Origin of the sequence: Paenibacillus tianmuensis (assembly GCF_900100345.1) — a bacterium.
GTDB classification, from domain to species: domain Bacteria; phylum Bacillota; class Bacilli; order Paenibacillales; family NBRC-103111; genus Paenibacillus_G; species Paenibacillus_G tianmuensis.
Genome location: NZ_FMTT01000009.1, coordinates 115343 through 160463, shown reverse-complemented (window position 1 = coordinate 160463; position 45121 = coordinate 115343). Strand labels below are relative to the sequence as shown.

At 55.2% G+C, this 45121-nt stretch carries 44 protein-coding genes and 1 other annotated feature (1 of these 45 only partly in view); of the genes, 11 read left to right on the top strand and 33 right to left on the bottom strand.

All coding sequences use genetic code 11. The annotated features are described in order from the left end of the window. A partial coding sequence (locus BLO51_RS09045) for a helix-turn-helix domain-containing protein (protein ID WP_167670142.1) occupies window positions 1-71 on the bottom strand: 71 nt, incomplete at its 3' end. Window positions 72-209: 138 nt separating this feature from the next. Here BLO51_RS09045 and BLO51_RS09040 point away from each other — a divergent pair. Continuing rightward, window positions 210-1133: a LysR family transcriptional regulator gene (locus BLO51_RS09040; protein WP_090670051.1), complete on the top strand. Its 924-nt coding sequence runs from the start codon at window positions 210-212 to the stop codon at window positions 1131-1133. Window positions 1134-1168: 35 nt separating this feature from the next. Here the strand turns inward: BLO51_RS09040 and BLO51_RS09035 are convergent, their stop codons facing one another. Beyond that, window positions 1169-1966, bottom strand: a complete 798-nt coding sequence (locus BLO51_RS09035) for a carbon-nitrogen family hydrolase (RefSeq protein WP_090670048.1) — start codon at window positions 1964-1966, stop codon at window positions 1169-1171. A 405-nt stretch (window positions 1967-2371) separates the two neighbouring features. Between BLO51_RS09035 and BLO51_RS09030 the strand changes: the two genes are divergently transcribed. The 7 genes from BLO51_RS09030 to mtnB all read left to right on the top strand — a co-directional run bounded on the left by BLO51_RS09030 (window position 2372) and on the right by mtnB (window position 9899). Beyond that, on the top strand, window positions 2372-3583 hold the full coding sequence (locus tag BLO51_RS09030; RefSeq protein WP_090670045.1) for a pyridoxal phosphate-dependent aminotransferase: 1212 nt from the start codon (window positions 2372-2374) through the stop codon (window positions 3581-3583). Between the two features lie 340 nt (window positions 3584-3923). Next, window positions 3924-5057, top strand: a complete 1134-nt coding sequence (proB, locus tag BLO51_RS09025) for a glutamate 5-kinase (RefSeq protein ID WP_090670042.1) — start codon at window positions 3924-3926, stop codon at window positions 5055-5057. 67 nt (window positions 5058-5124) lie between these two features. Further along, on the top strand, window positions 5125-6372 hold the full coding sequence (locus BLO51_RS09020; RefSeq protein ID WP_090670071.1) for a glutamate-5-semialdehyde dehydrogenase: 1248 nt from the start codon (window positions 5125-5127) through the stop codon (window positions 6370-6372). Between the two features lie 47 nt (window positions 6373-6419). Next, the gene (gene proC, locus BLO51_RS09015; RefSeq protein WP_090670039.1) at window positions 6420-7286 is read left to right on the top strand and encodes a pyrroline-5-carboxylate reductase; all 867 of its coding nucleotides are present in this window, start codon (window positions 6420-6422) and stop codon (window positions 7284-7286) included. Window positions 7287-7301: 15 nt separating this feature from the next. Then, complete coding sequence (locus BLO51_RS09010) at window positions 7302-8600, top strand: 2,3-diketo-5-methylthiopentyl-1-phosphate enolase (protein ID WP_090670035.1); 1299 nt, start codon at window positions 7302-7304, stop codon at window positions 8598-8600. Next, complete coding sequence (locus BLO51_RS09005; protein ID WP_090670032.1) at window positions 8597-9265, top strand: 2-hydroxy-3-keto-5-methylthiopentenyl-1-phosphate phosphatase; 669 nt, start codon at window positions 8597-8599, stop codon at window positions 9263-9265. The genes BLO51_RS09010 and BLO51_RS09005 overlap by 4 nt, the downstream gene beginning before the upstream one ends. After that, window positions 9255-9899, top strand: a complete 645-nt coding sequence (gene mtnB / locus BLO51_RS09000; RefSeq protein WP_090670030.1) for a methylthioribulose 1-phosphate dehydratase — start codon at window positions 9255-9257, stop codon at window positions 9897-9899. Before BLO51_RS09005 ends, mtnB begins: the two co-directional genes overlap by 11 nt. Window positions 9900-10027: 128 nt before the next feature. Here the strand turns inward: mtnB and BLO51_RS08995 are convergent, their stop codons facing one another. The 11 genes from BLO51_RS08995 to pyrR all read right to left on the bottom strand — a co-directional run bounded on the left by BLO51_RS08995 (window position 10028) and on the right by pyrR (window position 22712). Then, complete coding sequence (locus BLO51_RS08995) at window positions 10028-10912, bottom strand: ABC transporter permease (protein ID WP_090670027.1); 885 nt, start codon at window positions 10910-10912, stop codon at window positions 10028-10030. Beyond that, window positions 10909-11874 (bottom strand): ABC transporter ATP-binding protein, encoded by a 966-nt coding sequence (locus BLO51_RS08990; protein ID WP_090670025.1) that lies wholly within the window; start codon window positions 11872-11874, stop codon window positions 10909-10911. Before BLO51_RS08990 ends, BLO51_RS08995 begins: the two co-directional genes overlap by 4 nt. Next, window positions 11871-12995: a hypothetical protein gene (locus BLO51_RS08985; RefSeq protein ID WP_090670022.1), complete on the bottom strand. Its 1125-nt coding sequence runs from the start codon at window positions 12993-12995 to the stop codon at window positions 11871-11873. The genes BLO51_RS08990 and BLO51_RS08985 overlap by 4 nt, the downstream gene beginning before the upstream one ends. A gap of 14 nt (window positions 12996-13009) precedes the next feature. Then, complete coding sequence (locus BLO51_RS08980; protein WP_090670019.1) at window positions 13010-13528, bottom strand: sigma-70 family RNA polymerase sigma factor; 519 nt, start codon at window positions 13526-13528, stop codon at window positions 13010-13012. Between the two features lie 136 nt (window positions 13529-13664). Further along, on the bottom strand, window positions 13665-14324 hold the full coding sequence (gene pyrE, locus BLO51_RS08975) for an orotate phosphoribosyltransferase (protein ID WP_090670017.1): 660 nt from the start codon (window positions 14322-14324) through the stop codon (window positions 13665-13667). A 57-nt stretch (window positions 14325-14381) separates the two neighbouring features. Next, window positions 14382-15104 (bottom strand): orotidine-5'-phosphate decarboxylase, encoded by a 723-nt coding sequence (gene pyrF / locus BLO51_RS08970; RefSeq protein ID WP_281180334.1) that lies wholly within the window; start codon window positions 15102-15104, stop codon window positions 14382-14384. 117 nt (window positions 15105-15221) lie between these two features. Next, window positions 15222-18437, bottom strand: coding sequence for a carbamoyl-phosphate synthase large subunit (gene carB, locus BLO51_RS08965; protein ID WP_090670014.1), 3216 nt, complete (start codon window positions 18435-18437; stop codon window positions 15222-15224). Then, entirely contained in the window at window positions 18424-19599 is a 1176-nt protein-coding gene (carA, locus tag BLO51_RS08960) for a glutamine-hydrolyzing carbamoyl-phosphate synthase small subunit (RefSeq protein WP_090670010.1), read from the bottom strand. The genes carB and carA overlap by 14 nt, the downstream gene beginning before the upstream one ends. Window positions 19600-19895: 296 nt before the next feature. Further along, window positions 19896-21179: a dihydroorotase gene (locus BLO51_RS08955; protein ID WP_090670007.1), complete on the bottom strand. Its 1284-nt coding sequence runs from the start codon at window positions 21177-21179 to the stop codon at window positions 19896-19898. A gap of 46 nt (window positions 21180-21225) precedes the next feature. Continuing rightward, window positions 21226-22134: an aspartate carbamoyltransferase catalytic subunit gene (locus tag BLO51_RS08950; RefSeq protein WP_090670004.1), complete on the bottom strand. Its 909-nt coding sequence runs from the start codon at window positions 22132-22134 to the stop codon at window positions 21226-21228. Then, entirely contained in the window at window positions 22131-22712 is a 582-nt protein-coding gene (gene pyrR / locus BLO51_RS08945; protein ID WP_090670003.1) for a bifunctional pyr operon transcriptional regulator/uracil phosphoribosyltransferase PyrR, read from the bottom strand. The genes BLO51_RS08950 and pyrR overlap by 4 nt, the downstream gene beginning before the upstream one ends. Before the next feature lie 414 nt (window positions 22713-23126). Here pyrR and dapD point away from each other — a divergent pair, with 414 nt between their 5' ends. Both dapD and BLO51_RS08935 read left to right on the top strand, forming a co-directional pair. After that, entirely contained in the window at window positions 23127-23840 is a 714-nt protein-coding gene (gene dapD / locus BLO51_RS08940; RefSeq protein WP_090670002.1) for a 2,3,4,5-tetrahydropyridine-2,6-dicarboxylate N-acetyltransferase, read from the top strand. Window positions 23841-23915: 75 nt separating this feature from the next. Further along, window positions 23916-25064 (top strand): N-acetyldiaminopimelate deacetylase, encoded by a 1149-nt coding sequence (locus tag BLO51_RS08935; protein ID WP_090669999.1) that lies wholly within the window; start codon window positions 23916-23918, stop codon window positions 25062-25064. A gap of 72 nt (window positions 25065-25136) precedes the next feature. Here BLO51_RS08935 and BLO51_RS08930 read toward each other — a convergent pair whose 3' ends face one another. The 3 genes from BLO51_RS08930 to lspA are packed head-to-tail and all read right to left on the bottom strand — an operon-like array spanning window position 25137 to window position 27796. Beyond that, entirely contained in the window at window positions 25137-26300 is a 1164-nt protein-coding gene (locus BLO51_RS08930; RefSeq protein WP_090669996.1) for an aminotransferase A, read from the bottom strand. Between the two features lie 18 nt (window positions 26301-26318). After that, window positions 26319-27272, bottom strand: coding sequence for an RluA family pseudouridine synthase (locus BLO51_RS08925; RefSeq protein ID WP_090669993.1), 954 nt, complete (start codon window positions 27270-27272; stop codon window positions 26319-26321). Then, window positions 27269-27796 (bottom strand): signal peptidase II, encoded by a 528-nt coding sequence (gene lspA / locus BLO51_RS08920; protein ID WP_090669990.1) that lies wholly within the window; start codon window positions 27794-27796, stop codon window positions 27269-27271. The genes BLO51_RS08925 and lspA overlap by 4 nt, the downstream gene beginning before the upstream one ends. 117 nt (window positions 27797-27913) lie before the next feature. Here lspA and BLO51_RS08915 point away from each other — a divergent pair, with 117 nt between their 5' ends. Further along, the gene (locus tag BLO51_RS08915; protein ID WP_090669984.1) at window positions 27914-28684 is read left to right on the top strand and encodes a TraR/DksA C4-type zinc finger protein; all 771 of its coding nucleotides are present in this window, start codon (window positions 27914-27916) and stop codon (window positions 28682-28684) included. 9 nt (window positions 28685-28693) lie between these two features. On the opposite strand, the gene BLO51_RS08910 is transcribed toward BLO51_RS08915, so the two are convergent. The 17 genes from BLO51_RS08910 to murB form a co-directional block, all read right to left on the bottom strand. After that, on the bottom strand, window positions 28694-29020 hold the full coding sequence (locus BLO51_RS08910) for a DUF5665 domain-containing protein (RefSeq protein WP_090669981.1): 327 nt from the start codon (window positions 29018-29020) through the stop codon (window positions 28694-28696). Between the two features lie 78 nt (window positions 29021-29098). Next, window positions 29099-31867 (bottom strand): isoleucine--tRNA ligase, encoded by a 2769-nt coding sequence (ileS, locus tag BLO51_RS08905; RefSeq protein ID WP_090669977.1) that lies wholly within the window; start codon window positions 31865-31867, stop codon window positions 29099-29101. A 49-nt stretch (window positions 31868-31916) separates the two neighbouring features. Further along, window positions 31917-32186: a binding site (T-box leader), on the bottom strand. A gap of 60 nt (window positions 32187-32246) precedes the next feature. Further along, window positions 32247-32726, bottom strand: coding sequence for a DivIVA domain-containing protein (locus BLO51_RS08895; protein ID WP_090669971.1), 480 nt, complete (start codon window positions 32724-32726; stop codon window positions 32247-32249). Window positions 32727-32845: 119 nt separating this feature from the next. Next, window positions 32846-33628: a YlmH family RNA-binding protein gene (locus BLO51_RS08890; RefSeq protein ID WP_090669969.1), complete on the bottom strand. Its 783-nt coding sequence runs from the start codon at window positions 33626-33628 to the stop codon at window positions 32846-32848. Between the two features lie 26 nt (window positions 33629-33654). Further along, window positions 33655-33924, bottom strand: a complete 270-nt coding sequence (locus BLO51_RS08885; RefSeq protein WP_090670065.1) for a YggT family protein — start codon at window positions 33922-33924, stop codon at window positions 33655-33657. 28 nt (window positions 33925-33952) lie between these two features. Next, window positions 33953-34378, bottom strand: coding sequence for a cell division protein SepF (locus tag BLO51_RS08880; protein ID WP_090669966.1), 426 nt, complete (start codon window positions 34376-34378; stop codon window positions 33953-33955). A gap of 29 nt (window positions 34379-34407) precedes the next feature. Next, on the bottom strand, window positions 34408-35097 hold the full coding sequence (locus tag BLO51_RS08875; protein ID WP_090669963.1) for a YggS family pyridoxal phosphate-dependent enzyme: 690 nt from the start codon (window positions 35095-35097) through the stop codon (window positions 34408-34410). Between the two features lie 78 nt (window positions 35098-35175). Beyond that, on the bottom strand, window positions 35176-36036 hold the full coding sequence (pgeF, locus tag BLO51_RS08870) for a peptidoglycan editing factor PgeF (RefSeq protein ID WP_090669959.1): 861 nt from the start codon (window positions 36034-36036) through the stop codon (window positions 35176-35178). A gap of 98 nt (window positions 36037-36134) precedes the next feature. Continuing rightward, window positions 36135-36434, bottom strand: coding sequence for a YlmC/YmxH family sporulation protein (locus tag BLO51_RS08865; RefSeq protein ID WP_090669955.1), 300 nt, complete (start codon window positions 36432-36434; stop codon window positions 36135-36137). 347 nt (window positions 36435-36781) lie between these two features. Next, entirely contained in the window at window positions 36782-37564 is a 783-nt protein-coding gene (gene sigG, locus BLO51_RS08860; protein ID WP_010491950.1) for an RNA polymerase sporulation sigma factor SigG, read from the bottom strand. 171 nt (window positions 37565-37735) lie between these two features. Next, window positions 37736-38458 carry an RNA polymerase sporulation sigma factor SigE gene (sigE, locus tag BLO51_RS08855; protein WP_090669952.1) on the bottom strand — a complete coding sequence of 241 codons (723 nt, stop codon included), beginning with the start codon at window positions 38456-38458 and terminating at the stop codon, window positions 37736-37738. Window positions 38459-38606: 148 nt separating this feature from the next. Next, complete coding sequence (gene spoIIGA, locus BLO51_RS08850; RefSeq protein ID WP_090669949.1) at window positions 38607-39506, bottom strand: sigma-E processing peptidase SpoIIGA; 900 nt, start codon at window positions 39504-39506, stop codon at window positions 38607-38609. Between the two features lie 238 nt (window positions 39507-39744). Then, a complete protein-coding gene (gene ftsZ / locus BLO51_RS08845; RefSeq protein WP_090669946.1) occupies window positions 39745-40884 on the bottom strand; it encodes a cell division protein FtsZ in 1140 nt (379 codons plus the stop codon). Between the two features lie 49 nt (window positions 40885-40933). Next, window positions 40934-42181 (bottom strand): cell division protein FtsA, encoded by a 1248-nt coding sequence (gene ftsA, locus BLO51_RS08840; protein WP_090669944.1) that lies wholly within the window; start codon window positions 42179-42181, stop codon window positions 40934-40936. Window positions 42182-42363: 182 nt separating this feature from the next. Next, entirely contained in the window at window positions 42364-43269 is a 906-nt protein-coding gene (locus tag BLO51_RS08835) for a cell division protein FtsQ/DivIB (RefSeq protein ID WP_090669941.1), read from the bottom strand. 252 nt (window positions 43270-43521) lie between these two features. Next, window positions 43522-44790 (bottom strand): UDP-N-acetylglucosamine 1-carboxyvinyltransferase, encoded by a 1269-nt coding sequence (gene murA / locus BLO51_RS08830; protein ID WP_090669939.1) that lies wholly within the window; start codon window positions 44788-44790, stop codon window positions 43522-43524. Between the two features lie 15 nt (window positions 44791-44805). Beyond that, window positions 44806-45121, bottom strand: partial view of a UDP-N-acetylmuramate dehydrogenase gene (murB, locus tag BLO51_RS08825; protein WP_090669936.1) — the end only. The gene runs 590 nt beyond the window's last position; the window shows 316 of its 906 coding nt (coding positions 591-906); the start codon falls outside the window, past its right edge; the stop codon is at window positions 44806-44808.

The following is a 45121-nucleotide window of genomic DNA, read 5'->3' as shown; positions in this document are numbered from 1 at the left end:
ATCTGATGGATCAGCGTCGTTTGCTCCTCCGTAGGGTAGATGCGAAAGCGAAAAGCTTTATGATGCAACATGCGAGACTTATCTCCTTTGGTGATTTCATGACCATTATAGCACATATGTTCGCATTCATATACAAGAGATGCTGATTCATCTCCCCCTTATCGAAGAGGGAGTCTTCTCAACCTTAACGATAAAAGGAGCCGAGCCGCATGGAACTGCGCCAGCTGCAATACGCTTTGCAAATCGCCATTGAAAAGAATTTTTCCCGCGCAGCCGAAAAACTGCATATCGCCCAGCCGTCGCTCAGCCAGCAGCTTTCCAAGCTGGAGAAGGAGCTCGGCGTGCTTTTGTTTCAACGGACGACCAACTCGGTGGAAGTCACCTATGCCGGTACCCGCTTTGTAGAAAAAGCGCAAAAAATTCTCGACATGGTCGAGCAGTTAAAACAAGAAATGGAAGACATTTCCCAAATGCGCAAAGGCAAGCTTGTCGTGGGCAGCCTCCCGATTACAGGCGCGCATGTGCTGCCCCTCGTCCTGCCCGTCTTCCAGGAGCGCTACCCGGAAATCGATATTGTGCTCGTCGAAGAGACAACCTCGAACCTCGAACAATTAACGGCGAGCGGGCAAGCCGACATTAGCCTGCTTTCCCTGCCCCTGATCGATGACTCACTTGACTACGAGCCGGTCATTGAGGAAGAAATCGTACTAGCCGTCCCGCCGCAGCATCCGCTGGCCGCGCGTCTGACCGAGGGAGCAAACAAAACGGTCAATATTGCGGAACTGCAGGAGGAGCCGTTCATCGCGCTTAAAAGAGGCCAGGGCTTCCGTCAAATCGCGATCCAATTGTGCAACGACGCCGGATTTACGCCGAACATCGTGTTCGAGAGCAGCAATATCGAGACGGTCCAGTCGCTCGTCGCGGCGGGGATGGGCATTGCCTTCATCCCGCATATGCTGCTGAGGGGACGGAACGAGCTGGCGCCCGCGTACCTGCAGCTGTCCAACCGGCCGACCCGTACGCTCGTGATCGCCCATCGCAAGGGGCGTTATTTATCGAAGGCGGTCGCCGCGTTTATGGAGACGTTCCGCAAGGTGATGGAAGCCGAACGCGCAAAAAACCGGCCGGAATAATCCGAGCCGGTTTTCGCGTGCCGTTTTTGCTTTTTTTAATACAAGGAAGGGCGTCTGTCTTCAAATACCGGAATTTTGCCGCGCACGGCAGGCACCTGGCTAAGGTCGACGGCTGCGCGAACGATCGTTTCCGCTTCTCCCCCTTCGGCTAGCACCTCGCCCCACGGATCAATGACCATCGAATGACCGAAAAACTCCGTCGTCCCGCTCACGCCTACACGGTTGCAGGAGACGACGAACATCTGATTCTCGATCGCCCGCGCCATCAGCAGCGTGCGCCAGTGATGCAGCCGCGGGTTCGGCCATTCGGCCGGAACGAATAAAATTTGTGCGCCGCCAAGCGCGAGCTTTCGCGCAAGCTCCGGAAAGCGGATGTCGTAGCAGATCATCATGCCGGCCGGAATACCGTCCAGTTGAAGCTCGCCCGCACGTTCTCCGCTTTGCAGAAACTTCTCCTCATCCATGAGCCGGAACAAATGAATTTTCGAGTAGTCTCCTGCACGGTTTCCTTGCCGGTCATATGCGAATATCGTATTGTAGACGCCGTCGTCCCGCTTCTCCGCGATCGAACCGCCGATGATGTTCACGCCGTGCTTTCGGCTAAACGCCGCCAGCAGCGCCTCGGTTCGCTCTCCGTAATGGTCCGCCAGCTCCTGAATCCGATCCAACGCGTAGCCGGTGTTCCACATCTCCGGGAAGACAATCACATCCGGCTTCGTATCGTGAGCGACCGCTTCATGCAGAAGGCTCTCCAGCTTTGCGAAGTTGCGTTCGGGCTCTCCTATCGCGATGTCCATCTGCAGCAGAGCAAAATTCCATCGTTGCCCAGCCATCTAACCTTCCCCCTCACCCGTCTCGAAATTCCGAACGCAGCGGCCCACTTGGGGAAACTGCGCCGTTTCTTCCTATTATCATAGAGCAACGGAAGCGGAACTTCAACGCGCCCGCGCAAACAATATCGTCCAGCGTACCGTTCCTCGGCGGGCTCATTCATTTCATAGCCCGAGTCCGCTACAATGGCATCCGCCAAATCCTGAAAGCTCCGCACATGATAAGCTATGAAAAACGTTTCCCTCGACAGTTAAACGGATGATTCGACGAAATAGACCCGTATACACGCACCGTTTTTCATGTTACATTATTCCTATCCGCTCAGGTTATTAACTATATTCCGATAAGAACACAAAGAATTAATTGTAAGGCAACACATTTGAAACCAAACAAATGGAGTGACATAGATGAAGACCAATAACCCGACGAAAGCAGCCGTCAGCACTTTTCCTATGATTCCGGCTGAACGGCTGCAAGAGCTGCCTACCCAATTTTTTGCCACGCTTGTGCGCAAAGCCAATGTCCAAATTGCCGCAGGACACGACGTAATCAATCTGGGACAAGGGAATCCTGATCGACCGACCCCGCCGCACATCGTCAAGGCGCTGCAGCAAGCGGCGGAAAATCCGCAGTACCACCGCTACCCTCCGTTCAACGGCTACTTGTTTTTAAAAGAGGCCGCCGCCCAACGATACCGGGAAGATTACGGCGTCGAGCTCGACCCGGAGACGGAAGTGGCGGTTTTGTTCGGCGGTAAAACCGGTCTTGTGGAAATCGCCCAATGCCTGCTCAATCCCGGTGACGTCTGCCTGGTGCCTAACCCGGGATACCCGGATTATTGGTCCGGCGTCGCCCTGGCCGGCGCCCGGATGGCCTTCATGCCGCTTCTGGAATCGAACGGGTTCCTGCCGGATTACAGTGCGCTTTCGGCCGATGACGTGAATCGGGCGAAGCTGCTGTTCATCAACTATCCGAACAATCCGACGGCGGTTTCGGCTCCGGCTTCCTTCTATGAGGAGACGATTGCTTTTGCGGCAAAGCACGGCATTGTCGTGGCCAGCGACTTCGCTTACGGAGCCATCGGCTTCGACGGACAGAAGCCAGTCAGCTTTCTACAGCTGCCGGGCGCCAAGGAGGTCGGCGTCGAATTTTACACTTTGTCCAAAACGTACAACATGGCCGGCTGGCGGGTCGGCTTCTGCCTCGGCAACCGCGAAATCGTGCGGATGATCAACTTGATTCAGGATCATTACTACTGCAGCTTGTTCGGAGGCATCCAAGAGGCGGCGGCCATCGCGTTGACCGGCCCACAGGATAGCGTTCACGAGCTCGTGCAGATGTACCAGAGCCGCAGAGACACCCTGTTCGGGGCTTTGGACCGGATCGGCTGGCAAGCGTCGCGTTCGCAAGGCTCTTTCTTCACTTGGCTGCCTGTGCCGAAGGGTTATACGTCGGAGTCGTTCTCCGACATGCTGCTCGAGAAGGCCAAGATCGTCGTCGCTCCCGGAGTCGGCTTCGGCGACCACGGCGAAGGCTACGTGCGCCTCGGCTTGCTCAGCACGGAAGAGCGGCTCCGCGAAGCGGTTGACCGAATCGACGCCCTTCGTCTGTTCGGCTGATCGCCTTTACAAACCTCCCCCCCTCATGCTATGCTAATGAAAAGCAAAACGTATTGATGGGAATAGTAGGAAAGCCCCTGCACGATCAGAGAGTAAATTCCACCGGCTGCGAGAATTTACCGTGGAGCCTTGCCGAACCCGCCCCTGAACGGCCAGCGACGAGCTGGACGGCTTTCCCTGTCGTTACAAGGGACTGAAGCAGGATGAGTTGGTCGTCAATTCATCAAGTAAGGTGGTACCGCGGAAGTAGAGGCTTTCGTCCTTAAAGGACGGGGCCTTTTTGCGTTTTCCGCATCTGCCCGGGGCGGCAGCCAGATCAGTCATGGAAAGAGTGATTCCTATGCAGCAAACGATCGTAGTGAAAATCGGCAGCAGTTCGCTAACGTCCGACGAAGGCGGATTGAACCGGGCAAAAATCGCATTTTTCGCCGCAGAGCTGGCGGCGCTTCACCGTCAAGGCTTTCCCGTGCTCCTCGTGACCTCGGGAGCCGTGGCAGCCGGCTTTCGGGAGCTGGGGTACGCGTCCCGTCCCAAGCTGCTGCACGAGAAGCAGGCCTCCGCTTCCGTCGGGCAGGCGCTGCTGATGCAAGCATACCAAGCGGCATTCTCGGGGCAAAGCGTAGGCGTAGGGCAAATTTTGCTGACCCGCTCCGACTTCTCCAACCGCAAGCGAATCCATAACGCGCAGATGACGATTGAAGAGCTGCTGCGCCGCGGAATGCTGCCGATTATTAACGAAAACGATACGGTCTCGGTCGACGAGCTGAAATTCGGCGACAATGATACGCTTTCCGCCCTCGTAGCCAATCTGGTCCGGGCGCAAAGGCTGGTCATCCTAACCGATACGGACGGATTGTACACCGAAGACCCGCGCAAAAACGCGGACGCCAAACGGATCGAACGCGTGCTGGAAATCGACGAAAACATTTCCCGGATCGCCGGGGGCTCCGGCTCTATGGTCGGCACCGGCGGCATGCGCTCCAAAATCGAGGCTGCTCGAATCGCAATGCGCGGCGGTGTGCCGGTGTTCGTCGGGCGCGTCACGGAGCCCGGCGACCTGATGCTGGCCGTGGAAGGAACCGGGAAAGGCACTTATTTCGATACGGCGGAGCATAATTTACCGATGAAAAAGCAGTGGCTCGGCTTCCACTCCCAGCCGCAGGGCTCGGTCTATGTGGACGAAGGCGCGGAGCTGGCGCTCGTCGTGGGAGGCAAAAGCTTGCTGCCCGCGGGCGTCAAGGAAGTGACTGGGGAGTTCCATCCCGGCGATGTCATCGAAGTGCTCGGCCCGGATGGGGAAACGATCGGGCGCGGCGTCGTCAATTACGCCTCCTGGCAGCTTCAGGCTGTTGCCGGTCTTAGTACGGAGGAAGTGCAGAAGCGGATCGAGGTGCCGCGCATCGAAGTCATACACCGCGACGAATGGATTACCCTCGCATCGACGGCTAAAGCAAAGGATGCTGCCGAAACCTAAGCAAGTACGACCTTAAACGACGCTCCGAAGGAGGAAGTTGAACATGACAACGGATCAAGCTCTAAACCTGAGCGAAGTGGTGCAAAAAGCGAAGCTAGCCAAGCAAGCCGCGCCGAAGCTCGGTTTACTCGGCACCGAGCAAAAGAACGACGCGCTGCTGTGCATGGCGAACGCCCTCGTAGCGGAGGCCGAATCGATTATCGCCGCCAACGCGGAGGATCTACAGCGCGGGCGTGAGAGCGGCATCAGCACGTCGCTGCTTGACCGGCTGGCCCTGAACCGCCAGCGGATCGAAGCGATGGCTGACGGACTGCGGCAGGTCGTCGTTTTGCCCGATCCGATCGGCGATACGCTGGAGACGTTCGACCGCCCGAACGGCCTGCAAATCCGCAAAGTCCGCGTGCCGCTCGGCGTCATCGGCATCATCTACGAAGCGCGTCCGAACGTTACCGTGGATGCGGCCGGACTCTGCCTGAAAACCGGCAACGCCGTCGTGCTGCGAGGCGGTTCCTCGGCGCTTCATTCCAATAAGCGGATCGTCGAGGTACTGCACGATGCGCTGAAAACGACCGACGTTCCGGCGGACGCGTTGCAGCTCGTCATGGACCCGAGCCGCGCATCGGTGGACGAAATGCTCAAGCTGAACGGCCTGCTCGATGTGCTTATTCCGCGCGGCGGCGCTTCTTTGATTCAAAATGTCGTCAAAAACGCAACCGTGCCGGTGATCGAGACCGGAGCCGGCATTTGCCATACCTATATCGACGCCAGCGCACAGCCGGACATGGCGCTGAAGATCGCCATCAACGCGAAAGTGCAGCGGCCTTCAGTATGCAACTCGATGGAAACGCTGCTGGTGCAGCGCGATTTTGCGGAGCGGCATCTGGCGAACATCGCCGAGCTATTCGTACAGCAAATGGTCGAGCTGCGGGGCGATGCGGAAGCGCAGCGGCTCGCGCCGGCGGTGAAAGCAGCCTCGGAAGCCGACTGGGATACGGAATACAACGATTATATTTTGAACGTTCGCGTCGTGAACGGGCTGGACGAGGCGCTGGCGCACATACGCCGCCACGGAACGATGCATTCGGAATGCATCGTGACGGAAGACGCGGCGAACGCTGCACGCTTCCTGCAGGAGGTCGATGCAGCCGCCGTGTATCATAACGCCTCCACCCGTTTCACGGACGGCTTCGAATTCGGCTTCGGCGCCGAAATCGGCATCAGCACGCAAAAGCTGCACGCTCGCGGTCCTATGGGCTTGCCGGCGCTGACGTCGAGCAAATACTGCATTATCGGAAACGGGCAAATTCGCGGTTAACCCAGAAGATCGTATACACTTTATGGATATCGAAAGGAGCAGCCAATATGTCACAGATTTTATCCAAAAACATCACGTTCGTCGGCGCCGGCTCCATGGCAGAAGCGATCATCCGGGGGCTCGTCTCTGAGGCGGGTATGGAAACGGGACAACTTGTAGCTGTTAACCGGTCGAATGAAGCCCGTCTGCAACAATTGAACAAGCAATACGGTATTCGTTATGCCGCCGGTGCTGCCGAGCGAAACGAAGCCATCAGTTCCGCCGATATCGTCGTACTGGCCTTTAAGCCGAGCGACGCCGCTCAAGGCATACTCGACTTGAAGCCGGTGCTCCGCAAAGAACAGCTGCTCGTATCCGTGATTGCCGGACTTTCCATCGAGACGATGGAGGCGATTCTTGGCAGCCCCGGCTGGGCCATCGTCCGCACGATGCCTAATACGTCCAGCACGATCGGGCTTGGCGCGACCGGGCTCAGTTTTTCCGTTGGCGTCTCCGACGCGCAGCGGCAGCTTGGTGAAGAAATGTTCCGCTCCATCGGCATCGTATCGATCGTCGAGGAGCCGCTTCTGGAGACGATTGTCAGTTTGTCCGGCTGCGGCCCGGCTTACATTTATTATATGATGGAAGCGATGATCGAGAGCGGAATGAATGGCGGGTTGACGCATGAAGAGGCCAAACGTCTGACCGTGCAAACGGTCTTGGGCGCGGCCCGCATGGTCGAGCTGAGCGGAGAAGAGCCGGCTGAGCTGCGCCGCAAGGTGACGTCTCCGAACGGCGCTACGCATGCAGCTATCGAGACGATGTACAACTGCGGCTTCACCGATGCGATCTCCAAAGGGATGCGCCGCGCCGCGGAACGCTCCGCCGAAATGGGCGCGGCCATCAGCGCTTCCATCGCTTCCCATACCAAGTAAAGAAGGTGTAAGTTTGTGAGTCTTGCTATATCCTCAGCGTATTGCGTAGCCACCTACCGTTGCTACGACGAGAAAGCCGATTTTCATAAAAAAGCGACCGGCATCGCCGTCGGTCTAACCGTCGGAAGCTGGACCGAGCTGCCGGAAGCGCGCAAGGCGGAAATGGAAAAACATCTAGGCCGCGTCGTCAGCGTGGACGTACACGAACCGTCTGCGGGCGACCCCGCTTCCGCAAGATATGCCGATATTCGTATCGCTTATCCAGATATTAATTTCAGCCGCGATATCCCTGCTCTGCTCGTCACGGTTTTCGGGAAGCTGTCGATGGACGGCCGGATCAAGCTGATCGACCTGGCATTCTCCGAGTCGTTCCTGTCAGCCTTTCCAGGACCTCGCTTCGGCATCGAGGGCGTGCGCAAGCTGCTTGGCGTTCACGACCGTCCGCTGCTCATGAGCATTTTCAAATCAGTGATCGGCCACGATCTGCCTTCGCTGCGGGAGCAGTTCTATCAGCAGGCGCTCGGTGGTGTCGATCTGATCAAGGACGACGAAATTTTGTTTGAAAATCCGCTGACTCCGATCGAGAAGCGGGTTGAGCTGTGTATGCAGGCGGCGGCCGAAGCCGAGCGGGAAACCGGCCAGAAGCTGCTGTACGCGGCCAATTTGACCGGACCGACCTTCGGGCTCGTCGAACAGGCCAAAAAAGCGATCAACGCCGGAGCCAACGCGCTGCTGTTCAATGTGCTCGCCTATGGCTTCGACGCTCTCAGCGAGCTAAGCCGTCACCCTGATGTCAACGTGCCGCTGATGGCCCATCCGTCGCTTGCCGGAGCCTTGTATCCGTCGCCGTATCACGGCATCGCCGCGAACGTGCTGCTTGGCAAGCTCATGCGGCTTGCCGGGGCCGATCTGGTGCTGTTCCCTTCGCCGTACGGTTCTGTCGTCATGCCGAAGGAAGAGAACATGGCGATCAAGGAAGCGCTGCTGACAACCGAAACTGCCGATTATATTTACAGCGGGGACGGCGCGACAGCGTCCGCAAACGGACAAGTTCCGCTCGCAGCGAGCTTCCCGGTTCCTTCGGCCGGCATTCATCCCGGACTTGTGCCGCTCATCTTGCGGGATTTTAACGGAGAAGTGGTCATCAATGCCGGAGGCGGAGTACATGGCCATCCTATGGGCGCTGCGGCTGGCGGACGGGCCTTCCGGCAGGCGATCGACGGCTGCCAGGCGGGCATTCCGCTGCAAGATTATGCCGCGGACGGGCATCCGGAGCTGCAAGCGGCAATTGACTCTTGGGGGATCAAAGAATGAGCAAGCAGCGGGTTATTTTTTGCGACTTCGACGGGACGATTACTGTCAACGACAATATCGTGGCGATTATGAAGCATTTTCAGCCTGAGGGCTGGGATACCTTGGTTAATCAAGTTATTTCCAAGGAAATTACGATTCGGGAAGGCGTCGGACGCATGTTTGCGCTGCTTCCGACCTCCCGTCGGCAGGAAGTCATCGATTACGCGATCGGCAACGTGACGATTCGCAGCGGGTTTCGCGAGCTGCTGGATTACAGCAAACAGGAGGACATCCTCTTCCTGGTGACGAGCGGCGGAATCGACTTTTTCGTCTATCCCGTCCTGTCGTCGTTTGCGATTCCGAAGGAGAACATCTATTGCAACGCGAGCGACTTCAGCGGCACACATATTCACATTTTTTGGCCGCATTCGTGCGATGCCGAATGCGACAACGACTGCGGCATGTGCAAAACGAGAATCATTCGCTCCTACCCGCGGGAGACGTACGAGCGCATTATGATCGGTGACAGCGTCACCGATTTTGCCGGGGCCAAGCTGGCCGATACGGTATTCGCCCGCTCCCATCTGATCGAGCTGTGCCAGGAGCTTGGGTTGAATTATTATCCTTTTGAAGATTTTCACGACGTGATCAAGCGGCTAGAGGAGATGAAAGTGCGTGAGCTTTAACGCAATTCGTTTGGAAGAGAAGCAGCAGGCGTTCGCCGAGCTGCGGGAGATTAAAACTTTGCTGGCCGCACGCGGCTGGTTTCCAGGAACAAGCGGCAACCTGTCGATCCGGACAGGGGAATTTTCTCCCGAGCAGTTTGCGTTTGCCATTACGGCGAGCGGTAAGGACAAATCGGTCAATACGCCGTCAGACTATTTGCTGGTCGACCAGTCGGGCCAACCGATCGAAACGACCGGTCTGAAGCCGTCCGCGGAAACATTGATTCATTGCGAGATTTACCGTTTGACGGGCTGCGGCGCTATTTTTCATGTGCACACCGTTTTCAATAACCTCGTCTCCGAGCTGTATGCGGAACGAGGCAGCGTGCCAGTGGACGGCGTCGAGTTGATCAAGGCTTTCAATATATGGGAAGAGGAAGCGCACATCGATATCCCGATTCTGCCCAACTATGCGGAAATTCCGCGGATTGCCGAATTGGTCGAAGGCGCGATCGTGCCGCGTATTCCCGGCATTCTGCTGCGCAAGCACGGCATTTACGCTTGGGGCGCCAATGCCTTCGAAGCGAAGCGGCACCTCGAAGCGTTCGAGTTTTTGTTCGAGTACGCCTATCGCTGGGCCCTGCTGAAGAAGTAAACCTTCCCCTATTTGCGGCCACAATATTCGTGCGCCCTCAACTGAACCGTACAAAAGCCCGTCTACCCGCTCATCGCAAAACAAGCGATGAATGGCGCAGACGGGCTTTTTTGGGGGGCGCGTACAGATCATAAGTCTTTTCTCCGAAACGACCATAAGCCGAGCAGCAGCATTATAAGCATATATCCGGCACTGTACATTAGAAAGGCGTTTGACGGCACTTGGCCGACACCGAAAATACTGAAAAGACTTTTAAGATTGACCAGTCCTTGAAGCTCATTCACAGCAAACAGCTCCGCTTGCATCCGGTTTTGCAGTGAATCGGCCGGCATGACAATCGACATGATTCCTGCGATGGTCAGCAGCGGCTTAATGGCTATATTTTGCTCGATTTGGATCGAGCCTGCCACTTTTTCGATCATGCCCCCGAGCCATCCCGCCCCGTAGAGCATCGTCATCAACACGCCGTTCCCCGTGGAGGAAAAATGGCAAGAGCCCAGCATCGATAAAGATACAAGCAGCGGCACAACGAAAATAAACAAAGCGGACGAACGCATTAGCGACACGATATCTCCGGGAATACCGGCATGAGCCCAAGATACCAGCAGAATCGATATAAAAAGCAGCGCCGCATAACCGATTCCCCAACTGACAAATCCGATCCATCGACCCATATACCAGGATAAACGGGATAATGGCCGAGTCATTAACGCCTGCAGTACCCCCTGCTCGGCTTCCCCTGCAATCACGGAGAACGAGCTAAAAATGGATAAAAAAGCAATGACGAACGAACCGAAAAAAAAGCCGACCGACAAGATCATCGTGCTACGTTCGTAAACGGCAATTATATATTGCATGTCCGACGGATTATAGGTGCCGTCATGCAAGCTTGCACCGATGGTTTTGGCAACAAACCAGAAGGCGAACAAGAAAATAACGGTCATCAGCAGTGTCAGCAGCATGACCCGCTTGCGCAGCAGTTCCTTCCAAGTCGAGCCGATGATGGTGATCATTCACGTTCCCCCCTGTGGCTCCGTCCGGCAACGGAGCTGACGAACCATTCGTCCAGCTTCGTTTTTGCTTTCTTTACTTCGTACAGCGTCATCCCCTGCTCAATGACAAGCGAGTTCAACCAGCCGATCTGCTCTTCATCCTCCAGCTCCGCTTCCAGCCAGACCGCGTCTTCTTCCACTGCCGTCCCTTCCCTATGGGCAAGAAGACGCACGGTCAAGCCCGAAGCTTCCTGAAGCCATGCCAGCAAAAACGGCGCAAACCCGCCGACACGAAGGTGCCAGCGGGATGTCTCGTGCAGCACGTCGGCTACGGTGCCAACCTGCAGAATTTGACCGTTATTCAGCAACGCGACGCGGTCGCACAGCAGCTCCACGTCCTCCAACAGGTGCGAGTTGAGAAAAATCGTTTTACCCCGCGCCTTCATCAGCCGGAGCAATTCTCGTACGTCTCTGCGGCCCAAGGGATCAAGCGCAGAGGCCGGCTCGTCCAAAAAAACGATGGGCGGGTCACTCACCAGAGCGCAAGCCAATCCAAGCCGCTGCTGCATTCCTTTGGAGTACCTCTTCACCCGGTCTTTGCCTCGCAGCCCGAGCCCGACGAGGTCGAGCAGTTCCGGTATACGCCGCTTCGCCTCGGAAGCTTCAACCCCGCATAGCCGGGCATGGAGCCAAATCACTTCTTCGCCACTGAGCCATTCCTGATACCAGTACAACTCCGGCAAGTAGCCAAAATGCCTTCTTGCTTCCAACGAGCCGATCGGAAGGCCGAAAATCGCACCATGGCCCTGCGTCGGCCGAATCAAGCCGACGAGCATTTTCACAAAGGTGCTCTTGCCCGCCCCGTTCGGGCCGAGGAAGCCAAAGGCTTCCCCTTCCCCTACGGTAATCGTAATGCTGCGGCAGCCGCGGCCGTTGCCGTAATCTTTCGTCAGCTCATGCGCTGTAATGGCTTGTCTGGTCAAGGGCCGATCAGCTCCTTCACTTTGCCAAGCAGCGCTTCGCGATCGGTGAAATAGGCGCTATTTAGCTCAAAGAATTGACCTTGATTTATCCACAAGGCAGAGTACTTCTGTCCCTTGTCCGTAGATTCCGTCATGATCAGCACATCCGTGCTTCCCACTTTGACCTTCTCGGTAGGCCGATTCGTGATAATAGGCAGCGGCACGTTTCCGGTCGTAAGCAGATCCACGTTCTGCAAGCTGTCCTTCAAATGATCCGGCAGCAGCGGGAATTGCAAAACAGCTTGCAGCGCTTCAGCCACCGGAATCGACGGATCGACGGATACGACAGGGATCGGCTGTTGTTCCAGGAAGTAGTTGCCGTTGCCGTTGCCGTTTTTCACATTCATGTTGACCGTCTCACCCGTTTCAAGCGTAATCGGTTTACCATCAATGGATTTAGGCAGCGTCTGCTTTGCCCCAAGTCTGGACATTGCCTTGTTCACTTCGTCAACGTTTAACTTGAACGTTATCGTCTTGGAAGGGCTAATGTAAACCTCCTGCTCTACGGGGTGGTCCTTCGGAATGACGATGCTGCGCCCCAAAACCTCGGAAGCTTTGTTGGCTATGATAATTCCGTCTATTTTGCCGGCCGTATTCGTGAATGTGCCAAGTTTGTTGATGTTCTCTTTCGTTTGCCCGTCGTTAAAAGCGCTGTTCAATAACATCCGGAGTTCGTTTTCCTGAACAACCGTCATTTCCTGCATTCGAAATTTATTCAATATGGAAGCCAACGCTTCGTTACCGATTGGCGTGTTAAGGAAAGCGGCCAGTACCAGCACTACGGCCACAGCAGCCACCCTCTTGCTCCGTCTTCTGATCCAACGGACGAACGGATGAGCTATAGGCGTCTCCGCCGTTGTCCTGTCCGGTTCCAAAACAGGCAACGGACGATTATCGGATATAGCGATCGATTGTAACGATTCTGTATCCCCGGCTTCTGCCGTCGACGGTTTGATATTATCGGCTTCTTTCGCCCACTGCTCCCAACGGAGCGACTTCGGTTCCGAAGCAAGCCGCTGCTGGAGCTTCTCCCAAGCGGCATTCGTAGGATCGGAATTTTTTCTCACAAATGACTCAGTCATATGCCGTGGCCCTCCTATTCAACTTGAGTTTGCAATTCCGCATGCCGTTTCAATCGGGCGGTCGCTCGGTGGATAAGCGTGCCTACAAGCGGTGTGCGAATTTGAAGCTTCTCGGCGATCTCAGCATAGCTGTAGCCTGAGAAGCGAAGCAGCAGCGCCTGCCGGTCCCGTTCCGAAAGCTGGTCCAGCCATCCGCGCAATTCCTCGTGCTCAAACTGCTCCAATACCGTCTCCTCGTTCGACTTGCCTTCCTGCTCCGTTACCCGCAGATGAAGCTCCTGCTTCTCTTGAAGCGCCCGTTCGCGGGCACGCTTTGACATATGATCGTAGGCAATCCGGGTCAATACCCGATGAAGCCAAGCGCCGACCAACTGTGGATTGTCCGGCGGATTGCGGTATAGACGCAGGAATACTTCCTGTGCCAAATCCTCGGCGGCTGCCTCGTCGCGGACCAGCGCGATTAATTTTCGGCGCACCGACGGGTAATGCTTATAAAATATATGACGGAAATAATCGGAATCCGGATGTTCCAATGTGATGTTCTCCTTTCAGCTGCAGCTATACATAAGACAGGAATCAGCCTTATATTGTATCACCCGGTAAAAAAAGAAAAGCATCCGAGCCCTTCCCTTTACCGTAGCGGAAGAATTCGAATGCCAAAAATTCTTTTTAGGCTTTGCCGTATTCGCTCGGATTTTCACGCCATGCCTTCAACGCCTGCAAATCCTGTTCCTGAATGCTGCCGTTCTGAAAAGAGACGTCAAGCAGTACCGAGTAATTCGTCAGCGTCTCAAAAGGAATGCCTGATCCGGCAAAGGCTTCTCGCGCCTTCTCAAACTGATACGAGAAGATGCCGAGCACCCCAAGAGCCTGCGCCCCGGCTTCATTGACGGCCAAGGCCACCTTAAGCGAGCTGCCGCCCGTCGAGATCAAATCCTCGATGACCACCGTCTTCTGACCGGGCTTAATCAAGCCTTCGATCAGGTTTTCCTTCCCGTGACCCTTTGCCTTGTCGCGTACGTAAACCATCGGCAAACCGAGCTTCTGGGCTACCCAAGCCGCATGCGGAATGCCTCCGGTTGCCGCTCCCGCAATGACTTCGGCATCCGGGAAATTGTCGCGGATAAGCGTAACGAAGCCTTCGGCGATCCGTTCGCGAATCTCGGGAAACGAAATGGTGAGCCGGTTGTCGCAATAGATCGGCGATTTCAGGCCGGACGTCCAAGTAAACGGCTGCTGCGGACGAAGCGCCACGGCGCCGATCGCGAGCAGGTCGGCGGCTATTTGCCCGGCCAGCTCCGGATTTATACGAATCGATGGGGGTGTCATTCAAGTTCATCTCCTTAAAAGGGTGTCTTATCTAAATAATGAACCTTCGCACGCTGGTTAAACGGAGGCGATAATCGCTTCCAGCGCCGCTCTCGGGTCCGGCGCGGCTGTGATTGGACGGCCAATGACAATATAGTCCGTCCCTTGAGCAAACGCCTGTTCCGGCGTCATGACGCGGGATTGGTCACCGATGTCCGCTCCTGCAGGTCGGATGCCCGGCGTTACGGTCACAAAGCCGCTTCCGCACGTCTCTTTAATTCGAACGACCTCCAGCGGAGAGGCTACCACACCGTGAAGACCGGCGGCTTGCGTCAATCGGGCATACCGGAACACCGCATCCTCTACCGTACCTTCGATGCCGATTTCTTCGTTCATGACCGCCTGGCTTGTGCTGGTAAGCTGCGTAACGCCGATGACGATCGGCTTCGAAGCGGCTGCGCCTTGAAGCGCTTTGTCCACGCCTTCCATCGCCGCCTCCATCATCTGCTTTCCGCCCGCTACGTGCATATTGAACATGTCTACGCCAAGCTTCGTGATGCTTTCCGCGCCGCCCTTGACGGTATTCGGAATATCGTGCATTTTGAGATCGAGAAAGACGTTATAGCCTTTTTCTTTAAGCATTTGTACGAATGCCGGACCAGCGCTGTAAAACAGCTGCATTCCCACCTTCAAATAACACGGAATGCCTTCCAGCGACCGGACCAGCGACTCCGCCTGCTTCGCCTCGGCGTAATCGAGCGCGACCATGATGCGCTTCGCCGCCGCTAAGTTGGTAGACACAAGTTACCGCCCCTTTTCTTTAAAATCGGATAAATCTGACCGCTCGTAGAAGGCCTAATCAAGGGATTAGCACAGCATTTCCGCAAGGAGCGGAACGCTGTGCTAATGCAATGGTTGTTATGCGTGATTCGCGGGCATGGCCGTGGATTGGAAGTAGATGGACTCCAACACGTGCAGCAGCGCGCTAACCGTATCCAGCGAGGTCATGCAGACGATGCCGTTCTCCACCGCTTCGCGGCGAATCCGGAAGCCGTCACGTTCCGGCGTCTTGCCTTTCGTTAGCGTGTTGACGACGAAGTGCGCTTCGCCGTTGCGGATCAGGTCGAGGATGTTCGGCGAGCCTTCGCTCAGCTTGTTGACGCGGGTCACTTGAAGACCGGCGTCCTCCAAGGCCTGTGCCGTTCCGCCCGTAGCGACGATGCGATAGCCCAGTCTATCGAAGCCGCGGAAGATTTCCATCGCTTCCTCTTTGTCTTTATCGGCAATCGTAGCGATGATCGCGCCTGTCGGCGGAATTTTCATGCCGGAGCCGATCAGGCCTTTATACAGCGCTTTGGCAAACGTTTTGTCGCGGCCCATCACTTCGCCCGTCGATTTCATCTCCGGTCCGAGCGTCGTATCGACACGGCGCAGCTTCGCGAAGGAGAAGACCGGCACTTTGACGGATACGAACTCGTCTTCCGGCCACAAGCCCGTTTGGTAACCCATATCGGCCAGCTTTTCGCCCATAATGACACGGGTTGCAGCGTTGGCCATCGGAATTTTCGTCACTTTGCTAAGGAAAGGAACCGTACGCGAGGAGCGCGGGTTGACTTCGATCACATACACTTCGTCTTGATAGATGACGAACTGGATGTTGACGAGACCGACGACCTGCAGCCCTCTGGCGATTCTAGTCGTAATGTCGATAATTTTTTGTTTCAGCTCGGCGGATACCGTCTGCGGCGGATATACCGCGATGGAGTCGCCGGAGTGAACGCCGGCCCGCTCTACGTGCTCCATAATGCCCGGGATCAGTACCGTTTCTTTATCGCAGATCGCATCGACTTCGACTTCTTTGCCGAGCATGTAACGGTCGATGAGAACCGGATGCTCCGGATTGATTTTGACCGCGTATTCCATGTAGCTGAGCAATTCTTCGTCGGAGTAGACGATTTCCATTGCACGGCCGCCAAGGACATACGACGGACGAACAAGCACCGGATACCCGAAGCGGGAGGCCATGCCGACAGCCTCGTCCACCGAGGTGACCGTACCACCCGGCGGCTGTGCGATGTCAATCTGACGCAGCAGCGCTTCGAATTTTTTGCGGTCTTCAGCCGCGTCGATGTTCTCCAAATCCGTGCCAAGGATGCGCACGCCTGCCTTCGTAAGCGGTGCAGCCAGGTTGATCGCCGTTTGTCCGCCGAATTGGACAATAACGCCGATCGGCTGCTCGCGTTCGATGACGTTCATGACGTCCTCGAAGAACAGCGGCTCGAAGTACAGCCGGTCCGATGTATTAAAGTCCGTAGACACCGTCTCCGGGTTGTTGTTAATAATAACGGCTTCATAGCCGGCCTTTTGGATCGCCCATACCGCATGCACGGTCGAGTAGTCGAACTCGATCCCTTGACCGATCCGGATCGGACCGGAGCCGAGCACGACGACCTTTTGCTTCGTCGTTTCCTTGACTTCGTCTTCCGTCTCGTAGGTCGAGTAGTAGTAAGGCGTCGTCGCTTCGAACTCCGCGGCGCAGGTGTCAACCATTTTGTAGACCGGCTTCAATCCCAAGCCGATCCGATATGCGCGAACGTCGGCTTCCTGCGTCAAGCTCAGCCCTTTGTCGGCTTGACGGCGCAGCTCGGCAATGGCGCGGTCGGTGAAGCCTTTGCGCTTCGCTTCGCGGAGCAGCTCTTCGCTCAGCTCCGGCTGCAGCAGCTCGGCTTCGAAGGCAATCAAGCCTTCCAGCTTGTGCAGGAACCACCAGTCCACCTTGGTCAAGTCCTGCAATTGCTGTACGCTGTATCCGCGGCGGAGCGCTTCGGCGATCAGGAAGATCCGCTCGTCGTCAGGCTTCACAAGCCGCAGCTCAAGTGTTTCTTGATCCAGCGTCTCCGCCTCTTTCAAGTACAGACGGTGCACGCCGATTTCAAGGGAGCGGACCGCTTTTTGAATCGACTCCTCGAACGTGCGGCCGATGGCCATGACCTCGCCCGTCGCTTTCATTTGTGTGCCAAGCTTGCGGTTTGCCGCCGTAAATTTATCGAACGGCCAGCGCGGAATTTTGGATACGATATAGTCCAGCGTCGGCTCGAAACAAGCGTAAGTCTGACCCGTTACCGGGTTGACGATTTCGTCGAGCGTATAGCCGATCGCGATTTTGGCTGCCATTTTGGCAATCGGGTAGCCGGTTGCCTTGGAAGCGAGCGCCGACGAGCGGCTAACCCGCGGATTCACTTCGATGACGTAATATTGATAGCTGTGCGGGTCCAGCGCAAACTGCACGTTGCATCCGCCTTCGATGTTCAAGGCGCGGATGATTTTGAGCGATGCGGAACGCAGCATTTGGTATTCCCGGTCCGACAGCGTCTGGCTCGGCGCTACGACGATGCTGTCGCCCGTATGAACGCCAACCGGATCGAAGTTTTCCATGTTACACACGACGATGCAGTTGTCGTTCGCGTCGCGCATCACTTCGTACTCGACTTCTTTCATGCCGGCGATGCTTTTCTCGATCAGACATTGGCCGATCGGGCTGTAGCGAATACCGGAGGAAACAGTTTCCAGGAGCTCTTCCTCGGTGGCGCAGATACCGCCGCCCGTGCCGCCCAGCGTGTACGCGGGACGTACGATAATCGGGTAGCCGATTTCATTCGCAAAATCGAGCGCTTCCTGCACCGTCGTGACGATCGTGCTCTCCGGTACCGGCTGTTCCAATTCGCGCATCAGATCACGGAACAAATCGCGGTCTTCCGCTTTCTCGATTGCCGTCAGCTGAGTACCGAGCAGCTTCACGTTCTCCCGCTCCAGCACGCCGGCGCGCGCCAGTTCAACCGCCATATTGAGGCCGGTCTGTCCCCCGAGGGTCGGCAGCAAGCCGTCCGGACGCTCTTGGCGGATGATTTGGCTGACGAAGTCGAGCGTAATCGGCTCGATATATACTTTATCGGCCATGTTCGTATCGGTCATGATCGTCGCCGGATTGCTGTTGATCAGAACGACCTCGAAGCCTTCTTCTTTCAGAGCTTGGCAAGCTTGCGTACCTGCATAATCGAATTCCGCTGCTTGTCCGATGACGATCGGACCGGAGCCGATCACGAGAATTTTTTTGATGTTATTATTTTTCGGCATAGTGGAGCTCCCCTTTCGATGCGGATACGGCCGTGCTGCCCGCTTTGTATGCCGCTGCGATCTGCGCCTGACGCGGAAGCTGCGGGTTGTTTTGCTTATGGTCGCGGATCAGCTGCAGGAAGTCATCGAACAAGTAGCTCGAATCGAACGGTCCCGGCGCTGCTTCCGGGTGATACTGAACGGAAAAAGCCGGATATTTTTTGTGGCGCAGCCCTTCGATCGTCTTGTCGTTGTTGTTGATATGAGTCACTTCCAAATCTGTGCCGGCGATCGACTCTTCTTTTACGGTGTAGCCATGGTTTTGCGATGTGATGTAGCAACGGCCCGTAATCAAGTCTTTTACCGGGTGGTTGCCGCCGCGATGGCCGAATTTCAGCTTTTCCGTATCGGCGCCACCCGCCAAAGCGAACAATTGATGCCCGAGGCAGATGCCGAAGATCGGGAATTCGCCGAGCAGCTCGGCAATCATTTTTGCCGCATGCGGCACGTCTTTCGGGTCCCCGGGGCCGTTGGACAGCAGAATGCCGTCCGGCGCCAGCCGGCGGACTTGGTCCGCGGTCGTGTCCTGCGGAACGACGACGACGTCGCAGCCGCGCTTGGTCAAGTCGCGCAGAATGCCGCTCTTGGAGCCGAAATCGACGAGAACGACGCGCTCTTTCGTGCCCGGTGCGCTGAACACACTTTTTGTAGATACGCGGGACACTTGATCGGTCATAAGCGGCGATGCTTTAAGCTGCTCCAGCAGCTCTTCCACACGCTTTTCGGAGGTGGTCAGAATGCCTTTCATGACGCCGTGGTGACGGATGCGGCGAGTCAGCATCCGGGTATCGATGCCGCTGATGCCGATAATGCCGTATTCTTTAAGCAAGCTGTCCAGCGAGTACTCGGCTCTCCAGTTGCTAGGCACCATTTCGTGCTCGCGAACGACGAATCCGTGAATGAACGGGCGGATCGATTCGAAATCGTCGCGCGTGATGCCGTAGTTTCCGATCAGCGGATACGTCATAGTTACGATTTGGCCGCAGTAGGACGGATCGGACAATACCTCCTGGTATCCTGTAATGCCTGTATTGAACACGACTTCGCCAACCGAGTCGCCTGTGCTTCCGAATGCTTTGCCGGTAAACAGCGTACCGTCTTCCAACAACAATCTTGCCTGCATCTGCTGTCATCTCCCTATGTGGTATTTTAATCCCCCTAAATCCCCCTTTTCAAAGGGGGACCCCAAGGGCGCTGCCCCTGGACCCCTCAAGTTGTCGCACAAGGGGGTACGTAGCTTTGAAGGAGCTGCGACGGGGGATCGCGTTTGTCCGGCCGGCCGGACACGCTTTACGGTGCTGCGCGCAGCGGTGTGCGACCCAATCAAGCTGTTCTTTCAACTTCTATAAATAAGGAACTCTGTTCCTTTATTTTTCCTAACTGTAGATTCCCCTCTTGGCGAACGTCTACTCGCTTTTCCTACTCGGACCAGACGACGTTGCCGCCGACGATGGTTAAGGTCGGCCAGCCTTTCAAGCTCCAGCCGGTGAACGGCGTGTTGCGTCCCTTGGAGAGGAATTCTGCCGGGTTGACCTTCTTCTCCGTTTCGAGGTCGATCAGCGTCAGGTCGGCGGCTTTGCCAACCTCGATCGTTCCCCAAGGAAGTCCGAACACTTGCGCCGGCAGCTTGGTCATTTTATCGAGCAGAAACTCCAGCGTCCATTGGCCCGTTGCGACGAACTTCGTGTACAAGAGCGGGAAGGCCGTCTCGAAGCCGACGATACCGAACGGGGCAAGCTGCATGCCGCGCGCTTTCTCTTCCTCGCTGTGCGGAGCATGGTCGGTGACCACGATGTCGATCGTACCGTCGACAAGACCCTCGATGCAGGCCTGCACATCGAGCGGTGTGCGCAGCGGCGGGTTCATTTTCCAGTTCGCATCCATCCCCGGAATGTCTTCGTCGGACAGCAGCAGGTGGTGCGGGCACACTTCGGCAGTTACTTTGATGCCGATCTGCTTCGCTTGACGGATCAGGCGAACCGACTGCTCCGTGCTGACGTGGCACACATGGTAGTGTACCCCTGTCGCTTCAGCCAGCAAAATGTCACGGCCGACGTGAATCGCTTCGGATTCGTTCGGGATTCCTTTGAGTCCGTGCTTGCGAGCGAACGCTCCTTCGCTAACGGCTGCTCCTTCGACCAGCGTGTTGTCCTCGCAGTGCGCAATAATCGGCATCCCGATCGACGCCGCTTTGGCCATCGCATCCTTCATCATTTGTGCACTTTGCACGCCGACCCCGTCATCCGTGTAGCCGATGACTCCAGCTTCCTTCAAAGCATCGAAGTCCGTGAGCTCGCGGCCGAGCTCGTTTTTCGTGATGCAGCCGTAAGGCAGCACGCGCACGATCCCTTCGGTTTGAGCCTTGTTCAGTACGTATTGGACCGTTTCTACCGTATCGATGACAGGCCGCGTATTCGGCATGCAGGCGATCGTTGTGAAACCGCCGCGCGCCGCGGAACGGGCACCCGACGCGATATCTTCCTTATATTCGAAGCCCGGTTCGCGCAGATGCACGTGCATGTCGATAAGTCCGGGGGCCAGCAGCTTGCCTTGGGCGTCGATGACCGTATGTCCGGCCGTATCCGGCAAAGCCTCCCCTGCATCGACGATTTGCTCGATGCGCTCACCATTCGCGAACACGTGCTTTTTCGTCACTTCATTGCCCCCAGCCGCCAGGCTGGCATTCAGTATCCAAATTCCCATGGGAACCTCCGCTTCGTTTCATCTTAGTAGTAGGTCAGGATTCGGTTTAGCTAAGCGCCCGCTCGATAACCGCCATCCGGATCGGCACGCCATGGCTCATTTGCGTAAAGATTTTCGATTTCTCGCATTCCACCAGCTCATCGTCGATTTCCACATTCCGGTTGAACGGAGCCGGATGCATGATGATCGCGTGCGGCGCCATGCGGGCGGCGCGTTCTGCCGTCAATCCGTACGCGGCGCGATATTCCTCTGCCGAGCCGAACAGCGAGCCTTCGTGCCGTTCGAGCTGCACGCGCAGCATCATGACCACGTCGGCTTTCAGCGCCTCGTCAAATGAGATGTAAGGCGCATGCTCCGCAAGCTCGGCGGCCTGCATGACCGGCGGCGCGCAGAAGCTTACTTTGGCTCCCAGCGTTTGCAGCGCCCACAAGTTTGAGCGCGCCACGCGGCTGTGCTGGATATCTCCGACGATCACCACATGAAGGCCACGGATTTCGCCGAACTCCTTGCGCATCGTATATAGATCGAGCAGCGCCTGCGTCGGATGCTCGTTGTTGCCGTCGCCCGCGTTGATCAGCGGGACTTTGATTTTTTGCGCCAGCTCGGCCAGCAGCCCGTTGGGCTTCATACGGATGACGCCGGCGTCGATGCCCATCGATTCGAGCGTTCGCACCGTATCGTAGATCGATTCACCCTTCTGTACGCTGGAGACGGCTGCCGCGAAGTTGAGTACTTCCGCTCCGAGCCTTTTTTCCGCAACCTCGAAGGAGAATCTCGTTCTTGTGCTGTTCTCAAAAAACATGTTGGCGACAAAACGCCCTTGTAGCTGGTTCGTCACTTTTACCGGATGCTGTTCCCAGTGGGCGGCACGATCAAGGATCGCGTTCAGTTCTCCGGCGCTAAGTCCTTTGGTGCCTAGCAAATGTTTTTCCGACTGTACTTGAAGCTGTGTCATTCGTTTGGCCTCCTCTGTCCTGTGATGACGACTTGATCCACCCCATCCACTTCATTTACCTGTACCTCGATGCTTTCGAGCCGGGACGTCGGAATGTTTTTCCCTACGAAGTCCGGACGAATCGGCAGTTCCCTGTGCCCCCGGTCCACCAGCACCGCCAATTGAATCATTTGCGGCCGGCCGAGATCCATCAGGGCATCCATGGCTGCCCTTACGGTGCGTCCCGTGAACAGCACGTCATCGAACAAAATGAGCTTTTTGTTGTGAACCTCCAGACGATCGTTCACCTGTTCGCTTCCCGGCGCATCTTCCCGGGCTCCCGATACGGTCGTTTCCAGCAAGCCGCTTCGGTCGTCCCGGTATTTGGTCACATCCACTTCGCCAATGGGAGCGGGTATGCCCTCGATCTCGCGGATTCGGTCAGCCACCCGCTTCGCAAGGTGAATCCCCCGTGTCCGGATACCGATTAGCATGCAGTTTTCGAAGCCCTTGTTTTTCTCCAAAATCTCATGGGCAATACGCGTCAGAGCCCGCCGTATCGCGGTTTCATCCATTAACACATGCTCAGTAGACTCCATCGGTCAGGCAACCTCCTTCACCAAAGCTTTCGCGATTTTGACCACAAAAAAACCTTGCCGTATCAGCAAGGTTTGCGCACACAGGAACAGAACAGGTCACACCGGGACGGACACACCTCACCGGCATCTATGCCGTCGGGCGCATCCGATTGGACCGTTCGATTCGTCGTTCACCTTGCCAGCCTCACGGGACTGATTTTAAAGGTGCTATTCAGTTACAAGCATTATGCCATGTTCGACACCCGATGTCAATACTCTACGAATCACACCCTAATCGCACCCGGTTCGACCGGCCAAGGATTGCTAGGGCATGCGTTTTATGCTATAAAAGATGTAGTTCGTGATCTTCGGGACAACGGATCATGCCCGTTTTTCGTTCACGGTATCACTACATAAGGAGCTGGAATCCCATTTATGTCGATCGAAATGAATACAGAAGATGTCATTAATCTCATTAAAACAAGCAAGAAAAAGACTCCGGTTAAAGTATACGTCAAAGGCGATCTGGAATCCATCTCCTTCGGAGACCATATTCAAGCGTTCATCTCCGGCAAGAGCGGCGTGCTGTTCGGCGATTGGGCGGAAGTAAAAAGCGTGCTGGACGCGGAAGCCGGCAAAATCGAAGACTACGTGGTGGAAAATGACCGCCGCAATTCCGCAGTACCGCTGCTGGACCTCAAAAATGTCAATGCCCGCATCGAACCGGGCGCGATCATCCGCGACATGGTTGGCATCGGCGACAACGCGATCATCATGATGGGAGCCGTGATCAACATCGGCGTAACCATCGGCGAAGGCACGATGATCGATATGAACGCCATTCTCGGCGGCCGCGTAAAAGTCGGCAAAATGTGCCACATCGGAGCAGGCGCTGTCCTCGCGGGCGTAATCGAGCCGCCTTCCGCTCAACCGGTCGTGATTGAAGACGACGTGCTCGTCGGAGCTAACGCCGTTATTCTCGAAGGCGTGCGCGTCGGACAAGGTTCCGTCGTCGCTGCAGGCGCAGTCGTTGTTGAAGACGTGCCGGAGTTCAGCGTCGTTGCCGGTACCCCTGCCCGCGTCATCAAAAAAGTGGACGACAAAACGAAGTCGAAAACGGAAATTTTGAAAGACCTGCGCAACTTGTAATTCGGCGCATTCAAGGCTCGGCGATCTGACGCCGGGCCTTTCTCTTCATTCTCTGCCTAAGGAGGCATTGCTGCCATGTCCATAGCCGTCAACCCGAGCCGCTTTGTACAAATTCGCAGAGATTTGCATAAAATTCCGGAGCTCGGGTTTCAAGAGTTTAAGACCCAGCGGTATTTGCTGGATTACATCGCATCCTTGCCGCAGGAGCGGCTCGAAGTCCGCATTTGGCGAACCGGCATTATCGTGAATGTGAAAGGAACCGCGCCCAAGCGTCGGTTCGGCTACCGCGCCGACATCGACGGATTGCCGATCACAGAAGATACCGGGTACGATTTCCGTTCGGAGCATCCCGGCTTCATGCATGCCTGCGGGCACGACCTGCATATGTCCATCGGCCTCGGCATCCTGACTCATTTTGCACAGCAGCCGATCCGCGATAATCTGACCTTTATTTTTCAGCCTGCGGAAGAAGGACCGGGAGGCGCGAAGCCGATGCTCGAATGCGAGGATCTCCGGGACTGGATGCCCGACGAAATCTTCGCCTTGCATATCGCGCCGGAATATCCGGTAGGCACCGTGGCTACCAAACCGGGCATTTTGTTCGCCAATACGTCCGAGCTGTTCATCACCTTAACGGGCAAAGGCGGGCACGCGGCTTTCCCACACAACGCGAACGATATGGTCATAACCGCGTGCCAGCTTGTGGGACAACTGCAAACCGTCATTTCCCGCAATATCAATCCGCTTGATTCGGCAGTCATTACGATCGGCAAAATCGACGGCGGGACAAAGCAGAATATTATCGCCGAGACGGCCCGCCTGGAAGGAACGATACGGTCACTCTCGGCCGAAACGATGGCGCTCGTCAAGTCCCGGATCGAGGCGCTCGTCGCCGGAATGGAGACGGCTTTCGCCTGCAAGGCCGAGATTGACTACGGCGCCAATTACAGGCAGGTGTTTAACGAAGCGGACGTGACGGGCCAATTTATGAACTGGGTTCGAGATACGGACCATTCGGTTCCCCTTCAATTGATCGAATGTACCGAAGCGATGACAGGGGAAGACTTCGGTTATTTTCTCGAAGCGATCCCCGGATTTATGTTCTGGCTCGGCGTCGGGACCCCTTACGGACTGCATCATGCGAAGCTTGAGCCAGACGAACGCGCTATCGACTTGGCCATCGATCTGATGAGCCGCTTCCTTACTTGGAAAAGCGAACAATAACAATTTAACGAAAAAGCTTCTCGTCCCGGTTCTGTCACACAAAAAACCGGAATGAGAAGCTTTTATTTTTACCTACAGGCCGCTTACAAATACCTTCAATCGTTCCATGGCCCGCTCTAAAACGTCCATCGAATAAGCGTACGATAAGCGGATATAGCCTTCCCCAAGCGCAGAGAACGCATCCCCGGGCACGACAGCTACCCGTTGTTCGTCCAGCAACTTCATGGCAAAATCCATAGATGATAAACCAAAGCGCTCTATAGAAGGGAACAAATAAAACGCTCCCTCCGGCTTCTCCAGCTCGAAGCCCATCTCGACGAGCCGGTCATAGACGAAGTCCCGCCGTTTCACGTATTCGGCTCTCATCGGTAGCGCATCGTCGATTCCCACCGTCAGCGCTTCGATGGCCGCATACTGGCTGATGGAGCTTGCGCAAGTAACGTTGTATTGGTGTACCTTCACCATGTGCTGCGTCAAATACGCCGGGGCAAAAGTAAAGCCGATTCGCCAGCCCGTCATCGAGTGCGATTTCGACAATCCGTTAATGACGATAGTACGCTCCAGCATCCCAGGCAGGGAGGCAATGGAACGATGAGGCCCGTCGTAGATCAACTCGCTGTAGATTTCGTCGGAAATGACGAACAGCTTGCGCGATTCGAGCAGCCGGGCGATGTCGGCAAGCTCCTCCGCGCTCATCACCCGGCCGGTAGGATTGGACGGATAGGCCAGAATGACGCACCGCGTCTTGTCGGTCAAGTACGGCTCCAGCACTTCCGCCGTCAGCATGAAGCCGGTGCCGCGGGTATCCGCATACACCGGCACGCCGCCGCACAGGCGAATGAGCGGCTCATAGCCCGGGTAGATTGGACCCGGCAAAATCACTTCGCTTCCCGGCTCCAAAATCGTGCGAAGCGTAATGTCCAACGCCTGACTCGCGCCTACGGTAACGAGCACTTCTTCCAGCCCGGAATAGCTGAGCCCGTATTTGCGTTCGATGAACGCCGCTGCAGCCTGCCGCAGCTCCGGTAGACCCGGATTCGGCGTATAGGTCGTCCGCTGCTCTTCGATGGCCCGCTCGGCCGCGCGCATAATGTGGTCCGGCGTTGGAAAATCAGGCTGGCCGATTGTCAACGTGAGGGCGTCTTTATAATTCGCAACCAAATTGGAAATTTTCCGGATACCGGAGATTTGAATCTCCTTGACACTCGGATTGATTAAGCGCTCAAGCTGTTCCATAATGTTCCCCCATGCTCCTTACCTTGTTCTTAGCACTTCCAGAACCCGCTGCATATCGTCCGGAATCGGCGCTTCGAACTGCAGCTGCTGTCCCGAACGCGGATGCTCGAATCCGAGCACGGCCGCGTGAAGCGCTTGTCCCTCCATCAAGACCCCTTTATTTTTGGAAGGACCATACGCCGGATCTCCCACAAGTGGATGTCCGATAAACTTCATGTGCACCCGAATTTGATGCGTGCGCCCCGTCTCCAGCTTCAACTCCAACAGCGTGTAATCGCCGAACCTCTCGACTACAAGAAAATGCGTTACCGCATGCTTGCTGTTCCGTTCGGTGACGGTATACAGCTTCCGATCTTTCGGATCGCGTCCAATCGGCGCATCGACAGTGCCGTTCTCGTGTGGAACATTGCCATGCACAAGGGCAAAATATTTACGGTTGACCGTATGGGCCTTCAATTGGGCAGCCAGCCCCGAATGAGCCAGATCATTTTTCGCAGCCATCAGCAGACCCGACGTATCCTTATCGATACGATGAACGATGCCGGGCCGAACGACGCCGTTAATGCCGGACAAATCCTTGCAATGATACAGAAGCGCATTGACAAGCGTTCCGCTGTAGTGTCCGGGTGCCGGGTGCACGACCATGCCCCGCGGCTTGTTTACGACAATTACGTCCGAATCTTCATACACAACGTCCAGCGGAATCGGTTCCGGCGTAAGCACCAGCTCTTCCGGCTCGGGCATGACCAGCGTCATGGCATCTCCTTCGGAAAGCTTGTAATTCGGCTTCACTGCGCGGCCGTCAACCTTCACGCAGCCGTCCTTGATCCACTGCTGCACTTGCGTGCGGGACACTTCTTCCTCCAGCGCTTCCGTGATGAACTTATCGATTCGTTCCCCGGCGTCTTCCGGCTCGGCCGTCCATTCGAATCGCTGATCCTGCTCCGACCATCCTTGCTCGGTCACATTCATGATTGCGCATCCCCGCTTTCCAGCTTGTTGGCGGCGTTTTGTTTCGATTCCTGGCGCCAGCTGATCAGCGATTCCACGAAGATCAAGGCGACACCGACGACGATCGCAGAATCGGCAACGTTAAAGATCGGAAACGGATAGTTCACCGGGATACCGAAGAAACTGAAACGGAAGTGAAAATCGAGAAAATCCACCACTTCGCCAAACAGCGCACGGTCGATAAAATTGCCGAGCGCCCCTCCAAGTAACAAACTCAGAGCAAAAGGCAGCAGCTTCTTGCCTTCTTTGCGCGTTTTCTGCAAATACCAGATCACCCCAACCGCTACAAAAACGGTAATGACCAGGAAAAACCAGCGCTGATTTTGCAAAATACCGAAAGCTGCTCCAGCGTTCCGATGAGAAGTGATTTGGAAAAACTCGCCGATAACCGAGCGCGATTCCCCCAGCTCCAACCGGCTTACGATAAGCCATTTGGTAACCTGGTCCAACAGGAGAACGATGAAAGCGTAAATGTAATATCTCAAGATAACAACTCCTTAATGGGCTTGCTGACAACCTGCATACATTTACCTAGCTAAAAACAACGGGCAGCGCGAAAAATAACGATACATGCTTGCTTTAATCAAAAGGAGGCGCTTTTCTTGACAAACCTTCCGTTCGAATCCGGTTCATCCGGTCCGCTTACCGGGCAGCAGCTCCAAACGCTCAAAGCCAAGCTGACGGAAGAAAAGCAGTGGCTGGAGCGGCATTTGGAATCGCGCGAGCATATGGGACTCGGCGATTCCATGCGTGACCAGACCGGAGAGCTTTCCAATTACGATAACCATCCGGCCGACCTGGGTACCGAGATGTACGAGCGCGGCAAAGATATCGCTCTTCACGAAAATGCCGAGCACCAGCTTACCGACATCAACGAGGCTCTCACGCGCATGGAATCGGGGGAATACGGCATTTGCCGGGTATGCGGGAAGCCGATTCCGAACGAACGGCTGGAAGCCGTCCCTACAACCGCATACTGCGTGGAGCATGTACCCGATCCCGATATGTCCCAACGCCGTCCCGCGGAAGAAAAATTTCTTGACCCGCCGTTCGGAAGAACAAGTCTCGACGAACGCGAGGGACAGACGCAGTTCGACGGCGAAGACGCCTGGCAAATCGTCGAAAGCTGGGGAACGTCCAATACGCCGGCGATGGCCGACGATCCGAACGAGTCCGACAGCTACAACGAGATGCAGATCGAAGCCGACGAAGCCGAAGGATACGTCGAACCGTTAGAAAGCTTCCTTGCCACTGACATGTACGGCCGTCAGGTCACGGTTGTCCGCAATAAGGCGTACCAACATTATATACGTAGCGGCGAAGGAGACGGTTTGCTCGAACCCGAGGAAGAGGCCGAAAACCGGTTCCCGTAAGGCTATGAGCTAGTACGTTCTTCTTCCTTCCAATTGGTACTGCACATGCTTGACAATATCGGCAATATAATCCCCGATAATAGGCAAATTTAACACGTTTAGCGCCTGAAGCAGATACAGGATGGTAGAAGCGAACATGGTAAATCCGATCGCAATGCCTACGCCGCGTGAAATCCCGGCAATCAGGTTGGTCCAGATCAGGCGGACCGGGCTGTTCATGAGCAGAACGTAGTCGGCAATTTGCGTCCTTTCGATGTCCGCAGCAATTTCACTCACTTTTTTGTGCACCTGCTCAAGCAATTTTTCCTGATCGTTCTTTTTCGTCGTCTGTTCCATTGCGCAACCCTCCCGGGGTTCGTATAACGAGCTTTCCATGGGAAGAACTTCACCTCCCATGGATGGCTCGCTAGCCCATCAGCCTGCAGCGCCGGCTTTCAGCACACCCGAGCAGCGTTTGCACAGCGTCGGGTGCTCGGAGTCATGACCAACCTCCGGCGTAACGATCCAGCAGCGTTCGCACTTCTCCCCATCGGCTACTGCGATTTTTACGGCATGCCCCTTGAATGTTTGAGCTCCCTCGGGAGCTGTCTCGTTAGGATGATGCACCTTCACCGCGGAAACGATAAACAACAGATCCAGCCGCTCGAAGCCGCCGAGCAGCTCATACGTCTCCGCACTCGGGTATAGATGTACCGAGGCGCTAAGCGAATTGCCGATCAGCTTCTCCTTCCGCGCTTCCTCAAGCGCCTTCAGCACGTCGTCGCGCACGCCACTGAATTTTTCCCATTTTTGTTCCAGATTCGCGTCAAACAAGCTTGCATCGACCGTCGGCAGCTCCGCGAGCTGTACGCTCGGCAGCGTCGTGCCCGGAATGTATTTCCATACTTCATCGGCTGTATGCGGCAAAATCGGAGCAATCAACTTAGTTATTGCCGTCAGCGCATCGTATAATACAGTTTGCGCCGCTCTGCGGGCCGGATCGGACGGAAGGCTGGCATACAGCCGGTCCTTCAAAATATCGAGATAGAATGCGCTCATATCGACCGCGCAAAAATGGTTCACGGTCTGATACACCACGTGGAAATCGTAATGGTCGTAGGCCTTGATGACACGATCCGTCATCCGGTGCAGACGCAGCAGCGCGAATCGATCCAATTCGCTCATTTGCTCTACGGCTACGCGGTCTTTGGCCGGATCAAAATCCGACAGGTTGCCGAGCAAAAAGCGCAGCGTATTGCGGATTTTTCGATAGCTCTCAGCAATCTGGTTCAAAATGTTGTCCGAGATGCGCTGATCCGACTGAAAATCAGTCGAAGATACCCACAAGCGCAAAATATCGGCGCCCAGCTTGTTGCACATCTGGTTCGGATCGATCGTATTGCCGAGCGATTTGGACATTTTACGTCCTTCACCGTCCAGCGTAAAGCCGTGGCTCAGGATGCCTTTGTACGGCGATTGTCCTTTGACCGCCACGCCGGTAATTAAAGATGAGTTATACCAGCCGCGGTATTGGTCCGAGCCTTCCAGATACAGATCGGCCGGCCATTGCAGCTCCTCCCGGGTTTCGAGCACCGCCGAATGGCTGGACCCGGAATCGAACCATACGTCCATAATATCCGTTTCTTTGCGGAAATGGTCGTGACCGCATTTCGGACAGACGGTACCCGTCGGAAGCAGCTCTTTCTCCTCACGCAGGAACCAAGCATTAGAGCCTTCCTGCTCAAAAATCGAAGCAACATGCTCGATCGTCGTCTCGTTGACCAGCGGCTCGTTGCAGCTGCGGCAGTAAAAGATCGGAATCGGCACGCCCCATGCCCGCTGACGGGAAATACACCAGTCGCCGCGGTCGGCGATCATGTTATGAAGGCGAATCTCGCCCCACTCCGGCGTCCACTTCACGCGCTTGATTTCGTCCAGCATCGCTTGGCGGAATTTATCTACCGATGCGAACCACTGCTCGGTCGCGCGGAAAATGACCGGCTTCTTCGTCCGCCAATCGTGCGGATATTGATGCTGAATAAAGCTCATGTTCAGCAGGTGGCCACTTTCCTGAAGCTTTTCCGCGATCGCCTTATTGGCTTTATCGTAAAACAGCCCTTCAAAGCCCGGCGCTTCCGCGGTCATATGCCCTTGATCGTCCACGGGACACAAGACGCCCAGACCGTATTTTTGTCCGATCACGAAGTCGTCTTCCCCGTGCCCCGGAGCGGTGTGTACGCAGCCCGTACCGGCTTCCAGCGTTACGTGCTCGCCGGTCATCACAAGCGACGTCCGGTCGTAGAACGGATGGCGGCAGAGCACATGCTCCAGCTCGCTGCCCTTGAACGTCTGCACAACGTTCACGTCGGTCCAGCCAATTTCCTTCGCAGCCGCTTCAAGCAGTCCTTGTGCCAGCACGAACTTCCGGCCTCCCGCTTCCACCAGCATGTAGTCGAAATCCGGATGGATGCTGATCCCAAGGTTCGCAGGTAGCGTCCAAGGCGTCGTCGTCCAGATGACGATGGCGGCGTCCGCAGGCAGCTTGCCTTTGCCGTCATGTACGTCGAAGGCTACATAGATCGAAGCCGACGTCTTGTCGCGGTATTCGATCTCGGCCTCCGCCAGCGCGCTTTCCGAAGAAGGCGACCAGTATACCGGCTTCAACCCTTTGTAGATGTATCCTTTCGTCACCATCCCGCCGAAAACGCGGATTTGCTGCGCTTCGTATTCAGGCATCAGCGTAATATACGGGCGGTCCCAATCGCCGCGGATGCCGAGACGCTTGAACTGCGCTTTTTGCTTCTCCACCCACTGCAAGGCGTAGTCTTTGCAATAGTCGCGGAATTCCGGCACGCTCATTTTTTTCCGGTCGACTTTGCCGCTGTTGGTGATCGCCTGCTCGATCGGCAAGCCGTGCGTATCCCAGCCCGGCACATAAGGCGCATCGTAGCCCTGCATCGTTTTGAAACGGACGATAATGTCCTTTAAAATTTTGTTCAGCGCGTGGCCGATATGAATGTCGCCGTTCGCATACGGCGGTCCGTCGTGCAATACAAACTTCGGTTTGCCCTTGCGGCTCTCCTGCACTTGATGGTAGATGTCCGTCTCGTCCCAATGCTGCTGCATTTTCGGTTCAGCCTGCGGAAGGTTGCCGCGCATCGGAAAATCCGTTTGCAGCAGGTTTAGCGTTTTTCCATAATCCATCGAATGTCTCACTCCTAACTGATTTTACAACAAAAAAGACCTCGCATCCCTAAGGGACGAGAAGTCTCGCGGTACCACCCTGATTAAGACAACGAAGCCTCAAAGCAATCGTCCGTAACGTTCACGGCCGCTGCCCGGCTCGAAGTCTTCGCTCCATTGATCGATAACGGGATCAGCCGATGCTCTTTACTTCCGGAATGAGGTTCAAGAGATGCTCCTGGGGGATATTCCTTGACCGCCGAAGTCCGGGCTCGCACCATTCCCCCGGTTCGCTGGCCTCCGCTGGACGTCAAGTACTCGTCCCAGTCATCGCTTTGATTCATGTTAACTTATACAGGGAGTATAGCGGAAATGAGCTTCCGCGTCAACTTGGGCCAAATTAAGGCTGCTCGATTTCCATCCGGTCGAGCGAGCTCCAATCTTCCTTGCTGAGCAGCTCCAACTGCGCCTCGATAAGCGTGCGGAACCGGGTCCGGTAGATCGACGCCTGCTTCTTCAGCTCCTCGATCTCTACCGATACTTTACGCGCTTTGGACAGTGATTCGTTAATGATGCGGTCGGCGTTCTTTTCCGATTCTTTAATAATCAGCTGCGCTTCTTTCTTCGCGTTATTTTTCACTTCATCGGCAGCTTCCTGCGCGATGATGATCGTTTTGCTAAGCGTTTCTTCGATGTTGGCAAAATGGTCCAGACGCTCTTGAATCGCGGCCAACTGATTTTGCAGCTCTTTATTTTCACGGATCAGCGATTCGTAATCTTTAATGACCTGATCCAGAAATTCATTCACTTGATCTTCGTCATATCCCCGAAACGAGCGGCTGAACTCCTTGTTATGTATATCGAGCGGTGTTAAAGCCATTGCTGCACCTCCTGCAAATTTGGCAAAGAAGCTATGATCCTTGTTGTCCGCGCATGCGTAATCCTATATTCGACAGTTGCTGGCATATTCCTGCATCGGCAAACAAAAAAAATCGGCGTTCACGCATATTTGCCGATTTTTAAGCGATATCTTCCTTTTTTGGTTAGCCCTTCGACTTCCAGCACCTTGAAGCGTCCGAACCCTCGAAGCGATACGACGTCGCCCTGCTTCAGCGGCTTGCTCGGATCTTCCTCCTGCGTCCAGTTCAATTTGCACCGCCCGGCTTTAATCGGAACGAGCACTTTGGCCCGGCTCAGCCGGTATACGTCGCTTACGATGCCATCCAGGCGCAGCGAAGCGACCGATAAAAACATCTCGTCCAGCTTCGTTTCCGTCGCCTTGAGCTTATCAAGCGGCAAGTGCTCCGTCCGCACATACAGCCGGTGCACTTGACTCAGATTGAGCCGGATATAATCGGCAATTTCCGAAGCCACGAGAAAGTGACAGCCGTCTTCCCGCACATAAATATCGCCGATTTTATCGCGCTTGATGCCAAGTCCGAGGATCGCCCCCATAAAATCGCCGTGGTCCAGCTCCTTCAGCTTCTCGTCCTCGGAAGTAATTTCAATGAGGCTGATCCCCATCTCTTCGTCGTCCAGCACGCGATAATCCGGAGCGACCAATGCCCGCTTCCGTTCCGCGCCCGGATGTCCGCCGTCGAATCGGATCTGCACGTCCGGGTTTCGGTTGGCGAGTGTGGTCAGGATAAAGGTCTGCCGCGGGTCCAAAAAATCGGTCAGCTTGACCGTATGCTGCCCGGCCCGCTCCACCCATTCCGCCGCCTTATCGACAAAGCGGTGTTCGTCTGGATGGAAGTGGGCATATAGATGTTCCTGCATCATCGGTTTACGTCTCCTGCCATATTAGGCTACCGAATAAAGAAGCGAAGAACCGCAACGATTCCTTCCCCTACGAAACGCAGCGCAATCAGCGCGATAATCGGGGAGATATCGATCATCCCGCCGATCGGTGGAATGAAACGGCGGAATACGGACAAATACGGCTCGCACAGCTTCCCCAGCATTTCCCCGATAAAGCTTTCTCGCGCGCTCGGCAGCCAGGAGAGCAGAACGTAGGCGATGAGCACGTACTGATAAATCTGAATTAAAGTGCGAATGTAATCTTCAATGTAGTACAAGCCGTTCACCTCGTTCTTTCTAAGTACGCTATTCTTCGTTATGGTGCATCATTTCCGAAATCGAACCGTGGATTTCCACGTTATCCGGAGTACACAAAAAAATGTTCGGTCCGATCTTCGAGATGGAACCGCTGAGCGCATACACGGTACCGCTCAGGAAGTCAACGATCCGCGTAGCCTGATCCGGCCGGACCCGGTGCAGATTGACGACGACGGGCCGGTGTGAGCGCAAATGGTCGGCAATTTCCTGGGTTTCCTCGTAAGACCGTGGCTCGTTCAAGATGACCCTCACGTTTTTTTGTGAATGGATGCTGACGATGTTCCCCTTATTTTTACGCAGTTCCTGCGCCGGGGTTTCAGCTTCTTCGCGATGGTCTGCGATGCGCTCGCGCTCCACGACTACTTCCTCTTCCTGCAAGCCCAGAAAGTTCATGAATTTATTCATTACGCCCATATCCTTTCCTCCTCGGAGTTTCATCTCTGTCACTCTTTACCTACCAAGACCGAACCAAGACGCACCCAAGTCGCTCCTTCTTCAATGGCCACTTCAAAATCGTTCGACATTCCCATCGATAAACCGGTCACTTCGTAATCAAGCACGGCTTCCCGGTTCAGACGGTCCCGCCATTCGCGCAAGCCGCGGAACACTGGGCGGGTCGCCTCAGGCTCCGCTTCATAAGGCGCCATGGTCATCAGACCGGCCACACGGATATGCTTCATGCTCCGCAGCTCCGCCGCAAAATTAAGCAGCTCGCCGGGCTCCAAACCGTACTTTGTTTCTTCCCCCGATACGTTCAGTTGAATAAAGCACGGAACCTCGATTCCGAGCGCCGCCGCCTTCTTCTCGATCTCTTTGGCCAGCGACAACCTGTCCACAGAATGAATATAGGTAAATCGTCCGACGACATCCTTTACTTTGTTCGTTTGCAAATGTCCGATGAAATGCCACACGCCTTCGCTGCCGAAGGCTTCCCATTTGGCAGCGGCATCCTGCCAGCGGTTCTCGCCGACATCCGTCAGTCCGCTCCGCAGCGCTTGTCCCGTCGTTTCGAGCGAAACGTACTTGGTCACGGCGATGACGCGCACCTCCTCGGGACTGCGTCCCGCACGGGCACACGCCGCGGCAATGCGCTTGCGGACTTCTTCGATCCGTTCCTGCAGTTGTATAGTCAAAACGTCAATTCACCTCGCTTTCGGCCTGCCCGGCTATGGGGCGGTCCCGGTGTTGCCAAGCCGGAAGTCCCCCAGCCGCTATTCCCGCAGTCCGATCCATGCCGCCATTCTGCCGGTTTTTCCGCCCTCTTTGCGGTGCGAGAAAAACAAGTCGGTACGGCAGCTTGTGCATAAACCACTTATTTCGATAGAAGACGGCATAATTCCTGCTTTTATCATAATTTGTCGGTTTATTTGTTGCAAGTTCAACTTGTATTTTCCGTCGGGCTTTTTTTCATAGAACGGCGAACGGCCGGATTCGTCAGCGCCGCTTCCCGGCGCAACCTTTTCTAGCACCTTGTCCATTCGCGCAATAACGGCATCATCCACCTCGTAGCAGCATGCGCCGATGGAAGGGCCGATCGCGGCCTTCACGTCCCGGGGCTTGGTGCCGTATGCCGCACTCATCGTCTCCAGCGTTGCCTTGGCGATTTGCAATGCGGTTCCCTTCCACCCTGCATGCGCCAATCCTACCGCCTTGTGGACCGGATCGTAAAAATACAGCGGCACACAATCCGCAAACAACGCGTACAAAAAGACCCCCGGTTCGTTCGTCACGAAGCCGTCTTTGCCTTGCAGCGCCTTCTCCCGAGAATCGTTGCCCGCACCGCGCTCCCCTCTGCCTACAACCTGGATTTCCTTCCCATGCACCTGCTCCGCGTATGTACACGATTCGAACGGCAGTTCGAGCGATTCGGCCAGCAATTTTCGGTTCGCAACCACGTCTGCGGGCGCATCCTCCACATGAAGCCCGCAGTTCAAGCTGCCGAAGGCTTCGCGGCTGACTCCGCCGCGTCTTGTCGTAAAGCCGGCCGTTACGGCCGGACGGGCGTTCATGAAACGCTCCAGCATAAGCAATTCACAGCCGTTTTCGGCTTGTCGGATTACAAAAGGTTCCATGGGTCCGCCTCCCGTCTTTTTACTACCCAGTATACACGAAGCGAAAAAAAAGAACACCCTTGTTCGTCCGGGTGAATGCACACCTGTCTTCGTTTGTCTTACCCGCGGGATTGGCGGTTGTACTCATACACGTTATCGGCCGGCTCCTGCTGCCGGAAAGCCTGAACGTCCTCCAGCTTGACCAGGACGACGTCCATGCCGATCTTGACGATATTGTTCCAAGGGATAATCACATCGGTTCCGCCGCCGAACAATCCGAAAAAACGGGAGGAATTCGGGACGACGATCGCCTCGATGCGCCCGTGCTGGAGATCGAGCTCCAAGTCGCTGATTTGGCCCAGCTTTTTGCCGTCGACGATATTGATCACGTCTTTGGTTTGGAAATCGGATATTTTCACGCTGTCACCACCGGGGGAGGCATATGGCTGAGAAATCGTACTTTAAAATCCTTCGTTCTGCAGGTCCGCCTGCGAGTGAAAAGTAATCCGCTTCGGCTCAAACACGTTTTTCAGGCTTTATTTTTGAATTCATTATTAAGGTAAAAAGCCTGAAAAAAACTCGCCGCGGATCACTTTTCACTCTACGGCGACAGGCAGCGAAAATTTTAAAAGACGCCTCCACAAATGCCCTTTTTTATACTATATGAGCAACTTGAGCAAAATGTCCTTTCCAGGCTATAAAAAAAGACCGCGCCCGCAGCATTATAGCGAGTCGGTCGGATCTTCGCAGGTCGGGCAAGCTCCCGTCAGTTTTTCACATGCTTCTGCATCTGGGATATGGCCGATTTCTCGAGCCGGGATACTTGCGCTTGGGAAATGCCGATTTCGTCGGCCACTTCCATCTGGGTCTTTCCGTCAAAAAAACGCATGGACAAAATCATTTTCTCACGATCGTTCAGCTTCCGCATCGCTTCCCGGAGGGCAATACCCTCGATCCACGATACGTCTTTGTTCCGGTCATCGCTGATCTGGTCCATCACATAGATCGGATCGCCGCCGTCATGATAGATCGGTTCGAAAAGCGACACCGGGTCCTGTATGGCATCCAGCGCAAAAACGACATCCTCCTTCGGCACGCCGAGCGCTTCCGAGATTTCGTAAATGGTGGGCTCCCGCGAATTTTGATTCGTCAGTTGATCGCGCACCTGAAGCGCCTTATAAGCGATATCGCGCAAGGAGCGGGATACGCGGATCGGGTTGTTGTCCCGAAGGTAACGGCGGATCTCTCCAATAATCATCGGAACCGCGTAGGTGGAAAACTTGACGTTCTGGCTCAAATCGAAATTATCAATGGCCTTCATCAGTCCGATACAGCCTACTTGGAACAGGTCGTCGACAAATTCCCCCCGATTGTTGAACCGCTGGATGACGCTCAGCACGAGCCGGAGGTTGCCGTTGACTAATTTCTCTCTTGCAGATCGTTCGTTATTCGTTTGCAAGTCCACGAATAGTTCACGCATTTCCGCATTGGTCAAAACCGGTAGCTTTGCCGTATCGACACCGCATATTTCGACTTTGTTTCGGGTCACCGTGATTACCTCCCAAGGAGAAACATTACTGTTAATTATCTCCTCGGAATGCTTTTTTATGCGGTTCCTCCGGGCTCACTGCCTGCCACATCTCCACCCGGAAATCGTTCAAAGCCAGTTCCGGCAAGGACGGTTTCGCTTTCATCGCCAATGAAAAAAACTTTTTCCAGTTTACACCATCTTGTTGAACTCTTTGCGGAGCCGTTTGATGATGCGCTTTTCGAGCCGCGAAATATATGACTGGGAGATGCCGAGCATGTCCGCGACGTCCTTTTGCGTCTTCTCTTCACCGTCCTGCAAACCGAAACGCAGCTCCATGATGATCCGTTCGCGCTCCGACAGCTTATCAAGCGCCTTATGGAGAAGCTTGCGGTCGACCTGCTCCTCGATATTGCGGTAGATGGTGTCGTTTTCCGTTCCGAGCACATCCGACAGCAATAGCTCGTTGCCGTCCCAATCGATATTGAGCGGCTCGTCGAACGAAACTTCGGTCCGGATTTTGCTGTTGCGTCGCAAATACATCAAAATTTCGTTCTCAATGCATCGCGAGGCGTACGTGGCGAGCTTAATTTTTTTCTCGGGATCGAACGTATTGACCGCTTTGATCAAGCCGATCGCGCCGATCGATACGAGGTCTTCGATATTGATGCCTGTGTTCTCGAATTTACGCGCGATGTAAACGACGAGCCTCAGATTTCGTTCGATCAGCATGCCACGGATGGCCGCATCTCCTGAAGGAAGCTTTCCCAGTAAATATTCTTCCTCTTCGCGTGTGAGCGGGGGCGGCAGCGCTTCGCTTCCACCGATGTAGTAGATTTCGTCCGATTTGAGCCCCAGCACCAGCAGCAGGCGAAAATACATAATTTGCAGCATCAGCTTCCACTTGACCATCATGTTTACGCTTCCTCCCATTCGTACCGTTTTAATAGCCGGACATCCCCGTCGTGAAAACAACTTTGTTGCGGTCAAGCTTCGTTCTTCCTTTACAAGCACGGCCTTGAGCTGCGGCAAGCCAGGCGGCAGATATCGGGTCCCGCTCGTGTTACATGTTGACTAGCGACGGATGAATGATGGCCTGATAAGCGTTGTCCGAGCTGAGTCGACCTCCGTCCAGTCCGATCAGCACTTTGTTTGCCTCAATCTGTTCGCTTCCCGTCGTGATAACGACCCGGTCCGGCTTGAGCGCCAGCATAAACTGCGTATTCCGGTTCACCCCACGATACGGCACCAAGCGCAAGCGGTCCTGCCAGATAAAAGGTTCAGTACCGATCGACGTCACGAGCTGATCCACTTCGGCCCGGCGGATTTTGACCAGCCAAGCTTCGGGAATGCGCTCCCCCCACTGTGCCGCTTCCATGACCATGACCGGCGTTTTCGTCAGCGGATCGTACAGTTGGTTGCCCGTATCAATAAGCCCAATACAGCTGGAGGCAAATTCGTCGATATGAACCTCCACCTTGGCCAAGAACGAGGTCAGTTCCTGCTTCCGCCTCAAGGCTTGCAGGACGTGACGACATAGCCATAATGCCAATGGGAAGGAAAAGGCCAGCATCGTCAGCGTAACCCCCAGATCGTGGCTGAACAAGATGCCATTTACGATTTCGCTGGAGGATTGCCAGAAGTAGGCGCACCCGAAAACGGCACCGGCTGCCATAAAATTAATGACATAAAATGCGCCAAGGTTCCGCAAAAAATGCTGCAATCCCCCAAATCCGAAGGCGGTCAGCAGCATCAGCAGAGAAAGCGCAAATTTTAGCGCAAACGTAAACAGAAACGTTAACGGCGGAAAAAACAGCATCACCGCATAGCTGCCCCCGATGGCTGCGGAAAGCCCCAGCCGCCACGGGCGGAAACGGAGCTTGCGCGACCAGGCCGTCGTCCAGAGCAGCGCGCCGTCGATCAGCACGTTCATGAGGAAAATGACATCGATGTACACGACCATCTTCGTTACCTCCCGCCCTGCTTGCCGCGAATGAGACAAGTATATCCCAATCGTATTTCAAAGTCTGTCTAAACATGCCGAGGGGGTGGTACTATTTTTGTCGAGAGGAGGGGGTTGGGAGGAGTGGAGGTGATGCCGGGAGGTGATCAGCGGGTGCCACCTCTCGGTACGCGAGGAGGCAAAAAAATAGCCGCCTCTGTCTCAAGAGGCGGCTGTGTATTAAACAATATAGAATAGTCTATTGCTTGTCGAAACCGTTGCGATTGCGGTTGCGAAGGAAAGCCGGGATGTCGAGCTGGTCGTTCGACGATTGGCCTCCGAACGGACGGAGGTTACCAAGACGGTTGTCCACAGGCTCCTGCGATGGGTTGGAGGACGTGGTTGTTCCCGTCGTTACCGGTTTTTTGGAAGCTGACGATGGTTCTCTATGTTCAAAACCGGTGGCGATAACGGTCACCCGAATCTCGTCTTTCAAGCTTTCGTCAATGACCGCACCGAAAATCATATTAACTTCCGGGTCGGCGGCATCGGCTACGATATCAGCCGCTTCGTTGACTTCGTAAAGCGACAGGTTGTTGCCGCCCGTGATGTTGAGCAGCACGCCGCGCGCGCCGTCAATCGACGTTTCAAGCAGCGGGGAGCTGATCGCTTTCTTGGCCGCTTCTGCCGCGCGGCTTTCGCCCGAAGCATATCCGATTCCCATTAAAGCCGAGCCGCGCTCGGTCATGATCGTTTTGACGTCGGCAAAGTCCAAGTTGATCAAGCCGGGAACGGCGATCAAGTCGGAAACCCCTTGAACCCCTTGACGCAAAACGTTATCCGCCGCAAGGAACGCTTCCAGCATCGGCGTTTTCTTGTCAACGATCTCAAGCAAACGGTCATTCGGAATAATAATGAGCGTATCGACTTTTTCTTTGAGAGCGGCGATCCCTTGCTCTGCTTGTCGAGCGCGCTTCAAACCTTCAAAACGGAACGGACGCGTCACGACGCCTACAGTCAGCGCGCCGCACTCTTTGGCGATTTCGGCGATAACAGGTGCTGCGCCTGTTCCCGTGCCCCCGCCCATACCTGCGGTAACAAAGACGAGGTCGGAGCCTTTAAGCGCGTTGGCGATTAACTCGCGCGACTCCTCGGCTGCCTTCTTCCCGACCTCGGGATTTGCGCCGGCTCCGAGACCGCGCGTGAGCTTGTCCCCGATTTGCAGCTTCATCTCCGATTTGGCGAGGTGCAGAGCTTGCGCATCGGTGTTGACCGTTATAAATTCGACCCCTTTCACGCCGGTGTCAATCATCCGGTTAACAGCGTTGCTTCCGCCGCCGCCGCAGCCGATTACCTTTATTTTGGCAAACCCTTCCATATCCATATCAAATTCAAACATACTAGCGTCTTCCCCCTCATTAGGCTTTCGTCGTACAAGCTACCCGAGTTTAAATAAATTCGCTTAACCAATTTTTGAAACGTTCCATGGCCGAGGGCTTTTGCTCTTGACCGGAAGACGCTTTTTTCGTCGTGACCAGCTTCTTGACGCCGGAGCTTTGTTTGGCGTGTCGCAAATATTTGGAGGCGTACTGGATAATCCCTACGCCGCTCGTGAAAGCAGGGTCGCGCACGCCGATGAACTCGGGAACCGCAATACGAACGGAAGACGCCAGTTCCACTTGGGCGACATTCAACAAGCCGGGCAGCGAAGCCGTCCCGCCGGAGAGCACATAACCGCCAGGCAGATCGGTGAAGCCAAGCCGCTGAACTTCCAAGCGGATCAGGTGAAATATTTCTTGTACCCGGGGCTCGATGATGTTCGCCAGATCGACCTGGGAAAACTCCTTGTCCACATTGCTGCCGATCCGGTTAACCTTGAACACTTGATCCGGGTCTGCATGCTCTACGATGGCGCACCCGAATTTCAGCTTGATCTTATCGGCGATGTCCGCTTGCGTCCGCAAGCCGTAAGCGATATCGTTTGTAATGAACTCGCCTCCGATCGGAAGCGTCGATGTAGCAACCAGATTGTTCTCGTTAAAAATGGCGATCGTCGTAGCTCCGGCCCCGATATCGACCAGCACGGTCCCGACGGCCTTTTCGTCTTTCGACAAGGCCAGATGGCCTGCGGCCAGCGACATCAAGATAAGTCCGGCTACCTTGAGCCCGGATTTCTCCACGACGCGGAGCAAATTATGTATCGCCGTTTTCGTACCGGTAACGATGGTTGCTTCGACTTCCAGCCTAACTCCGATCATGCTCCGGGGATCGTGAATCTGATCCGTTCCGTCCACTACGTATTGGTTCGGCACAACGCCGATAATCTCGCGTTCGGGAGCCAATGGAATCACTTTCGCCGCCTGAATGACCCGTTCGATGTCATCGTCGCCGATTTCGCGGTCTTCGTTCGATACCGCAACGACCCCGTGACTCGATTGCAGCGCAATATGATTGCCGGAAATTCCAACGTACACTTCCGATATTTGCACTCCGACCATTCGCTCGGCATGATCCACTGCGCTCCGGATCGACTGGACCGTTTGATCGATATCCACGATCGCTCCTTTGCGAATTCCCTGCGAGTCGGCAGATCCAACTCCAATTATATTAATGGCGCCGTTAACGACTTCTCCAATAATAGCACGAACTTTGGATGTACCGATGTCCAAACTAACAATGATGTCATTGCTGCTCAACCCTTGGCACCTCCTGTAACATAATTTCGATAATGAGCCTTGGTCAGCAAAACCTCCTGTAGATATTCCACACGGCTCGGCAATTCCCTCTTTTTTAGTTCATTTTTTTTCACGGCCAGACTTAAATTATACCATAATTTCAATTCTAGCACTATTCTAGCAGGCAGAGTAGAGTATTTTGCTTAGTCACGGGCCGTTTCCTGACTTTCCCGCTTCTTTTCGTCAGCAGACGATGATGCGGTATCGTGCTTGTCCGTCTCTTTGGAAGCAGGGGTTTTACCATCCTTGTTGTCCTTGTTGTCTTTACCGTCCGCGCTGCCTTTTGCATCCTTGGCGTTCGTTTTTCCCGAATCCTTGTCAAAGGGGGCATGCGTATCTGCTTCGAGCATCGTAATCACGCCCCCCGTTTTTTTACTGCTCTGCAGGCTGGAAATTAAAGAATCCAAATATTTCATCTTTTCGGGCAAATACTCAATCGCCGTCTCCACTTCATAATGGGATCGGGTGTACATCTTGATTTTATCGGGATAAGAAAGTGTCGGTGAAGGCTTGATCTCGGACACGTCGGAGAAGTAAGCGGCCGGCAGCTTGGACATGGCCAGGCACAGCTTGATCTTGAGCGGATCGTCCTTCGACCATCCCGTCAAAATCGGCTTATCCAGCGCGACGCCCTGTACTGTTACGGGCACGACGCTGGCGTCGGCGAGCAGCGCCTCGATCTGGCCGTTTTCTCCAACTTGGTAGGCCACCTTCGGGTACTCGTGCACCTGAATGATCAGTCGCCCCGGGAACTTTTTGGACACCTCGGCCGATTCAACCATCTTTAGCGCTTTGACCTGCGATTCGACTTTGGAGGATGAGACGGAAAAGAAGTGGTCTCCCGCTTTGACGGCGGCCGCTTGGGCGATTTCTTCCTTGGATACGAGCTGCTGCCCTTGAATCTCAATCTCCGTTATTTTGCTGAGCGACGATTGGAAGAAGAGAATCAGCAGAAGCGTAATAAAAAAGATAAATAAAAACACTAGCAGCTTCTTGCTGCTCCGGCTTTTCGGATTCGGTTTCTTGATCACTGGGAGTCTGTCTTCCATAGGTGCCTCCTCTTCTGAACGCAACAAAGCCCGCATGGCAGGCTCTGTACGCATTTTGCGCCGGGCAGCTTGTCCCGGACAGGACGGGGGCCGTCCGCAGGCCAGGCCGGAACGGTCGTCCTCACCCGCATTTGCCGGCATCGCCTGCACGATCACGCAACCCCAATACGGAATATGTAAACCGCAGGGTATCCCTTCTCCCAAGGAAAAAGGGATATTCCAGCGGCTGTGGTCATATGGATGTATAAAGTGCTACTCCGTAGGTACCGGCGTCGTACGATGAATACCCGCCCCAAGGGACGCGAGCATCAGTTCAATCCGGTCGTACCCCCGGTCGATGTGATGGATTTGTTCGATGACGGTTGATCCCTGAGCCGCTAATCCGGCGATGACGAGCGCAGCGCCGGCGCGAAGGTCGGTCGCTTCCACGGTGGCGCCATACAGTCTGGGCACTCCCCGGATATAGGCTGAGTTCAAATCTACCCGGATATCCGCTCCCATACGCGACAGTTCGTCTACATGCTTGAATCGTCCTTCAAATACGGTTTCCTTCACGATGCTTACCCCGTCGGCAAGGCTGAGCAGTACCATGATTTGAGATTGCAGGTCCGTGGGGAACGACGGATAAGGCGAGGTAACGATCCTCTCCACCGATTTCGGCCGGCCGAGAGCACACACGTTCATTATATCACCGTTAATTGCGATTTGAACACCTGCTCGCTTGAGCACATGAATGGCGGAGGTCAGATGAGCCGGACAAACCTTCTCCAGCGTCACGTTTCCTCTTGTAGCCGCAGCGGCAATCATCAGCGTGCCGGCTACGATGCGATCGGGAATGATCCGGTAAGTACAGGGGGTTAGTTCCGATACGCCTTCGATAGTGATCGTATCCGTACCGGCGCCGATAATACGAGCGCCCATAGCGTTCAAAAAGTTTTGTAAATCTTGAATCTCAGGCTCTCGGGCCGCATTGGTGATCGTTGTCATCCCCCGGGCCATTGCGGCAGCCATCATGATGTTTTCGGTCGCGCCCACGCTCGGATAATCGAGCACGATTTCCGCACCCTGCAGCTCATTGGCCGTACACACGATCTGGCTGCCGTTTTCCTCAATATGCGCTCCCAGGGCTGCCAGCCCTTGTAAGTGCAGATCGATTTTTCGCTCGCCGATCGCGCAGCCGCCCGGTTGATACAGCTCCACGCGTCCGAGGCGGGAAAGCAGCGGGCCCATCAAAAAAATGGAGGATCGCATTTGGTTCATCAGGCTCTCGGGAATATGAAACTGATGAACGGCGTTCGTACTCACGATGACGTTATCCCCGACCAACTCCGCCCTGCATCCCAGCGCCCGCAAAATGCCGAGCATCACATGAATGTCCGACAAATTCGGCACGTTCTCAATCGTGAATGTTCCTTCCGCCATAATGCTGGCTGCCAGAATGGGCAAAGCGGCGTTTTTCGCACCATGAATTCTGATGGCTCCCGAGAGAGGTTTCCCGCCTTCGATAACCAACTTTTCCAAAGTCCCACCTCCGATTTACCGCTCACCTACCACCAATACTTCGGTTGCAAGGCAGACGCCGAACTTCTCGTTCACGGCAGTCTTGACTTGTTCAATCAGGGTGAGCACGTCGTGGGCCGTCGCCTGCCCGGTGTTGACAATGAAGTTGGCGTGCAGGGGCGATACTTCGGCTCCGCCGACCCGAAGGCCTTTAAGTCCGGCTTCCTCGATCAGCTTGGCGGCGAAGTGTCCTTGAGGATTGCGAAAGACGCTTCCGGCGCAAGCAAGCTGCAGCGGCTGCGTCCGCAGCCTCCGGTCTTTGTACGACGCGAGTGTAGCGGCAATCTCCTTG

Excerpts from the sequence above, each read along its gene's own strand:
- BLO51_RS09030 (WP_090670045.1), top strand. The coding sequence starts at position 2,372 with ATGAAGACCAATAACCCGACGAAAGCAGCCGTCAGCACTTTTCCTATG.
- BLO51_RS09040 (WP_090670051.1), top strand. The coding sequence starts at position 210 with ATGGAACTGCGCCAGCTGCAATACGCTTTGCAAATCGCCATTGAAAAG.
- BLO51_RS08995 (WP_090670027.1), bottom strand. The coding sequence starts at position 10,912 with ATGATCACCATCATCGGCTCGACTTGGAAGGAACTGCTGCGCAAGCGG.
- BLO51_RS09005 (WP_090670032.1), top strand. The coding sequence starts at position 8,597 with ATGAGCAAGCAGCGGGTTATTTTTTGCGACTTCGACGGGACGATTACT.
- pyrE (WP_090670017.1), bottom strand. The coding sequence starts at position 14,324 with ATGACACCCCCATCGATTCGTATAAATCCGGAGCTGGCCGGGCAAATA.
- BLO51_RS08925 (WP_090669993.1), bottom strand. The coding sequence starts at position 27,272 with ATGAATGTGACCGAGCAAGGATGGTCGGAGCAGGATCAGCGATTCGAA.
- BLO51_RS08895 (WP_090669971.1), bottom strand. The coding sequence starts at position 32,726 with ATGGCTTTAACACCGCTCGATATACATAACAAGGAGTTCAGCCGCTCG.
- BLO51_RS08880 (WP_090669966.1), bottom strand. The coding sequence starts at position 34,378 with ATGGGCGTAATGAATAAATTCATGAACTTTCTGGGCTTGCAGGAAGAG.
- BLO51_RS08955 (WP_090670007.1), bottom strand. The coding sequence starts at position 21,179 with ATGGGAATTTGGATACTGAATGCCAGCCTGGCGGCTGGGGGCAATGAA.
- BLO51_RS08935 (WP_090669999.1), top strand. The coding sequence starts at position 23,916 with ATGTCCATAGCCGTCAACCCGAGCCGCTTTGTACAAATTCGCAGAGAT.
- sigE (WP_090669952.1), bottom strand. The coding sequence starts at position 38,458 with ATGATGGTCAAGTGGAAGCTGATGCTGCAAATTATGTATTTTCGCCTG.
- carA (WP_090670010.1), bottom strand. The coding sequence starts at position 19,599 with ATGCAGGCAAGATTGTTGTTGGAAGACGGTACGCTGTTTACCGGCAAA.
- spoIIGA (WP_090669949.1), bottom strand. The coding sequence starts at position 39,506 with ATGGTCGTGTACATCGATGTCATTTTCCTCATGAACGTGCTGATCGAC.
- dapD (WP_090670002.1), top strand. The coding sequence starts at position 23,127 with ATGTCGATCGAAATGAATACAGAAGATGTCATTAATCTCATTAAAACA.
- BLO51_RS08910 (WP_090669981.1), bottom strand. The coding sequence starts at position 29,020 with ATGGAACAGACGACGAAAAAGAACGATCAGGAAAAATTGCTTGAGCAG.
- proB (WP_090670042.1), top strand. The coding sequence starts at position 3,924 with ATGCAGCAAACGATCGTAGTGAAAATCGGCAGCAGTTCGCTAACGTCC.
- pyrR (WP_090670003.1), bottom strand. The coding sequence starts at position 22,712 with ATGGAGTCTACTGAGCATGTGTTAATGGATGAAACCGCGATACGGCGG.
- pgeF (WP_090669959.1), bottom strand. The coding sequence starts at position 36,036 with ATGGAACCTTTTGTAATCCGACAAGCCGAAAACGGCTGTGAATTGCTT.
- proC (WP_090670039.1), top strand. The coding sequence starts at position 6,420 with ATGTCACAGATTTTATCCAAAAACATCACGTTCGTCGGCGCCGGCTCC.
- BLO51_RS08890 (WP_090669969.1), bottom strand. The coding sequence starts at position 33,628 with ATGATGCAGGAACATCTATATGCCCACTTCCATCCAGACGAACACCGC.
- BLO51_RS08950 (WP_090670004.1), bottom strand. The coding sequence starts at position 22,134 with ATGACACAGCTTCAAGTACAGTCGGAAAAACATTTGCTAGGCACCAAA.
- BLO51_RS08930 (WP_090669996.1), bottom strand. The coding sequence starts at position 26,300 with ATGGAACAGCTTGAGCGCTTAATCAATCCGAGTGTCAAGGAGATTCAA.
- ftsZ (WP_090669946.1), bottom strand. The coding sequence starts at position 40,884 with ATGTTTGAATTTGATATGGATATGGAAGGGTTTGCCAAAATAAAGGTA.
- ileS (WP_090669977.1), bottom strand. The coding sequence starts at position 31,867 with ATGGATTATGGAAAAACGCTAAACCTGCTGCAAACGGATTTTCCGATG.
- carB (WP_090670014.1), bottom strand. The coding sequence starts at position 18,437 with ATGCCGAAAAATAATAACATCAAAAAAATTCTCGTGATCGGCTCCGGT.
- BLO51_RS08835 (WP_090669941.1), bottom strand. The coding sequence starts at position 43,269 with ATGGAAGACAGACTCCCAGTGATCAAGAAACCGAATCCGAAAAGCCGG.
- BLO51_RS08985 (WP_090670022.1), bottom strand. The coding sequence starts at position 12,995 with ATGACTGAGTCATTTGTGAGAAAAAATTCCGATCCTACGAATGCCGCT.
- BLO51_RS09035 (WP_090670048.1), bottom strand. The coding sequence starts at position 1,966 with ATGGCTGGGCAACGATGGAATTTTGCTCTGCTGCAGATGGACATCGCG.